Source organism: Rhodococcus sp. KB6 (assembly GCF_001445685.1).
GTDB lineage: Bacteria > Actinomycetota > Actinomycetes > Mycobacteriales > Mycobacteriaceae > Rhodococcus_F > Rhodococcus_F qingshengii.
This window is the reverse complement of the sequence record NZ_LNAK01000099.1, coordinates 1-56,696: the sequence shown is the minus strand read 5'-3', so window position 1 is coordinate 56,696 and position 56,696 is coordinate 1. Positions and strand designations below refer to the sequence as shown.

At 62.1% G+C, this 56,696-nt stretch carries 57 protein-coding genes, 1 tRNA gene and 2 pseudogenes (1 of these 60 running past the window's edge); 33 read left to right on the top strand and 27 right to left on the bottom strand.

Annotation, left to right across the window (positions count from 1 at the left end; all coding sequences use genetic code 11):
• Positions 1-29, bottom strand: partial view of an arabinosyltransferase domain-containing protein gene (locus ASU23_RS12955; protein ID WP_058038046.1) — the beginning only. It extends 3,226 nt beyond the left edge of the window; only the first 29 of its 3,255 coding nucleotides appear in the window; it begins with the start codon at positions 27-29; the stop codon falls past the left edge of the window.
• A gap of 82 nt (positions 30-111) precedes the next feature.
• Positions 112-381, bottom strand: a complete 270-nt coding sequence (locus tag ASU23_RS12950) for a helix-turn-helix domain-containing protein (protein WP_003943854.1) — start codon at positions 379-381, stop codon at positions 112-114.
• Positions 382-430: 49 nt separating this feature from the next.
• On the opposite strand from ASU23_RS12950, the gene map reads away from it, so the two are divergent.
• The gene (map, locus tag ASU23_RS12945; RefSeq protein ID WP_030535815.1) at positions 431-1,195 is read left to right on the top strand and encodes a type I methionyl aminopeptidase; all 765 of its coding nucleotides are present in this window, start codon (positions 431-433) and stop codon (positions 1,193-1,195) included.
• Between the two features lie 9 nt (positions 1,196-1,204).
• Here map and ASU23_RS12940 read toward each other — a convergent pair whose 3' ends face one another.
• Positions 1,205-3,037: a hypothetical protein gene (locus ASU23_RS12940; protein WP_042921226.1), complete on the bottom strand. Its 1,833-nt coding sequence runs from the start codon at positions 3,035-3,037 to the stop codon at positions 1,205-1,207.
• A gap of 316 nt (positions 3,038-3,353) precedes the next feature.
• Here ASU23_RS12940 and ASU23_RS12935 point away from each other — a divergent pair, with 316 nt between their 5' ends.
• Entirely contained in the window at positions 3,354-4,043 is a 690-nt protein-coding gene (locus tag ASU23_RS12935; protein ID WP_037126068.1) for an MspA family porin, read from the top strand.
• A 21-nt stretch (positions 4,044-4,064) separates the two neighbouring features.
• Here ASU23_RS12935 and ASU23_RS12930 read toward each other — a convergent pair whose 3' ends face one another.
• From ASU23_RS12930 to ASU23_RS12910, 5 genes are all read right to left on the bottom strand, one after another.
• Positions 4,065-4,697: a hypothetical protein gene (locus ASU23_RS12930; RefSeq protein ID WP_202022615.1), complete on the bottom strand. Its 633-nt coding sequence runs from the start codon at positions 4,695-4,697 to the stop codon at positions 4,065-4,067.
• Between the two features lie 99 nt (positions 4,698-4,796).
• The gene (locus ASU23_RS12925; protein WP_003943927.1) at positions 4,797-5,405 is read right to left on the bottom strand and encodes a TetR/AcrR family transcriptional regulator; all 609 of its coding nucleotides are present in this window, start codon (positions 5,403-5,405) and stop codon (positions 4,797-4,799) included.
• A gap of 73 nt (positions 5,406-5,478) precedes the next feature.
• Entirely contained in the window at positions 5,479-7,332 is a 1,854-nt protein-coding gene (locus ASU23_RS12920) for a galactan 5-O-arabinofuranosyltransferase (protein ID WP_037131227.1), read from the bottom strand.
• 90 nt (positions 7,333-7,422) lie between these two features.
• Complete coding sequence (locus ASU23_RS12915; RefSeq protein ID WP_007731800.1) at positions 7,423-8,184, bottom strand: decaprenylphospho-beta-D-erythro-pentofuranosid-2-ulose 2-reductase; 762 nt, start codon at positions 8,182-8,184, stop codon at positions 7,423-7,425.
• Positions 8,181-9,614 carry an FAD-binding oxidoreductase gene (locus tag ASU23_RS12910; RefSeq protein WP_003943934.1) on the bottom strand — a complete coding sequence of 478 codons (1,434 nt, stop codon included), beginning with the start codon at positions 9,612-9,614 and terminating at the stop codon, positions 8,181-8,183. Before ASU23_RS12910 ends, ASU23_RS12915 begins: the two co-directional genes overlap by 4 nt.
• 63 nt (positions 9,615-9,677) lie before the next feature.
• Between ASU23_RS12910 and ASU23_RS12905 the strand changes: the two genes are divergently transcribed.
• From ASU23_RS12905 to ASU23_RS12895, 3 genes are read left to right on the top strand one after another with little or no spacing between them, the layout of a single operon-like run.
• Positions 9,678-10,154, top strand: coding sequence for a GtrA family protein (locus tag ASU23_RS12905; RefSeq protein WP_073513418.1), 477 nt, complete (start codon positions 9,678-9,680; stop codon positions 10,152-10,154).
• 54 nt (positions 10,155-10,208) lie between these two features.
• Positions 10,209-11,117, top strand: a complete 909-nt coding sequence (locus ASU23_RS12900; protein WP_058038045.1) for a PIN domain-containing protein — start codon at positions 10,209-10,211, stop codon at positions 11,115-11,117.
• A 19-nt stretch (positions 11,118-11,136) separates the two neighbouring features.
• Entirely contained in the window at positions 11,137-12,120 is a 984-nt protein-coding gene (locus ASU23_RS12895) for an alpha/beta hydrolase (protein ID WP_030535811.1), read from the top strand.
• Between the two features lie 13 nt (positions 12,121-12,133).
• Here the strand turns inward: ASU23_RS12895 and ASU23_RS12890 are convergent, their stop codons facing one another.
• Positions 12,134-12,742, bottom strand: coding sequence for a TetR/AcrR family transcriptional regulator (locus tag ASU23_RS12890; RefSeq protein WP_172827057.1), 609 nt, complete (start codon positions 12,740-12,742; stop codon positions 12,134-12,136).
• 209 nt (positions 12,743-12,951) lie between these two features.
• Here ASU23_RS12890 and ASU23_RS12885 point away from each other — a divergent pair, with 209 nt between their 5' ends.
• The 4 genes from ASU23_RS12885 to ASU23_RS12870 are packed head-to-tail and all read left to right on the top strand — an operon-like array spanning position 12,952 to position 17,508.
• The gene (locus tag ASU23_RS12885; RefSeq protein ID WP_051649531.1) at positions 12,952-13,743 is read left to right on the top strand and encodes a cyclase family protein; all 792 of its coding nucleotides are present in this window, start codon (positions 12,952-12,954) and stop codon (positions 13,741-13,743) included.
• 53 nt (positions 13,744-13,796) lie between these two features.
• Positions 13,797-14,729 (top strand): fumarylacetoacetate hydrolase family protein, encoded by a 933-nt coding sequence (locus ASU23_RS12880; RefSeq protein WP_030535808.1) that lies wholly within the window; start codon positions 13,797-13,799, stop codon positions 14,727-14,729.
• Positions 14,726-15,964: a thiolase family protein gene (locus tag ASU23_RS12875; protein ID WP_030535807.1), complete on the top strand. Its 1,239-nt coding sequence runs from the start codon at positions 14,726-14,728 to the stop codon at positions 15,962-15,964. The genes ASU23_RS12880 and ASU23_RS12875 overlap by 4 nt, the downstream gene beginning before the upstream one ends.
• Positions 15,961-17,508, top strand: coding sequence for an AMP-binding protein (locus ASU23_RS12870; protein WP_058038043.1), 1,548 nt, complete (start codon positions 15,961-15,963; stop codon positions 17,506-17,508). The genes ASU23_RS12875 and ASU23_RS12870 overlap by 4 nt, the downstream gene beginning before the upstream one ends.
• On the opposite strand, the gene ASU23_RS12865 is transcribed toward ASU23_RS12870, so the two are convergent.
• Genes ASU23_RS12865 through rfbA form a run of 4 tightly spaced genes read right to left on the bottom strand, consistent with a single transcriptional unit; the run spans position 17,497 to position 21,017 of the window.
• Positions 17,497-18,357 carry a RimK family alpha-L-glutamate ligase gene (locus ASU23_RS12865; protein ID WP_058038042.1) on the bottom strand — a complete coding sequence of 287 codons (861 nt, stop codon included), beginning with the start codon at positions 18,355-18,357 and terminating at the stop codon, positions 17,497-17,499. The genes ASU23_RS12870 and ASU23_RS12865 overlap by 12 nt on opposite strands.
• Positions 18,358-18,391: 34 nt before the next feature.
• Positions 18,392-19,483 carry a S1C family serine protease gene (locus ASU23_RS12860; RefSeq protein ID WP_003943984.1) on the bottom strand — a complete coding sequence of 364 codons (1,092 nt, stop codon included), beginning with the start codon at positions 19,481-19,483 and terminating at the stop codon, positions 18,392-18,394.
• 51 nt (positions 19,484-19,534) lie between these two features.
• On the bottom strand, positions 19,535-20,140 hold the full coding sequence (locus ASU23_RS12855) for a dTDP-4-dehydrorhamnose 3,5-epimerase family protein (protein ID WP_058038041.1): 606 nt from the start codon (positions 20,138-20,140) through the stop codon (positions 19,535-19,537).
• Position 20,141: 1 nt separating this feature from the next.
• Positions 20,142-21,017 (bottom strand): glucose-1-phosphate thymidylyltransferase RfbA, encoded by an 876-nt coding sequence (gene rfbA / locus ASU23_RS12850; protein ID WP_003943968.1) that lies wholly within the window; start codon positions 21,015-21,017, stop codon positions 20,142-20,144.
• Positions 21,018-21,113: 96 nt separating this feature from the next.
• Between rfbA and rfbB the strand changes: the two genes are divergently transcribed.
• Positions 21,114-22,115 carry a dTDP-glucose 4,6-dehydratase gene (gene rfbB / locus ASU23_RS12845; protein WP_058038040.1) on the top strand — a complete coding sequence of 334 codons (1,002 nt, stop codon included), beginning with the start codon at positions 21,114-21,116 and terminating at the stop codon, positions 22,113-22,115.
• Between the two features lie 7 nt (positions 22,116-22,122).
• Here the strand turns inward: rfbB and ASU23_RS12840 are convergent, their stop codons facing one another.
• Positions 22,123-23,142, bottom strand: a complete 1,020-nt coding sequence (locus tag ASU23_RS12840) for a lysylphosphatidylglycerol synthase transmembrane domain-containing protein (protein WP_058038039.1) — start codon at positions 23,140-23,142, stop codon at positions 22,123-22,125.
• Between the two features lie 58 nt (positions 23,143-23,200).
• Positions 23,201-23,917, bottom strand: a complete 717-nt coding sequence (locus ASU23_RS12835) for a DapH/DapD/GlmU-related protein (protein WP_058038038.1) — start codon at positions 23,915-23,917, stop codon at positions 23,201-23,203.
• A 110-nt stretch (positions 23,918-24,027) separates the two neighbouring features.
• Between ASU23_RS12835 and ASU23_RS12830 the strand changes: the two genes are divergently transcribed.
• Positions 24,028-25,128 carry a DegT/DnrJ/EryC1/StrS aminotransferase family protein gene (locus ASU23_RS12830; protein ID WP_042950324.1) on the top strand — a complete coding sequence of 367 codons (1,101 nt, stop codon included), beginning with the start codon at positions 24,028-24,030 and terminating at the stop codon, positions 25,126-25,128.
• A 3-nt stretch (positions 25,129-25,131) separates the two neighbouring features.
• Complete coding sequence (locus ASU23_RS12825) at positions 25,132-26,112, top strand: Gfo/Idh/MocA family protein (RefSeq protein ID WP_007731789.1); 981 nt, start codon at positions 25,132-25,134, stop codon at positions 26,110-26,112.
• Here the strand turns inward: ASU23_RS12825 and ASU23_RS12820 are convergent.
• Positions 26,067-28,277, bottom strand: coding sequence for a hypothetical protein (locus ASU23_RS12820; protein ID WP_058038037.1), 2,211 nt, complete (start codon positions 28,275-28,277; stop codon positions 26,067-26,069). The genes ASU23_RS12825 and ASU23_RS12820 overlap by 46 nt on opposite strands.
• A 145-nt stretch (positions 28,278-28,422) precedes the next feature.
• Here ASU23_RS12820 and ASU23_RS12815 point away from each other — a divergent pair, with 145 nt between their 5' ends.
• Positions 28,423-29,232 carry a glycosyltransferase gene (locus ASU23_RS12815; protein ID WP_054827093.1) on the top strand — a complete coding sequence of 270 codons (810 nt, stop codon included), beginning with the start codon at positions 28,423-28,425 and terminating at the stop codon, positions 29,230-29,232.
• Positions 29,233-29,291: 59 nt separating this feature from the next.
• Entirely contained in the window at positions 29,292-31,166 is a 1,875-nt protein-coding gene (locus ASU23_RS12810) for a glycosyltransferase (RefSeq protein ID WP_054827092.1), read from the top strand.
• 3 nt (positions 31,167-31,169) lie between these two features.
• On the opposite strand, the gene ASU23_RS12805 is transcribed toward ASU23_RS12810, so the two are convergent.
• From ASU23_RS12805 to ASU23_RS12780, 6 genes are all read right to left on the bottom strand, one after another.
• Positions 31,170-31,997 (bottom strand): class I SAM-dependent methyltransferase, encoded by an 828-nt coding sequence (locus tag ASU23_RS12805; RefSeq protein ID WP_054827091.1) that lies wholly within the window; start codon positions 31,995-31,997, stop codon positions 31,170-31,172.
• A gap of 46 nt (positions 31,998-32,043) precedes the next feature.
• Positions 32,044-33,114 (bottom strand): ribosome small subunit-dependent GTPase A, encoded by a 1,071-nt coding sequence (gene rsgA, locus ASU23_RS12800; protein ID WP_050655629.1) that lies wholly within the window; start codon positions 33,112-33,114, stop codon positions 32,044-32,046.
• A 197-nt stretch (positions 33,115-33,311) separates the two neighbouring features.
• Complete coding sequence (locus ASU23_RS12795) at positions 33,312-34,208, bottom strand: glycosyltransferase (RefSeq protein WP_058038036.1); 897 nt, start codon at positions 34,206-34,208, stop codon at positions 33,312-33,314.
• Positions 34,205-35,011 carry an ABC transporter ATP-binding protein gene (locus tag ASU23_RS12790; RefSeq protein WP_007731776.1) on the bottom strand — a complete coding sequence of 269 codons (807 nt, stop codon included), beginning with the start codon at positions 35,009-35,011 and terminating at the stop codon, positions 34,205-34,207. Before ASU23_RS12790 ends, ASU23_RS12795 begins: the two co-directional genes overlap by 4 nt.
• A gap of 9 nt (positions 35,012-35,020) precedes the next feature.
• A complete protein-coding gene (locus ASU23_RS12785; protein ID WP_020968137.1) occupies positions 35,021-35,893 on the bottom strand; it encodes an ABC transporter permease in 873 nt (290 codons plus the stop codon).
• A 64-nt stretch (positions 35,894-35,957) separates the two neighbouring features.
• Positions 35,958-36,527: a bacterial proteasome activator family protein gene (locus ASU23_RS12780; protein ID WP_003943894.1), complete on the bottom strand. Its 570-nt coding sequence runs from the start codon at positions 36,525-36,527 to the stop codon at positions 35,958-35,960.
• Positions 36,528-36,659: 132 nt separating this feature from the next.
• Here ASU23_RS12780 and ASU23_RS12775 point away from each other — a divergent pair, with 132 nt between their 5' ends.
• The gene (locus ASU23_RS12775; protein WP_020968138.1) at positions 36,660-37,862 is read left to right on the top strand and encodes a cysteine desulfurase-like protein; all 1,203 of its coding nucleotides are present in this window, start codon (positions 36,660-36,662) and stop codon (positions 37,860-37,862) included.
• A 15-nt stretch (positions 37,863-37,877) separates the two neighbouring features.
• On the opposite strand, the gene ASU23_RS12770 is transcribed toward ASU23_RS12775, so the two are convergent.
• Positions 37,878-38,867 (bottom strand): NAD(P)H-quinone oxidoreductase, encoded by a 990-nt coding sequence (locus ASU23_RS12770; protein ID WP_007731765.1) that lies wholly within the window; start codon positions 38,865-38,867, stop codon positions 37,878-37,880.
• Here ASU23_RS12770 and ASU23_RS12765 point away from each other — a divergent pair.
• The 3 genes from ASU23_RS12765 to ASU23_RS12755 all read left to right on the top strand — a co-directional run bounded on the left by ASU23_RS12765 (position 38,866) and on the right by ASU23_RS12755 (position 40,798).
• Positions 38,866-40,104 (top strand): lactate 2-monooxygenase, encoded by a 1,239-nt coding sequence (locus ASU23_RS12765; protein WP_003943926.1) that lies wholly within the window; start codon positions 38,866-38,868, stop codon positions 40,102-40,104. The genes ASU23_RS12770 and ASU23_RS12765 overlap by 2 nt on opposite strands.
• A gap of 128 nt (positions 40,105-40,232) precedes the next feature.
• Positions 40,233-40,658: a MarR family winged helix-turn-helix transcriptional regulator gene (locus ASU23_RS12760; protein ID WP_020968140.1), complete on the top strand. Its 426-nt coding sequence runs from the start codon at positions 40,233-40,235 to the stop codon at positions 40,656-40,658.
• A gap of 50 nt (positions 40,659-40,708) precedes the next feature.
• Positions 40,709-40,798 (top strand) — tRNA-Ser (locus tag ASU23_RS12755).
• 54 nt (positions 40,799-40,852) lie between these two features.
• On the opposite strand, the pseudogene ASU23_RS34880 reads toward ASU23_RS12755, so the two are convergent.
• Positions 40,853-41,002: pseudogene (locus ASU23_RS34880) on the bottom strand (site-specific integrase); the annotation flags it as partial.
• Between ASU23_RS34880 and ASU23_RS12750 the strand changes: the two are divergent.
• Entirely contained in the window at positions 40,995-41,378 is a 384-nt protein-coding gene (locus tag ASU23_RS12750; RefSeq protein ID WP_052027918.1) for a phage major capsid protein, read from the top strand. The pseudogene ASU23_RS34880 and the gene ASU23_RS12750 sit on opposite strands and share 8 nt — an antisense overlap.
• 68 nt (positions 41,379-41,446) lie before the next feature.
• Here the strand turns inward: ASU23_RS12750 and ASU23_RS35325 are convergent, their stop codons facing one another.
• A complete protein-coding gene (locus ASU23_RS35325; RefSeq protein WP_054827089.1) occupies positions 41,447-41,662 on the bottom strand; it encodes a KTSC domain-containing protein in 216 nt (71 codons plus the stop codon).
• A 479-nt stretch (positions 41,663-42,141) separates the two neighbouring features.
• Between ASU23_RS35325 and ASU23_RS12740 the strand changes: the two genes are divergently transcribed.
• The gene (locus ASU23_RS12740; protein WP_007731752.1) at positions 42,142-42,582 is read left to right on the top strand and encodes a hypothetical protein; all 441 of its coding nucleotides are present in this window, start codon (positions 42,142-42,144) and stop codon (positions 42,580-42,582) included.
• 231 nt (positions 42,583-42,813) lie between these two features.
• Here ASU23_RS12740 and ASU23_RS12735 read toward each other — a convergent pair whose 3' ends face one another.
• Positions 42,814-43,227, bottom strand: a complete 414-nt coding sequence (locus ASU23_RS12735) for a hypothetical protein (protein ID WP_007731749.1) — start codon at positions 43,225-43,227, stop codon at positions 42,814-42,816.
• 321 nt (positions 43,228-43,548) lie between these two features.
• Complete coding sequence (locus tag ASU23_RS12730; protein ID WP_058038035.1) at positions 43,549-44,043, bottom strand: YfbM family protein; 495 nt, start codon at positions 44,041-44,043, stop codon at positions 43,549-43,551.
• Positions 44,044-44,294: 251 nt separating this feature from the next.
• Here ASU23_RS12730 and ASU23_RS12725 point away from each other — a divergent pair, with 251 nt between their 5' ends.
• From ASU23_RS12725 to ASU23_RS12660, 13 genes and pseudogenes are all read left to right on the top strand, one after another.
• Positions 44,295-45,146, top strand: a complete 852-nt coding sequence (locus ASU23_RS12725) for a glycoside hydrolase family 43 protein (RefSeq protein WP_223257880.1) — start codon at positions 44,295-44,297, stop codon at positions 45,144-45,146.
• A gap of 586 nt (positions 45,147-45,732) precedes the next feature.
• The gene (locus ASU23_RS12720) at positions 45,733-46,416 is read left to right on the top strand and encodes an MspA family porin (RefSeq protein WP_007731745.1); all 684 of its coding nucleotides are present in this window, start codon (positions 45,733-45,735) and stop codon (positions 46,414-46,416) included.
• Positions 46,417-46,506: 90 nt separating this feature from the next.
• Positions 46,507-46,899: a hypothetical protein gene (locus ASU23_RS12715; protein WP_007731744.1), complete on the top strand. Its 393-nt coding sequence runs from the start codon at positions 46,507-46,509 to the stop codon at positions 46,897-46,899.
• Positions 46,900-46,961: 62 nt separating this feature from the next.
• Positions 46,962-47,300 (top strand): hypothetical protein, encoded by a 339-nt coding sequence (locus tag ASU23_RS12710; RefSeq protein ID WP_007731743.1) that lies wholly within the window; start codon positions 46,962-46,964, stop codon positions 47,298-47,300.
• Positions 47,297-49,465 carry a hypothetical protein gene (locus ASU23_RS12705; RefSeq protein WP_216637124.1) on the top strand — a complete coding sequence of 723 codons (2,169 nt, stop codon included), beginning with the start codon at positions 47,297-47,299 and terminating at the stop codon, positions 49,463-49,465. Before ASU23_RS12710 ends, ASU23_RS12705 begins: the two co-directional genes overlap by 4 nt.
• A gap of 1,022 nt (positions 49,466-50,487) precedes the next feature.
• Positions 50,488-51,165 (top strand): SMI1/KNR4 family protein, encoded by a 678-nt coding sequence (locus ASU23_RS33390; protein WP_007731739.1) that lies wholly within the window; start codon positions 50,488-50,490, stop codon positions 51,163-51,165.
• 330 nt (positions 51,166-51,495) lie between these two features.
• Positions 51,496-51,735: pseudogene (locus tag ASU23_RS12690) on the top strand (hypothetical protein); the annotation flags it as partial.
• A gap of 102 nt (positions 51,736-51,837) precedes the next feature.
• On the top strand, positions 51,838-52,392 hold the full coding sequence (locus ASU23_RS12685) for a hypothetical protein (protein ID WP_007731734.1): 555 nt from the start codon (positions 51,838-51,840) through the stop codon (positions 52,390-52,392).
• Between the two features lies 1 nt (position 52,393).
• Positions 52,394-52,582 carry a hypothetical protein gene (locus tag ASU23_RS34875; RefSeq protein WP_007731733.1) on the top strand — a complete coding sequence of 63 codons (189 nt, stop codon included), beginning with the start codon at positions 52,394-52,396 and terminating at the stop codon, positions 52,580-52,582.
• Between the two features lie 138 nt (positions 52,583-52,720).
• Positions 52,721-53,494 (top strand): hypothetical protein, encoded by a 774-nt coding sequence (locus ASU23_RS12680; RefSeq protein WP_253741330.1) that lies wholly within the window; start codon positions 52,721-52,723, stop codon positions 53,492-53,494.
• 533 nt (positions 53,495-54,027) lie between these two features.
• Positions 54,028-54,723 carry an Imm52 family immunity protein gene (locus ASU23_RS12670; RefSeq protein ID WP_367646120.1) on the top strand — a complete coding sequence of 232 codons (696 nt, stop codon included), beginning with the start codon at positions 54,028-54,030 and terminating at the stop codon, positions 54,721-54,723.
• An 86-nt stretch (positions 54,724-54,809) separates the two neighbouring features.
• Entirely contained in the window at positions 54,810-55,505 is a 696-nt protein-coding gene (locus ASU23_RS12665; RefSeq protein ID WP_253741326.1) for an Imm52 family immunity protein, read from the top strand.
• A gap of 92 nt (positions 55,506-55,597) precedes the next feature.
• A complete protein-coding gene (locus ASU23_RS12660; RefSeq protein WP_058038031.1) occupies positions 55,598-56,623 on the top strand; it encodes a hypothetical protein in 1,026 nt (341 codons plus the stop codon).
• The last annotated feature ends 73 nt before the right edge of the window (positions 56,624-56,696 follow it).

Genomic DNA, 56,696 nt, shown 5'->3' with positions numbered 1-56,696 from the left:
TCTCGGGGAGCTTCGGGGCCAGTGGGCACGGGTTTCGGGGGCACTACTACTTCAGACGGCACAAGGAACGATGTTAGGCGAGTGCGGGCCCGCACATCCTGAGAGAACTACTCAGGATGCAACTTCCTGTTCGGATTGTGGTGTTTCAAGTGTTCGGGCAATGGTGTCGAGTGAAATACCCAACACTTCCGCGACCGCGCTGATGGTGAAGAAGGCGGGTGTCGCGATGCGGCCGGTTTCGATCTTGCGCAGAGTTTCGACCGAGATGCCGGCGTCGAGCGCTACCTGAACCATGCTTCGGTCCCCCCGCGCCGATCGCAGGAGTTCACCCAGTCGTAGTCCTCGTTCGAGTTCTTCCGCCGTCAGCGGCACGCGCACCATGTGCTTATAGTAATACCGGTATAGTTATTCGACAAGGAAGGTGTTCGAAATGGTCGAAATCAAGACCGCAGGGGAAATCGACGCGATGGCGGCGGCTGGGAGAATCACGGCGCAGGCTCTGGCTGCGGCGCGTGAGGCGGCAAGCGTCGGGGTGACGTTGCTCGAATTGGACGCCGTTGCCGCGGAGGTTATTTCGGCGGCCGGCGCCTCGGCGCTGTTCTTGAACTACCGGCCGGCAACGGCATCGACGCCGTTCCCAGGCGCCATCTGTGCGAGTGTGAACGATGCTGTGGTGCACGGTATCCCGAATGAGTACCGGCTTCGCGACGGTGACCTGGTCAGCATCGACTGCGGCGCGAGACTCGACGGCTGGTGCGGCGACTCCGCCATCAGCTTCACTGTCGGGCGGGGGAGTAGTGAGGATCAGGCACTGATCGACGCGACCGATGAGGCACTTGCCCGTGGCATTGCCGCTGCCCAGCCCGGAAACCGATTGGGCGACATCGGTGCCGCGATCGGACAGTACGCGCGTGGCCGCGGGTACGGCATGCTGGCCGATCACGGTGGGCACGGCATCGGCCGCGAGATGCACGAAGGCCCGGACGTGCCCAACGAAGGTCGAGCAGGCAAAGGCTTCCGGCTGCGTCCCGGCCTGGTCATCGCCATCGAACCGATGCTCATCGCCGACGGAACCGACGACTACCGGCACGACGCCGACGGGTGGACCCTTCGCACCGTTTCGGGCGCCCGGGCTGCGCACAGTGAGCACACGGTCGCGATCACCGAAGACGGTCCGGTGATCATGACCCGCTGATCAACCCGCTCAGCTCTGGTTGGAGGTCTTGCCGCTCACGAGGTCTCGTACGTCCCACACCCACACGTCGTCGACGCGCTTGGCGTCGAAGCCGACCAGCTCGTCGACCGTGTGGCGCAGGGCGTCGTCGCCGGAGAATCGGGGAAGCACCAGTACGTCGGCGTGCCAGTACCGCAGGTCGGTCAGTGCGTTCGCTCTGGTGCCCACGTCGATCAACGGGACCTTGCCGGTTTGTTTGGCATTGACCAGCAGGGTCGAGGTGGGCCGGGACTCGGCGCCGTAGATTCCGGCGCGGGTCTTCGAATCCGGGCCGACGAAGTACCCGCCGGCGATGGGGAAGCCGAAGTCGGCGTCGACCTGCCAGCTCAGTGCGCGGGCGTCTTCGGCGCTCGCGACGGGAACCGTCACCAGGGTGCCGTCGCTGACGTAGTTCTCCCACGAGCCGCTGGTGATGAATTCGGGCGTCGCAGATCGCTGATCGGCGTCGATGGGGGTCGGGATCAGGGGAATCATCGCGACGGCGAGAGCCACCAGCCAGACACCGGCTGCCGTGCGGCGCGGTCCACGAAGTTCGACAAAAGCGCGGTAGGTGCCGAGGGTGAGCAGCAGCCCGATCGCCGGAATCGCGCCCATCGCGAATCGGGATTCGAGCACCGATTCGAACAACGGCAGGTCGGCGAGGAGTTTCCACGGCAGAGTGATGCCGGTCTTGTCACCGTCGATGGTCAGTTCGGAACCGAGTGAGAGCACACCCATGACCACGATCACGGCGGCAGCCGCGCGGGTCAGGCGGATGCGCCACAGCCACACCGTTGCACCGAGAAGCAGGAGCACCAGCGGCCATCCGAAGTACGCGTTCTCCTCGGTCGGGTTCATTCGGAACTCCGCGCCCTCGGGGTCGCCCGCAACCGATTCGGTCGGGAACGTGGTGAGTGCAGCGGTGTCGTTGCCTGCCTGACCGTGTGAGACGCCGTCGTAGCTCGCTGGGCCGAAGAACTGCGACCACAGCGGCACCGCAGTGATCAGGAGTGTGACCGCGCCGCCGATCACGAGGCCGGGCATCGCGCGCTTGATCGCCTGGCGCGACTTGGCCAGGCCGGGCAGTGCATAGGCGGCGCCGAACACCATGGCTGACATCGTGAAGATGAGGAGCGGTTCTTCACCGAGGAAGATCTGCCAGGCGACGAGTAGGCCGAGGACGACACCGTCGCGAACCGGACGCTTGCCGTTCGAAATGCGCACGACCTGCAAGAATATGAACGGAAGTACGAAGAACGCGACGAAGTTCGGGTGGCCGTTGGCATGCGAGATCATGGCGGGCGCGAATCCGCAGAACCCCGCTCCGACGGCGGCGGCGACCTTGGAGCGGACGGAGACTCCGGTCAGTACGTGCCGCGAGAATGCCCAGTACCAAGCGATGGCGGTGCCGCCGAGGCCGGCGGTCAGCCCGATCGCATACGTGGCGGTCGGTCCGAAGATCAGCGTGATCGGGGCCAACGGGATACTGATGCCGAACATCGCGGTATTGGCCATCAGGTTCACGCCGAGTGGATAATTCTGCAGGTCACTGAACAGTGGGCTGCGGAACTGGGCGAGGGCGTGAGCGGTATCGGCGAAGAACCATTCCCACATGGCCTGGTCGCGGCCCGCGTTGAACAGATAGCCGGACTGCAGATCGCTCCACAGGTTGGACATCACGTAGATCGCCGCGACGGTGAACGTCGCCATGATCGCGAGGTCGACCAGACGACCGCGCTGGACGACCGAGCGCCGCACTGCTGAACGGACTCGCCCTGGACGTGCTTCTTCGAGCAGTTGGACGTCGGGCAAGGTCTCGGTCATGCAGTCGGTGCCTTTCGGTTCTGGCGCCCATCCCTGAAGTGGCGATCTCAGAAGTTCGGGGTGGCCTACTTAGGTCTCGATTCGATAACTTCCACTGTCAGAGTAACGAACAAAACGGTTCGCGTCCGCGAGCGGGCGCAGTCAGCGGGACAAACCGGTCCGCCCGACTTGTCCGGAAAGTAATGTTTTCGTGCACCGTTTGACGGGTTCGTGACCGGGGTATCGCAACAAGGATCTTGCTCGCGTTTGTTCAGGCAGCCCCGACGAATCCCATCCTCGACGAAGAGTTGGAACCTACGTCCGGGGCCTATACCGGATGGGATGGTGCTTGTGCATGTCGAAGACAGCAGTTCGTAGTAGCGCAGTAGGAGCAGTGGCCTTGTTGGCCGTTGTCCTGGGGGGTGGGACGGCGTCGGCAGGCGTTGACAACACCAGTTCGATCACCGACGTCAAAGGGAATCGGATAGAAGTCTTCCAGGCTGATACCGCTATCCACGTCTTTCCGCCTCTCGACAGCTCACCGCTGAGTGTCGAGTTCTTCCACGACGGGGTTGCCGGCGTGAAGATCGACGGGCCGGACGCGGCAAGCTTCACCGGAACGAAGCTGACGATCGGTTATCAGATCGGTTACCCCATCGCGCTGACCGGCGCGACGGTCGTTCTCAACAGTCCTGGTCTCGACTGGGCAGTCGAGAGTGGAACGAACCTCGGGATCGGTCTGGTTCCGGATTTCGAACTGGGCCTGGATATTTCCAATGGGTTCGTCATCGGTGGTGACATCATTCCGTCGCAGGAACTGGACGTCGACCTGGCGCCGGGCGGTATCACCGACGTCGCGCTGCTCGAAGATCAGGAGTTCGACGGTCCCGAAGCCGCTGTCCGTCTGTCCGGAGTTCACGGTTATGTACAGGGAGCAATCGGTCCGGTGACCATCAGGCCGTACGCGAAGGCTGTCACGTCGAATGGCGATACCGTCGTCACTTACGGTGTACCGCAGAGGCTTTAGCGAAAGCGGATGCTCCCGCCGTCACGCTGCAACAGCGTGATGGTGGGAGTTTTCCGCGTTCCGTGTGGTCGAATCGGCGCCACGAATCGGCGAAGCGTCCGCCCAGTGGGCACTACGGGAAACACTGACGAGTTTCGCGACCAACCGTGCCGCGATCCACACGAGGTACACGGCGGTGATCAGAAGCAGAAGTGCCCAGTCGTGCGCGAAGAATCCGACTATCCCGCCGATCGTGAACGCGAGGGCGACGAAGACGACCCGTCCGCCCACGTCGGTCTCGACCAGATACTCGGGTTCGATCGGATCGTCGGGTTCACTCGATTCATCGACGTCCTCGGATGACTCGGCCCTGGACTTCTCGTGGTGTTCGGTGGGGATCTCGAGTAGCTCGCCCCATTCGAGCACCGCAACAGTGTGCGCGGTGTCGGTCGGGATCGCGCGGTAGTCGCGGGACTCGGACACGTCGATGAGAGCCCTTGCCAGAGTGAGTACTTCGATGCGATTGCGAATCGCGACGCTCAACACTTCATGGAAAGCCTGTTCGCGCCCGAACGGTTTGCCGCGCGCAATGACCAGAACATGCTCTGCGGAATCGAGAACTGCACGATGCGGTACAAGCTCGCGGCTTTGCGCAACGAGTTCGCTCACTGTCATCACCTACCCCGCCGGTGGTTGATGCGGCCGTTTGCTCGACTGCGCTTGGAGGGGCTGAGTACCCCGGCAGTTTCGGAAACAAACTCGCCGGACAGCGTGTCAGATTTGCGCAGCCGGGGCCGAGAGTGCTCCGAGGCAACTTTCGATCAGGTCGGCAACAATCACGTGAGCACGTTCGCGGCTGTCGACGCGGCCTTCCCACGTGGCAAAAGTGACGACGGTGAGCACGGTCAGAGTTCCCGCCCGAAGTTCGGCGATCTCTGCCGGTAACGAGGACGCAGCGACTATCCGCCGCTGAACTTCGCGGAAACTCTCGGCCTGCATGTGGTCACGGATAGTCGACGACATCGCCGGGTCGAAGATCGACTGCACCAGGAACCGCGCGTACAACGTGCCCTCGCGGTAGATGGTCTGTTCCGCCAACGGCAGGACGAGAGCCTCGACGAGGGCACGCATCGTCGGTGGATTCGCGTCGAGATCGATCGTGTCGAGCAACTCACGACGACGCTCACCGGCAGGTCGCATTCTGGACTCGACGACGGCCGCCAGCAAACCTTCACGTGACCCGAAGTGATACTGCGCAGCCGATTTGTTGGCCTGCCCGGCTTCGGTCTGAACATCACGAAGAGTCAGAGCGGCCAGACCTCGCTCGGCAACCAGACGCTCGGCTGCATCGATCATCGCCGCTCGGGCATCGGTTCGGGGCACGGTATGAAGTTAGGGGTGCGTCGGGGTCGCGTCAACGACCCCGACGGTAAGCCTTTTGTGACGTATCTCCTGGTTAGATTGCGTCAGAGCGGGTAACGACCACAAACGGCCCCTGCTCGGTCACGGTGAAACGAGGATCGTCGAACAGTTCCTTGGGGAACGTGACCGTGTAGCGGCGGACGTTCGGGTCGTTGGGGTAGACGTCCTCTGCCAACCGCAGCGTGTACCCGTCGGCGCCCTGGCGGAAGACGAAGGCGTCGGGGCTGCGCCACGGCGCCGAGTCCAGCGCAGTTACCAGTTCGTCAGGCGTCTTCAGCTCCGACCACTGCTCGATCAGCGCAGCGCGCGCACGGAAATCGGCGAGCGGGTTCGCGTAGTGCGACGTCAGTCCTTGAAAGCCGAAGTACGGGTAGAAGCTCAGGAAGCCGATGTCGGCAGTGAGGACCACCGTGTCATGGGGTTCGCGTCCCAACTGCTCGCGAATGATCCGGTCGATGTCGGCGTAATTGGCTTCGGCACCCGGGGGCCGCTTGTCGCCGCGCTCGCCGTTACCGTCGGTATCGCTGTATGCCACAGCGATATCCGGCGCCAGCACCTGCGGGATGTTCTGCGCGAAGGCGATGGCTCCGATGACACCGAGTGCAACCAGTACCGCTTTGACGCGGGGATTTTCGCTGGTGGCCAGCACGATCCAACCGGCGAACTCGAAGAAACCGAACACACCGGCGGCGGCAAGGAGTCCGATCAGGACCGGCTCCAGTCGGAAGCCGAGGAGCGTACTGCCGGCGACGGTGAACGTCATGGACAGCAGTGCCCACAGGTACACGGCAATGACACCGATACCGAGTGCTCGGGCGCGGCGGGAGAACAGGAACCGCGAAATCAGCCAGATCGTGCCGAGTAGGCACAGTCCACCGACAAGGGTGAAGCTCAGCATCGGGAAGGGCAGCACCGCACCGGAATCGGGAAGATAGTGGAATGCCGTGCCGGATTCGGAAGTTGCCCCTGAAAGTGCTTTCAACAGGTACGGAGTCCAGACCGTGAGGGCCACTACCCCTGCGATCGCGGCGATCACTACCAGTCGGATCAGCGGATTCAGCGCTGCCTTCCACGTGTTTTTGGCCTTCGCTGCCATTACTGCTGCGACGACGGCCATCAAAGTGACTGAGAAGGCGGCAAAGGCGAGGTACAACGTGTAGACCGTTGCGGCGAAACCGAGGAACAGGCCGGTTCCGAGTATTGCGCCGGCTCCGGCAAATCGAGATGCCCCCGGTCGGTCCAATGCGCCCCACGCGAGGATCAGCACTGGCGGGATCAGGAGGTTGATGACGGCGCCGTACGCCTCGGGGGAGTTGTACGCCAACACGACGGCAGTGACGGCCAATGCCGCGACGACGGCCCAATCGCGTCGAATCAGCTTGGTCCACAACACGAGTGCAACGACGGCGACGACAGCCAACGAGCCGATCGCGTAGGGCTTGAAGGCTTCCCAGCCGTCCATTCCCAGCAGGTTCGCGACGCGTCCACCGATCCAGAACCAGCCGGCCGGGTAGAACGGCGGCAGATCCACGTACGTCATGTCCTGCAGCGCAGCAGAATCCGTCAGCCGGGTCAGGTACTCGGTCCGGAACTGCTGATCGACCGAGACGCCGTGCAGATACAGACTCGTCGCGGCCAGGGGAAGTCCGAGCGTCGTGGTGACGAAGCCGGAGAGCCCGGCCCACGAGAGGAGTTTTGCGACCCGCTCGGCCTTGCGGGCGCGGAACATCAGAACCGCAACACCGACCACTGCGATGCAGAGCACCTGCAGCACCGTCGTGACTGCCTGCGTGACATTGGAAGAGGTGAACGCCGGCCACTGCACTCGGCCGAAAGCAAAGAGCCCGACAGCGGCTACAACAGCGGCGACCAGCGCTCCGAGGGCCATTTCCACCACCGTCGCCGCGGCATTACGCCACGGCGACGGGGTCGAAAGGTCTGTACTCGGAGCAGTTGTTGTTTCTGGCACGGGAGGAGCTTAAACCGGCAACTTCCGGAAGATCGGGCGCGGCACGTGGCGAAGACCCATCATGACGAAGCGCCACGGGCCGGGAGTCCAGACGATTTCCTTGCCCTTGTCCGAGGCGGCAACAGCGAGCTTCGCGACGATGTCCTTGTTGACCGTCAGCGGAGCTTCCTTGACGTGGGCACTGAACTGCGTGCGCACCATGCCGGGGCGAACGACGGTGACCTGCGGTCCGAATTCCGCGAGAGCCTCGCCGAGTCCGAGGTAGAAACCGTCGAGGCCCGCCTTGGTGGAGCCGTAGACGAAGTTGGCACGCTTGACGCGCTCGCCGGCAACCGACGACATCGCGATGATCTTGCCGAAGCCCTGAGCCTTCATCTTCTCGCCGAGAAGAACACCGACCGAGACGGAAGCGGTGTAGTTGACGTTTGCCACCAGAACGGCCTTGCGCTGGTTCTGCCACAGCTCTTCGGAGTCACCGTCCAGTGCGAAGGCGACGATGGCGACATCGACGTCACCGTTCGAGAACGCCTGGTCGATCACCTTCGGATGCGACTCGAAATCAACGGCGTCGAAGTCGATGAGCTCCACCGAGGTGGCACCCTTCGCTTCGAGCTGCTTGACCGCAGCTTCGCGTCCCGGATCGCCGGGGAGTGCCGCCAGAACGACGCGGAGCGGCGCCTTCTTCAGGTACTCCTCACAGATGGCGAGGCCGATCTCGGAGGTTCCACCGAGAAGCAAAACGGTTTGCGGGTTACCTACAGCGTTGATCACAGTTCCAGCCTTCTGGACATATCGGAGGCGAAAACGCCTGTGGGGTCGTACTTGCGGCGCGTCGCGATCCACTCGTCGATACGCGGGTACATGGCGTGGAAGGTTTCTGCGGACGTCCGCGAGTCCTTGGCCGTGTACAGGCGTCCGCCGAATTCGAGGACACGCTTGTCGAGTTCGGTGACGAACTCGTTCAGGCCCGGCTTGATGCGGAAGTCGACGCAGATGTTCCAGCCCGGGATCGGGAAGCTCAGCGGCGCCTGATTGCCTTCGCCGAAGAGCTTGAACACGTTGAGGAACGAGTAGTGCCCGCTGCGCTGGATGTCGACGATGATCTTCTTGAATTCGTCGACGGCCTCCGGCGGAACCACGAACTGGTACTGCAGGAATCCGTTGGATCCGTACGCCCGGTTCCACTCACCGAACATGTCGAGCGGGTGGTAGAACTGCGTCAGATTTTGGACCTTGCCGCGGTACTTGCCGGACTTGCGGAACCAGACCTCACCGATCGCGGTGAAGTTGAACTTGTTGGCCAGCCCGTTGGGGAAGACGTCGGGGAACGTCAACAACTGCGGTGCGTCGAAGGCGAGCGGGTTCTTCTGCAGCTTGGCCGGAAGCTGGTCGAGCTTCGCCAGAGATCCGCGCGAGACTGCCGCACGGCCGAGCTTCGGGGGCGCGGAAATCGCGTCGAACCACGCGCTCGAATACTCGTAGTTGGCCTCACTGCCGTCACTGTGCAGCGCAATGGTCTCGTCGAGGCTGTTGGTGACGTCGCCGTCGGCGATGAAGTACGCCGTCTCGGTCGGTGTCATCTTGATGGTTGCCCGCAAGATGATGCCCGTCAGGCCCATGCCGCCGATCGTGGCCCAGAACAGTGCGGCCTTCGGGTCGTTGCGCCCGCCCTTGGGGGTGAGCGTGCGAACCTTGCCGTCGGCCGTCAGCAGATCCAACGACACGACGTGGTTGCCGAAGCTGCCCGCGCTGTGGTGGTTCTTGCCGTGGATATCCGAGCCGATGGCGCCGCCGATCGTGACCTGACGAGTACCCGGCAGGACCGGAACCCACAGGCCGAACGGCAGAGCAGCCTTCATCAGCTGATCCAGATTCACGCCGGCGTCGACGTCCACCAGAGCGGTGTCGCGATCGATGCGGTGAATGCGGCTGAGTGCATTCATGTCGATGACCAGCCCGCCGGCGTTCTGCGCCGGGTCACCGTACGAGCGGCCGAGGCCACGCGCGATGACACCGCGTCGCAGATGCGAGGGCTTGGAATCGTTCTGTTCCGCAACCTGGGCGACCGCGTTGGCGATCACTTCCACGTCGGGGGTGGACAGCACCTGTGCAGTGGTGGCGGCGGTGCGTCCCCAACCGGTGAGGGTGCGGGCTTGGGTGTGGAGAGCCGGCTGCGGCGTCTCTTCTGCTGTCGTGGACATCAAGGTAGAGGTTACCTGGGAGTAGTGCCGACGGCTCCGACTCGAGTGGTTACTCTCGTCGTCGTGCCCGAAACACCTGCAAGTCACCAGCACGAACCCCACGTCCCGCTGCCCGTCGAGATTCCTGTCACGACGGACATCGCCGACGACGCGTTGGACCTGAAAACGCAGATCGTCCGGTTCGTCGCGACGGGTGGGCTGTCGGCGGTCGTGGACTACGGGCTGTACGCATTCCTGTTCAAGGTCGTCGGCCTCGATCTGAGCGTGGCCAAGTCGATCAGCTTTATCGCCGGCACTACGACGGCGTATCTGATCAACCGGCGGTGGACGTTCAAGGCCGAGCCTTCTCGCGCCCGCTTCATCGCTGTTGTCGTGCTGTACGCGGTCACTTTTGCGGTTCAGGTCGGGCTCAACGCGCTGATGGTGCATGTGCTCGCCGACGAGTGGTGGCGCATGCCGCTGGCCTTCGTCATCGCGCAGGGCACCGCGACGGTTATCAACTTCATCGTTCAGCGGGCAGTGATCTTCAAGATCAAGTAACGGTTCGGGGTGGATTAGCGCATTCGTCCGGTTTCTCGAGAGAGAATCGAGCCCATGATCATCGTTCTCGATTCTTCGGCCCTGACCAGGGGTGCACGGTTCGACACTGCCGTCGCCGACGCTCGCGCGCTCGGACACCGCGTCGTCGTGCCGCGATTGGTCGTCCTCGAGGTTGCAAGCCGCTACCGCGAGGAATCGGCGGAGATGATCGCGGCTCTGAGCGTCCAGGCGCGCATGTACGACCGACTGGGGTTGCGGCGTGACCTCACGAGATTTGTCGACGCGGCTCACGACAAGGCCGACGGCTACGTCGACGACGTGATCGAAGACCTCGTGGCGATCGGCGTCGAAGTGGTCGATCCAGTCGACGTGTCGCATCTCGAGGTGGCCGAGAGGGCGATCTCGCTGCGTCGGCCCTATACCGACAAGAAGAAGCGAGACGGATATCCGGCGACGCTGAACTGGCTGACCGTGCTCGATCTCGCCGACCGGAACCCGGGCGTCGACGTGATCTGGGTCAGTTCCGACGCACGGGTATACGGCGACGGCGAAGACGGGGTCTGGCATGGCGATCTCGCACGTGAACTGGCGTCGCGCGGCCTCGAGTATCGGGTCCGCTGGGCGTCTGACATCCCGGTGATCGACGGACCGGTGCAGGTGGAGCAGGTGGCGGAGGTCGAGGAAGCCGCTGAGGTCGCGCCCGAGGCCCCGGTTGCTCAGGGCTTCGTGGAGCCGGAAGCGGTGGTTCCAGCCGAGGTTCCCGAACCCGCGGCACCTGCAGCAGCCCCCGCCCCAAAGCCTGTTCAGCGCGCAGCGCGGACAAGAGTTGCGCCGCAGCGCATCGAACCCGCCCCGAAAGCTCAGTCCGGTGGACTGCGCGGTCTGGGCAAGGTCATCGGCGGACGGAAACGAAAGGTCACGATCGTCGACGATCTCGACGAAGTCGACCTCTTCGGTGCCTGATCGCTTCTAATCTGGACAGATGTCTCTGTTGCCGACAGTCAGTCGAAGGACCGGAACTCGATACGGCAGGCCGAGTATCGAATCGCAGGTCCTCTACAACGCGTGTCGATGGATGCTTCGGCCCGTGGTCGGGATCGCGCCGCTGACGCCTGGCGCCATGCGCCGCGCCGCAGTGCTGGACTCGGCCGCGGGTGTACGCATTCCGTCCGGGATCGATCGGGAAGCGATTCGCTTTCCAGGTTTCGACGGTGAACTCGTGCGGACGGCAGGCTCGACGGCTGATCTGCGCGACGGTGTTGTTCTCTACCTGCACGGCGGCGGGTTCATGTGCTGCGGGCTCAACACGCATCGGCCGGTCGTTGCAAGCATCGCCAAGCGAACCGGCCTTCCGGTCCTGCACATCGCATATCGACAGTTGCCGAGCACGAGCATCAGCGGGTCCGTCGACGACTGTCTCGATGCATACCGGTGGCTCCTCGAACAGGGAGCCTTGCCGGAAAAGGTTGTCTTCGTTGGCGATTCGGCCGGAGGCTTTCTGGTCTTCGCGACGGCACTTGCAGCTGTTTCCGCGGGGCTCGAGGTTCCGGCCGGTCTTGTCGGGCTCTCACCTCTCCTCGATCTCGATTGCACCACCAAATCAGTCCACGCCAACGCTCGACGCGACGTGATCGCCCCGGTGTCGGCATTGATGGCGATCGGAAAGCTTGGCGGACAGACGAACTCACCCGTCGACGGCGATCTGGCCGCTCTGCCGCCGTCGTTGCTGATCGCCGCCGAATCCGAGGTGCTCAGAGTCGATTCGGAGGTGATGGCGCAACGGCTCGCCGCCGCGGGGGTGCCGTGCTCGCTGCAGATCTGGAACGGCCAGGTTCACGCGTTTCCCGCCGTCTGGCCTGGCTTGCCGGAGAGCCGGGCTGCGCTACGTGACGTTGCCAGGTTCATTCGCGCCAGGCTGGATGCGGTCCCGCCCCAGGTCGCGGGCGAAAGTTGTTCGGGAAGTTGAACTTCCGGTCCGGTTAGGGATTCTCGTGTCCTGACGTTGTGGTAGGTGCCATCGCGCGGGCATAGATCGATTCGAGCTCGGTTACTGCTGAACGTCGATCGACGTTGTCGGGATCGAGGCGATGTTGGAGGTTGATCCCGAGAGTGCCGGCCAGAAGGGTGACGGCAACCAACTCCGGATTGGCGACCGGGGTGTCGATCGAACGCAGGTAGTCCGCGTACAGCGTTCGCATTGCGACGTACTGCTCTGCGTAGGTCTCGCGGATGGTGGACCCGGGAATCACGGCTTCGATCAAGATGGTCGAGAAAATTCGTGCCTCGGGGTATGACATCAGTACGAAGTTGGCTTCGATCAATGCTTCGATTCCAGTCGCCGAGGATGATGCCAACTCTGCGCGTAGCTTTTCCATGCCCCACCGGAATGCGTCCTCGACGACGGCTCGTAGAAGCCCGTCCTTCGATCCGAAGTGCCAGGCCACGGACCCTCTGCTGATACCGGATCTTTCTGCCACGGCTTGTACGGACATCGCGGTCGACCCGCCTTCGGCAGCCAGTTCGGCCGCGGCTTTCACCAGTCGCCGTCTGGTTTCCTCGGAAATCTCCTGCTTGCGTGTCGACGCCATTCGGTGTTCCTGCCTTCTTTCGTTCTCGAGTGCAGCCAATTCCGGCACGCGGTGACGTCGACGCGCCCGTCGGGGCCGAGACCTGCGCACCGCACTCATGCTACGAGGCCGGCCATCGGCCGGCCGTATTCCTCTCGCGACACCCTCTTGCCTATGTTGATCGTCCAGTTCTATGCTGAGCGTCCAATAACTTAACGGAATGGGCGGACATGGAACTCATCGATCTGACTAGAACTCTCGATCCGGCCGATCGGGAATTGCTCCCCGAGGGTTTGAAGGCACTGGCTTCCGTCGTTGCCCCCTCGGTGACCTACTCGCACCCCGCAGGTGCCGGACGCGACGAGTTCGCGGCAGCACTGCAGTGCGGAGTTCATGATCTTCCGGACGGTGAGGGGTGGGGATCGGAGATGTTGAGTGAGTTCAACAGTCATCTGGGCACACACGTCGACGCGCCGTTGCACTACGGATCAACCTCGGAGGGTAAGCCTTCTCGCACGATCACAGACATCGCGTTGGATGAATTGTTCTGCGAGACAGTGGTGCTCGACCTGCGCGGCCGGTGCGAGGCGAATCAGCCGATCTCGGTGGACGCGCTGAAAGCTGCCCTGGCGGAAAACGGTGCGTCCGTTCCCCAGGGTGGTGCCGTGTTGCTCCGTACCGGACAAGAGAGCTTCACCTTGGCTGATCCAGGGTTCTTTCAGTATCCAGGGATGAGTCGCGAAGGCACGCTGTTTCTCGCCGAGCAAGGCGCGAAGGTGCTGGGCACCGACGCTGCCGGCTGGGACTTGAGCTTTGCAGTCATGGCGCAGAAATTTCGTGACACCGGGGACAACTCGGTTCTCTGGGACGGGCACCGGGCCGGACGCGAACGTGAAGTATTCATCGTTCAGCAACTGGCGAACCTCGCCGCGCTTCCGCCCTCGGGATTTCACGTGGCGTTTTTCCCGATCAAGCTTGCGCGAGCCAGCGCTGCCCCGGCTCGTGTGGTCGCGTTCGTCTGAGCAAAATTCCTGCCTCACCTAACGAACAATTCAGTGAAAGGTATTGACTCACAGTGAAACTTGCGACCGTCGAATACGAAAAGACTCAGCAGACGGCTCTGGTGACGGGCAGCGGCGAGCAACTGTTGTTACTCGAGCGAGCTCATCATGATGTGACGGGAAAACCGGCTCCAGAACTGGAAACCATGCAAACCATCATCGAAGGTGGTCCGGCGGCACGGGAGACCCTGGATCGGCTCGCAGACGAGCCGCCGGCAAGTGCAATCGTCGACGCAGGTGATGTGCGCTGGATGTCGCCGCTTCCTCAGCCGGTCCAGATCCGAGACTTCGGCTGCTTCATGGATCACTTCCGCAACGCTCGCGCCCGAATTCAAGGGGTCGCACTCGAGGACGTCGAACTGCCGAAGATCCAGTTGGAGCGCCCGCTGTATTACATAGCGAACCGATTGGCGGTGACCGGACACAAATCTGACGTCGTGTGGCCCGAGTACTCGAGCCTGCGCGATTACGAACTCGAATTCGCCTGTGTGCTGGGGCGCGGTGGAACCGACATCTCACGCGCGGATGCCCCTGCGCATATCTTCGGTTACACCATCTTCAACGATTTCAGCGCCCGCGATACTCAGCTCGAGGAGATCTCCACCGGACTCGGTCTCAGTAAGAGCAAGGACTTTTCGAACGCGAATGTCCTCGGGCCCTGGATCGTGACGGCCGACGAAGTCGGTGACCCCTACCAACTCGAGATGACCGCGAGAATCAACGGAGACGAGGTGAGCCGAGGAACCAGCGCCGACATGGACCATCGTTTCGAGGACGTGATTTCGTTCGCTTCGACTTCCACGCGGCTGTACCCGGGTGAAGTCTTCTGTTCCGGCACCGTGCCGAGTGGATGCGGCTTGGAGCACGGGCGGTTCCTGGAACCGGGAGACGTAGTCGAACTCGAGGTCACCGGCCTCGGTGTATTGAGGAATCGAGTGGTGGCGTGAGCGGCGAAGTCATGGTTCTCGGTGTCGGCGCGACTCTCTTCGGGCGGCACGCGGATACCGCGGCCTCGGAATTGGCGGGGCGTGCGGCGATCGATGCCGTCGAAGACGCGGGCCTGACCCGCGGTGACGTCGGTGCGGTCTTCTACGCGACAGTCAGCCAGAAGGCGATCGACCGGCAGCACATGATCCCAGGCCAGATTGCCTTGAGGCCATACGGTTTCGGGGGAGTCCCGGTCGTCAATGTCGAAAATGCCTGCGCCGGCGGCGCGACTGCACTCTGGCTGGCGATCGCCCACGTTCGCGCCGGTCTGTCCGAGGTCGCGTTGGCGGTCGGGGTGGACAAGCTGGTGTGCTCGGATCCGGCTCGAAGTCTGGAGGTGTTCGACGGTGCACTCGACGTTGCGCATCGCGACGAGACGCTCGCGGGCCTTGCTTCGCTGTCCGCTCCGCTGCCGGATGCACTCGGATCGCAGGGTGAGCGGTCGGTGTTCATGGAGATCTACGCTTCTCTTGCCCGGGCGCACATGGAGAGATTCGGAACCACCGAGTTCGAGCTCGCGTCCGTAGCAGCCAAAAATCATGCGCATTCCGTGCACAATCCGCGGTCGCACTTTCGCAAACTCTTCAGCGTCGAAGAGGTGCTTGCCGCAAGGCGAGTCGCGTGGCCTCTGACAGTTCCGATGTGCTCGCCCGTCAGTGACGGTGCAGCGGCGGTCATTGTGACCAGTGCGGACTTTGCTCGAAGGCACGATTCCTCTCGGCGGGCGGCGCAGGTACTCGGTTGCAGCTTGGTGTCAGGCACGGATCGGACCGCAGATGACGTGGAGAGTCACATCGGTCGCCGTGCAGCAATGAGCGCATACGAGGAAGCCGGAGTCGGGCCAGGCGATGTGGATGTGGCAGAGGTCCACGACGCCACGGCCTTCGGTGAAGTGCAGCAGGTCGAGAATCTGGGGTTCTGCCCGATCGGTGAGGGCGGCGCGTGGTCGGCGTCCGGTGCGAGTTCGTTGGGAGGCGTGCGTCCGGTCAATCCGTCAGGTGGGCTCGAGTCCCGTGGTCATCCGGTCTCGGCAACGGGACTGGCGCAGGTCTTCGAACTTGTCACGCAGTTGCGTGGACAAGCAGGGCGGCGACAAGTTCCGGGTGCTCGAATCGCGGTCGCAGAGAACGGCGGAGGTCTCTACGGCATCGAGGAAGCCGTCGCCGCGGTCACGATCTTGGGAGGGCCACGATGAACGCGGACATCATGAACGATGAACCGATGGCGCCAGGCTTGCAGGTGCAAGCGGGATATGCGGATCTGATTCTGTCGGCGCTGCGACGCCGACCAGACCACATCGCGTTTCGATTCACGGATCGGAACGGTGATCGGGCCGAGCTGACATATTGGCAGACTGCGGAACAGATCGAGCGGATTGCAGGTGTCCTCAGTAGCTTCGCTCTGCCGGACGGAGCCGGGGTCGCCCTGCTTGCGGGGCCGTGTCCTGAAGCATTCACGGTCATGGCCGCGGCGTGTCTGGCGGGCGTGCGCTACACGGCACTCCATCCGCTCGCGACCGAAGAGAACGACAGGATGGTGCTGAAAGACAGTGGTACCGATCTCCTGTTGGTTGCCGACGGACAGTTCCAGGTACGCGCCGAAGCGGCACAGACTCGAGTGATGTCACTGTCAGCCCTCGAATCAGCGTGTGAATTGGGTACGGCGGGAATAGGTTCAGGCTTAGGCGGTCAGGGTCGAGCTTTGTATCTCTTCTACACCGGTGGAACCACCGGTGAGCCGAAAGGCGTCATGCTCAGGGACCGATCCTTGGTCGCCAATGCCTGGGCCTGCACCACGTGGGAGTGGCCGGCTGAAACCACCATGCTGCTCACTACGCCGATGTCTCATGCTGCCGGTCTGCTCGTCGCACCCGGTCTGCTGCGAGGTGCAAGCTTCGAGTTGCACAGGTCGTTCGACCCGGACAGAGTTGTCGACGCCATCGAAAATGGCGGAGTCACAGCTACATTCGTGGTTCCCACGATGCTCTATGCCTTACTCGACCATCCACGCCTGTCGGATGCGAATCTGTCTGGGCTGAACTGGATGCTTTACGGTGCTGCACCCATCGACCCCACCAGGCTCGAGCAGGCAGGGGCGGTGTTCGGGCCGATCCTGAGCCAGCATTACGGTCAGGCCGAAGCCCCGAATGCGTTGACGGTACTCGATACACGTGAGCACACGGACGATCCCGCAGTTTTGGGGAGTTGTGGGCGCGCGATGCCAGGTGTCGAAGTGGTGTTGCTTGACGAGCAGGGAAACGAGACGGCGACGGGCGTACCCGGCGAGCTTTGTGTGCGAGGTCCGCTCGTGATGGACGGCTATTGGAACAAACCTGAACAAACCGCTGCAGCGCTCGCGAATGGGTGGTTGCACACCGGCGACGTTGCTCGAATCGACGAAAGTGGGCTCATCTCGATCGTCGACCGCATCAAAGACACGATCATCAGTGGTGGATTCAACGTCTACCCGCGCGAAGTCGAGGACTCACTCGGACATCATCCCGCGGTGGCAGCATGTGCGGTATTCGGTGTCCCCGATTCTCAATGGGGAGAAGCTGTTACCGCCGCAGTCGTACTGAAGACGGGATGGTCGGTCACACCCGATCAACTCATCGCGCACGTGAGATCGCACAAGGGTCCGATCTGGGCGCCCAAGGAGATTTCGATTCTGGAAGCGCTGCCGCTCACTGCTTTGGGGAAGATCGACAAGAAGGCACTCCGTGGCGCGTCACCGACCTAGTGACGCGACAACTGCCCGTGCGAGGGCGTCGGCAGATCCAGGGGCGAATGGCAGAAAGAGTTCTGGCTCGATCAATTCCACTTCCATGAGCAGTGGTTGATCCACCGGGCCCACGACGTCCACACGTGCATAAAGCAATTCGCCGGGGCCGCATGGGGTCGCGGCCAGTGCTGCGTCGGCCACCGCGAGTTCGGCGGCGGACGGTTGGTGGAGGTGGTTGGTTCCGCCGTGAAATTCCTGCACGCGGAAGTCGTTGGCGGCCGGGATCTTCCGGACAGCGTGCGAGTAGCGTCCGCCGATGTGGATGATCGAGCGCTCGCCGTCGACGACGTCCGAGACGAATGGCTGGACCAACGCGTCGTTGCCACTCTCGAGGATCGAGCTGAGGTGAGCGTGGGCCTGCGCGGACCCCGAGGCAAACTTTCCCACTCCGACAGCGCCGGCGGACACTGCCGGCTTGACGATGACGTCGGCACCCTCGAACGAAGGGAGGGTGAGTGTTTCGCTCTGTCCGGCAGCGATCACAGCGGTTGGGACGATAGGTACGCCGGCCGCGGCAAGTTCGGTGAGGTATCCCTTGTGTGCGTTCCACTTCACGATCGAGAGTGGATTGGCGATCGGAGCGGTCAGCTGATCGAGAACGGCGAGAAATTCGTCGAGGCGCTGGGTGTAGTCCCAGGTCGACCGGATCAGAACCAGGTCGGCGTCGATATCGAGGAGGGACGGGCTCGACCACGGCGCCATCGTCGACGCGATGCCGTAGGAGGTGAGAGCTTCCATGACGAGTTTGCTTTCGACATCCGCCTCGCGGGCGGCGCCGTCACAGGTGAGCAGGAGAACCGTGGTCATGCCACGATGCTTTCACGGCTGGCGCCCTGTACGACTAGCGAGGTGGCCCCTCGTCGAGGACCAGCGAACCGGTCCCGGGTTGCCCGGTTGCGTCCACCCACGTCACCGCGACGGTGTCGCCGGGGCGGCGCGAGCTCATCGCCGCGTTGAGATCAGCGGACGACGCGATCCGGCTGCCACCGAACTCGGTGATGACCGCACCTTTGGTCAGCCCCACCCGCTCGGCCGGCGAATCGAAGCTCACGGCAACAACTTCGGCGCCGGCCGGCATGTCCGCGTGATCCTTCACCGCGACACCGAGTACGGGTGTCGGTCCCACACGCACGGTCTCGGAGGAGCGGCCGCCGAGTACCTGCTCGACGATCGGTAGTGCGGTGTCGATCGGTATCGCGTAGGACTGAGGCGCCGGTGAGGTTTCGGTGCGGTCGGTGACGGCGTTGCCCGCGCTGCTGACGCCGATCAGCTCGCCAACGGCGTTGACCAGGGGGCCACCGGAATCGCCAGGCCGGATGTCCGCGTCGACCTCGATGAGGCCCTTCAACTGGTTTCGCGATCCGTCGGACACGTTGCGGGTGTTGACGGTGACACCGAGGTTGGTGATGACGCCGGGAGCAGGGACGGGTACTCCGCCGCCTTCCGCATTTCCGATTGCGGTGACGGAGTCCCCGCGAGCGGCTTCTGCTGATTTGCCGACCACAGCCACCGGCAGATCGTCAGCGCCCGCGAGTCGAAGGACGGCAAGATCGCTGACGCTGTCGTACCCGAGGATCTCGGCGTCGTAGATCAGCCCGTTGGACATGCTGACGGCAGTGACGTCCGAAGCTCCGCTGATGACGTGGTGATTCGTGAGCACCACTCCGTCAGGGGAGAGCACGATCCCGGTCCCAGCAGTGGTGGTGAATCCGGCCGGCGCCGTGATGGTGACGATGGTGGGGACCACCCGGGCCGAGAGCTCCTCCGGGGTGAGTGGAACAACCGGCGCGGGTGGGGTGGTCGTGATGACGGTGACCGGTGCGGACTCGATCGTTCCCGGAGTCAGGGGCGGTGCGACCAGCGCGAGACCACCGAGGCCGGCTGCGAGAACGACGGCCGTCCACAGGCCGCGTCTGCTCGCACGTTTGGTCATCCAGCCGTCCGTCCCGCCGGTGTCATGCCATCGAGTCGTGAAAGGTGAAGATTACCGATTCGGCGAATCTTCGGCCACAAAACCGGGCAACATGCCGTCCGCGCGGAGCGTCGCCAGGGACGGCGCGGCAGCGTCCTTTGCGGAGAGCTCGTAGGTCAGAGGGTTGCCCTTACGGTCTGTTCTCGGCCATTCGATCTCGAGTTCCGGATCGAAGGGATCGAGGTCGCGGTCCAGGTGGGGCGAGTATTCGATGCTGCACAGGTACATCACTGTCGATCCGTCTTCGAGTGAAAGGATCGCGTGGCCGAGGCCTTCCTCCAGGAACACCGCTCGTCGATCGACGTCGTCGATCACCACCGCATCCCACTCGCCGAAGGTCGGTGATCCGACGCGCAGGTCTACGACAACGTCGAGGAAGGCACCTTTCACGCAGGTGATGTACTTCGCCTGTCCGGGCGGATTGTCGGTGAAGTGGATCCCGCGGAGGCTACCGGCTTCGGAGACCGAGCAGTTGGCCTGCGCGAGGTCGAGAGTACGGCCGGTCGCGGCGGTGAAGGCGGAGCTTTTGAACCATTCGAGAAAGACACCGCGGTTGTCGCCGAACTGCGTCGGCGTAATTTCCCAAGCTCCGGCGATCTTCAGTGGACGGATTTCCACGTCACCATTCCTTGCCGTGCTCGAGCAGCTCGAGTAGGTAGTTGCCGTACCCGGATTTGCCCAATGCTTCTGCCTGAGTGCGCAATTGGTCGGAGCTGATGAATCCTTGACGCCACGCAACCTCTTCAGGGGAACCGATCTTGAGGCCTTGGCGGTGTTCGATGGTCCGCACGTAGTTCGCTGCCTCGAGCAGGGAATCGGGTGTGCCGGTGTCGAGCCACGCGGTTCCGCGGGGGAGGACATCGACAGAAAGTTTGCCAGCTTCGAGATAGTGCTGATTGATGTCGCTGATTTCGTATTCACCACGCGCAGAGGGCTTCAGAGTGCGTGCGATGTCCACGACGTCGCTGTCGTAGAAATAAAGGCCGGGGACTGCGTAATTGGATTTCGGTGACGTCGGCTTTTCCTCGATGGACACGGCGCGACCCGAGTCGTCGAATTCGACGACGCCGTAGGCGGTCGGATTCGAGACCCAGTAAGCGAATACGGCTCCGCCGTCGATGTCGGAGAAACGCCTGAGTTGGGTTCCGAGGCCGGGGCCGTAGAAGATGTTGTCGCCGAGGACGAGCGCCACGGAGTCGGATCCGATGTGCTCTGCGCCGAGGGTGAATGCCGTTGCGAGGCCGTTCGGTTCGTGTTGCACTGCATAGGTGAGGTTGACGCCGAATTGTGAGCCGTCGCCGAGAACCCGGCGGAATTGTTCGGCGTCGTGTGGGGTCGTGATGATCAAGATGTCGCGAATGTCGGCGAGCATGAGAGTGGAGAGCGGGTAGTAGATCATCGGCTTGTCGTAGACAGGCAAGAGTTGCTTGCTCACTCCGAGGGTGATCGGGTGCAACCGCGACCCGGTGCCACCGGCCAGAATGATTCCGCGCATGCGTGCAGTGTCCTGCACTCCTGCCTGCCGACGCAAACGGACATGACACGCCCGGCCGCTAAAGTGGGGTTCGTCCGATGAGCCTGAGGAGATGACGTGCGACTACTGGTCACCGGGGGTGCCGGCTTCATCGGTGCCAATTTCGTTCATCAGACGGTGGCGACGCGTCCCGACGTGGAAGTCACGGTTCTCGACGCTCTGACCTACGCCGGAAATCGCCAGTCCCTGGCGTCCGTCGAGGACCGGATCACGTTTGTCCACGGCGACGTGGCCGACGAGCCGCTGGTCGACGATCTTGTCTCGCGCTCCGACGCAGTCGTGCACTTCGCGGCCGAAAGCCACAACGACAATTCCCTCGCCGACCCCGAACCGTTTTTGCGCACCAACGTCATGGGAACCTTCTCGCTCCTGCGGGCTGTGCGTTCGCACGGGGTCCGTTATCACCACATTTCGACCGACGAGGTGTACGGCGACCTCGAACTGGATGATCCGGCGAAGTTCACGGAGACGACACCGTACAACCCGTCGAGCCCGTACTCCGCGTCCAAGGCGTCGAGTGATCTGTTCGTGCGCGCCTGGGTGCGCTCGTTCGGGATCGCGGCGACCATCTCGAACTGCTCCAACAATTACGGCCCGTACCAGCATGTGGAGAAGTTCATCCCACGCCAGATCACCAATCTGCTCGACGGAGTGCGTCCACGGTTGTACGGGGAAGGCCGCAACGTCCGCGACTGGATTCACGTCGAGGACCACAACCGCGCCGTCTGGGACATTCTGGACCGCGGAAAGTCCGGCGAGACTTATCTGATCGGCGCCGACGGTGAAACCGACAACCGGACGGTGATTGCGGCTCTGCTCGAAATTTTCGGACGCAAGCCGGACGATTTCGACTTCGTCACCGACCGCCCTGGTCACGATCTGCGGTATGCGATCGATTCGACGCGACTGCAGCAGGAGCTCGGGTGGAAGCCGCAGTACCGCGATTTTCGAAGCGGACTGGAAGCCACCGTCGAGTGGTATCGCGACAACGAGCAGTGGTGGCGTCCGCAGAAGGCCGGCGTCGAGACGCAGTATTCCGCGTCCGAGAAAGTGGTCTGACCGAACGTCAGGCTTTGGTGGGGTCCGGCACCCGCGAGCGCTCGTGCACGAGTGCATTGCGCAGGCCTCGTGATCCCGACAGTGCAGCCACGACGCCGGCAAAGACCTCACAGAGGGTGAACAGCAGCCTCGACGCCAGTGCGAGGCCGAGCGCGACGCCGGCATCCATGAACGGTGAAAGCGCTGCGACGATGACGGCTTCGCGGACACCGATTCCGGACGGGACGACGAACACGAGGACGCCCGCGCACATACCGAGGGCGAGAGCGCCGATGCACTGGACGAGCCCACGGATTTCGAAGCCGGCCGAACTGGACGCGAGTAGCCACAACTGGATGCCGTAGAGCACCCAGCTTGCTGCGCACCAGCCCAATGCGAGCGCAATCTTGTGCATCGTGAGCGGCTTGTGCAGCGGCGTGCGGCGGAGCAGTTTCAGTGCGAGGTTCACCAGGCGTGTGAGCACCGGCGGGTAGGCGCAGACCAATGCGATCGGTACGAGGATGATCACGCCGACCGCTGCCGCCGTGCTGACCTCGAACAGGGCAGGTAGACCGAAGAGGCCGACGACCAGCGCCGAAGTTGTGCTCAACCCCACCGTGACCAGCACTGCGACAAAGCCTGCGGCACGGGACACACCGGCGCGCCTCACGAGTTCCGTTTGCAGAACGAAGGCCCAGACACTGCCGGGAAGGTACTTGCCGAGTTGGCCGACCAGATAAGCGCGAGCGGCGTCGAAGGCCGGAATCGGTTGTTCGAGGGCGCCGAGTGCGTGTTGCCAGGCCCGCACTGCGGCACCCATACCGAGGAAGATGAACACCGACGAGGCGGCAAGCGTCCACCAGTTCAGCTCGGTGATCGTGTTCTTGACCTCGGACCATTGGGACTTCACCGCGAAGATGATCGCGACGACGATCGCGAGGGTGACGAGGACCTTGAATCCGTTGACGAGAAGGCCGCGTAGAGCGTTCGGCTCTGCGGCCGGTTCGACGTCTTCGACCGGTTGTTCAGATTCGGGAGAGGTACTCACGCGCCTGCATCCCGCCCGTTCGTCATTTCGCAGACGATACCAACCAGGATTTGTCTCGCTAAACCACGAGCGGTTTGTCGGCGCGTTCCCGCCACCAGGTGAAGGCCTCCGACAGCGAGTCCGGAATGGCCGGTGACGTGCCGAAGCTTCCCGCGGCGTACACGGCTTCGATCGCGGCGATGTCCTCCTCCGCGATTCCCGACCGACTCATTCCGACCCGGTTGACACCGTGCAACGACACCGGGTTGCCGAAGGCCTTGGAGAAGGGCGGGACGTCCTTGACCACGACGGTTCCCATGCCGATCATGGATCCGGAGCCGACGACGCGTCGTTGGTGCGCGACAGTGTGCATGCCCAGGTTGACGCCGTCTCCGACGCTGACGTGCCCGGCAAGCGTCGTACCGGAGGACACGACGCAGCGGTCACCGATCTGCACGTCGTGCTCGATTCCCACTCTGTTCATCACGAAGCAGTCTTCGCCGATTTCGGTGCGGCGTTCGCTTCCCTGATGGACTGTGCTCAATTCGCGAATCGTCGTTCGAGCACCGATTCGAATTCCCAGACCGGCGCTGACGGACCAGGACGTCGGATGTAACGCGCCGAGGATCTCGGGGGGAGCTCCCAAGACCGCTCCCGAGCCGATCCAGCAGTCGTCGCCGATCTCGAGTGGGCCCGTGAGTACCGCGTTCGGTCCGATCGTGACTCCCGCCCCGATCAGTACGTCGGCGCCGATCACGGCGGTCGGATGGATGTGGCAGTCGGCTCGTTCAGACATGCAGGTTCCGGAATCCTCTCGAAGTATCGAATCGTGTTTCGATACGCTTCCTGGGTTGTCGGGGTATTTCGTTCCGACGACGGTCGGATGAATCTATCGGAGGTAACTCAGTGATCGCGATATCCAGTATCTCGTTCGGGGAAGAAGTCGAGCGCGAGGTGCTGGACACTCTGCGATCGGGGATCGTCGCGCAGGGACCCAAGGTGAAGCGGCTCGAGGACGAGTTCGCGGCGCTGGTCGGAACGCGACACGCGGTGGCGGTGAACAACGGCACGACCGCATTGATCGCGGCTCTTCAGGTCCAGGATCTTCAGCCAGGTGACGAGGTTCTGACCACGCCGTTCACGTTCGTGGCCACCCTCAATGCAATTCTCGAGGCAGGCGCGACCGCGAGGTTTGCCGATATCTCCGAGTCCGATTTCAACATCGACCCGGCAGTCGCTGCCGATCGAATCGGTGACCGCACGAAGGTTCTGATGCCGGTTCATCTGTACGGACAGTCGGCGGACATGGGCGCATTGATGCCGTTGGCATCGAAAAACGGTCTGACTGTCGTCGAGGACGCCGCTCAGGCCCACGGAGCGACGTACGACGGGCGAGGCGCCGGCAGTTTCGGTGTGGGTTGCTTCTCGTTCTATGCAACGAAGAACCTCACGACCGCCGAGGGCGGAATGATCACGACCGACGACGACGCGATCGCCGATCGACTTCGGGTCCTGCGCAACCAGGGCATGCGGGCGCGCTACCAGTACGAGATGGTCGGCCAGAACTACCGGATGACTGACCTCCAGGCGAGCTTGGCTCTGCCCCAGATGGCGACGTACATGCAGCAGGTCGAGGCGCGCCGCCGGAATGCGGAGGCCTTGCGTGTCGGCCTGAAGGACGTCGAAGGACTGATCCTGCCGAGCGAACTGTCCGGTCGTGGACATGTCTGGCATCAGTTCACCTTGCTGCTGGCCGAAGACGCACCGATCACTCGCGACCAGTTGAGTGAGCGTCTGGCCGCGAAGGACATCGGTAGCGGCATCTATTACCCGAAGGCCGTCTACGACTACGAGTGCTACCGCGAACATCCGCGCGTCGTCATCGACGAGACGCCGGTGGCCACTTCGGTCGCGTCGCGGTGCCTGAGCATCCCCGTCCACGCTGCGTTGTCCGCCGGCGACGTCGATCAGATCGTTGCCGCGGTTCGCGGCGCCATGGAGGCCTGAAAAATGACTGCTAGCAAGCCACGTATCGCTCTTGTCGGATCCGGTCAGATGGGCTCGCTGCATGCGCGGGTCATCGCGCAGTCGCCGCTGTGCGAGTTGGATCTGCTGATCGAGCCGCGCGAGGAGCAGGGCAAAGCTGTTGCTGCGCGGTTCGATACGCGTTGGGCCGCCGATTTCGACTCGCTCGACGGTATCGACGCCGTCGTGATCGCCGCTGCTACGCCGGCGCACTACGAGTTGGCCGGGCGGGTTCTCGATCTGGGGAAGCCTGTCCTGGTGGAGAAGCCGTTGGCTGCGACGTACGAGCAGAGCGTCGACCTGGTCGATCGTTCGCGCGCGTCCGGTGTTCCCCTGATGTGTGGACTGCTCGAACGGTTCAATCCCGCTGTCCGCACCGCCCGTGAGTTCTCCGGCGATGTGTGGCAGGTGAACGGTATCCGCCACTCGCCGTTCGTTTCCCGCATTCCGACGGGTGTCGCGACGGACCTGCTGATTCACGATATCGACCTTGCCATCGGATTTGCCGGCTCGGAACCCAGTTTGGCAAAAGGGGAGTTCGGCTACTTCCACCCGACGTCCGTGCAGAACCGGTCGGAAGATTGCGCCGACGCCGTATTGCGCTTCGGATCAGGTGCTGTTGCAACGATTTCCGCGAGCCGGATCAGTCAGCGCAAGATTCGCCAGCTGTCGTTGCTCGAGGCCGATCGACTCATCGAGATCGATCTCCTGCGTCGCGACATCACGATCTACCGGCACATCGACGACAACATGCCCACCGATCGGGACGGCTACCAGCAGCAGACGGTCATCGAAATTCCGACGATCCGCTACAGCGAGGAACCGCTTGCCGCGCAGCTGACGCATTTCCTCGGATTGGTGCAGGGCACCGGTGACGCGGACGGTGAGCGAGCGTCGATTCTGCCCGCTCACCGCGCGGTTCACGAGGTGACGGAATCTGCGTTGGCTGCAGCGTTGTCGTCCTGACCGCTGCGTCGGCGTCGGAAGGCCCACGCTCCTTGAGACAGTGCCAGGAGCAATCCGACGCCGGCGACAGTCCAGCCGAAAGTGCTTCCGGGTGGACTGAATTCGATGGTGAGGGCAGATCCGGACGTGGCACTCGGCGGTAGATCGACCTGCAACAACCCGCCGGGGCTCGCCTTCGTCTCGACCGTCTGACCATCGACAGTCGCCGTCCAGCCCGGCCAGGCCAGTAGGGCGAATGTAACCGTGCCGGACCCGGTGTACTCGACGGTTTCCCTGGTGTCCGTAGCGGCGGCATCGCCACGTACGTCGAGACCAGGCGTCGCTGCGGATACGCGACCGTCGGGCCACTGATGCTCGGTGGTGCGATGGCCGACCGTGACCACCCGATCCGGCGATACGGTCCACTCGCCCTCGGGTAGGGCGTCGAGGGCGCGTTTTCCGCCGTACGGTCCGGAATTCTGAACGACGACCGTGTCGACTCGCATCGCGTCGAGCCAGGACACACCCGTTCCCGGCGACTCAGCGAGCAGTCGGTCGACGCCGTCCGGACACTGGACGCCGCCGTAGTAGTTCAAGCACAGTGCTTGAACGAAATCGTTGTAGCTGATTCCGGCGTAGCTGTTGACGGCATTGACTCCGGCAGGCTGCCAGGCGTTGCCGAACAGGAGGTCACCCCACTGCCCGGTTTCGTTGTCCGGCGGGATGTTGACGGGGTCGGCAATCGCGAAAGTGGTTCCCTGGTAACGGTCCTCGAACTTGGACTCCAGGAATGCCACCTGCCGGGGGAACTTCCACGGTGTCACGTTGTAGTTTCCGGTGAACCAGAAATTGGTCTGAGCACTGAGCACGACGACGATGCCGACAGCGAGTGCACCGGCGAGGTAGCGGGGCTTTCGGTAGGCCACGACCAACGCGAAGACGGTGAGAACCACGGTGATTATCAGTGATGCCGAGTGAATACCGATGTCTTCCGGGACATTCGACCAGGCAAGATAGAACTGAAGTGCCAACAATCCCGCGGTGATGATTGATCTTGTCCGGATTCGATCACGATGCAGTCCGGCAGAGAGGGCGACCGCCGTGACCACGATGGCGGGCAGTTGACCGTACTCGAGCAGTCGCGCGGGCCAACGGAAAAGCCACAGATTCGACGGTCCGAGAAGTAGTACGACGTAAATTCCGCCGAAGACGAACAGCGAGACGCTGTGGCGGCCCAACTTCTTCAGTGACTTCCACTGAATCCACGGTGCGAGCGGTATGAGGAACCAAGCCAGGTACACCAGCGGAATCGTCATGGCAGGCGAAGCGAAAGCGGTGACGTACGGTTGGTTCGACGGGCCGGAGAGGTTGAGCAGGTCACCGAGATCGGGTCGAAGCGAACCGTCGTTCGCGATTCCGGACTGAGTACGCACCGACACGCCGGTGGTGAAGAGCAACGGTAGATACACGATCAGCGACATCATGATGATCGCTGCCGCGCTGATCATCAGTGATTTGATGCTGCCTGCGCGTTTGATTGCGATGCATTCCGCTATGACAGCGAGGTAGACGACCGCGACACCGACAGCGCCGTACGGGTTTCCGGTGGTCATCGCAAGATAGCCGAAAACGATCGGTACCAGGGGGTTCACTCGGCCGAGGGCGCTGGCGCGGGTAGACCACCAGACGTGGGGGATCCAGGCGAAGGCGATCAGCCCGGACGCCCAACTGGAGGCGTCGAAATAGAGCGTGTATCCGGCGAACGGCATGGCAAATCCGGCGATGAAAGCCATCGACCGATTGGCGCCGTACTGGCGGGCCACCAGATAAACGCCTACCGCGAGAATCGCCATGAATTGCATCTTGACCAGGGTGATTCCGATTCCCAGGTTCGGAATGAGTGCAATGGCAACCGAATCCAGAAGGATCACGGGATTGTATGTCCCGTAAAGGGCTTCGGCTGTGACATTGCCGCCGGCCCACAATTCGGGAATGAGCGTCGGCCATGACCCGGACAGGATTCGCTGGCCGATCGTGTGCCAACCAGGCGTGAAAGCTGCTGCGCTGTCGTCCCAGTAGTAGAACCACCGATTGGAGATCAGTGGGATGGCGGCGAAGATCGACACCAGAGCGGCGAGAAGAATTGGCGGCACCACGCGTTGTGCGAGCGGTAAGTCAGATTTCACGATGTGCTTTCGTCTTCGAGTCGATGGCTGTTGTTCGGAGCCTGGGTCGTGCTCTTTTTCTCGGAGCCTGGGCTGCGCCTTGTTTCTCGGAGCGTAGTATTCCGACGAGTTCGAACTGCAGTCGGGGAAGTAAGGAGATCGGGACGTGGCGACATCGCGAACGGAACCCGTTCGTGGGGAACCAGCTACGCCGGAACTCTCGGTGATCATCCCCGCATACAACTCAGGCGAGGTGCTGGAGTCGACGGTGCGTCAATTCGCCGAGTACTTCACCAGCCGCCCGGCCGAGAGCGCCGGTCAGGTCGAGATCATCGTCGTGGAGAACGGTTCGACGGACAACACTGCCGACGTGTGTGCTGCTCTGGCAGCTTCCTGGTCTTGGCCTGGAGTGACCTTCCTGCCGATGAGCAGCGACAAAGGGATGGGCGCAGCGCTTCGCGCCGGGACGCTTGCTTCGCGTGGACGACGCGTGTTGCTCACCGCGGACGACCTTCCGTTCGGTTTCGGTGACATCGAAGGCGCCGACCGCGTGATGGCGGATCTAGGGTCCGTCCCGCCGGTGGTCATCGGTTCAAAGGCTCATTCGGACTCAGAGGTGGAACGTGGCTTGCTGCGTTCGGTGATGACGGGTGGATTCGCGACGCTGCGACGGGTGGTGCTGGGTACCCGCACGGGCGATCCCCAGGGAACTTTCATCGTCGACGGTGTCTTGCTACGTCGAATCGCACCCTCGTTGACCGAGCGTGGCTTCCTTTTCACCACCGAATTGGACTACGCGCTCGAATTGGCTGGGGTGCGCCCGGTCGAGGTCCCGATCCGACTCAGCGACGATCATCTGGCGCACGCGAGCCGTATCTCGCCCAAGGACGTGGTCCAGATGGCGAAGGGTCTGTTGTCGCTTCGTCGGCGAAAGACCGAGCTGCGCTCCGCCGCTGCAGTGAGTAATCACGGGTAGACCTGGTGTGACTCGGTGCCCGGGGCGCCGAGGTGCGGATTCGCGATACCCTGCGGGGCGTGGATACCGTGAACACGACCGATGACCAGTCCGATTCCGGAGTCGAGTTGATCGAACGCAGCGCGACGTCGGATCGACTGCTGGCGCAGCGGACGTTGTTCACCGGAACTTCGCCCGTCGCCAGTGACGAACTGTATGCGGTGACCAAGGTCGGTATGTCGACGCGATCGCGGTTCGAGTTGCGGCTTCAGCCGGGCGCGGTCGCGCACACCAATACCTTCTTCGGTCGTTTTCCGGCCAGCTACTGGCAGCGCTGGACCAATGTCACCGAGGTCACCGTCACTGCACATGTCGTGGCCGATACCGCTTGCCGCATCCAGATCCAGGCCTCGGACATCGGTGGCCACCGTCGTATCGTGACGAACGTCGTCGTGACCGGCGACGAGCGAGTGTCCATGACCGCCCCGCTCGATACTTTCGTCGACGGCGGGGCACTGTGGCTGCAGTTCGAAGCGCAGGGTGGCGGCGCAGTGGTCGACGATGTGGAATGGACCGTCGTCTCGCCGGAGTCGATTCGCCCGGTAGCCGTGGCGATCTGCACGTTCAATCGTGCGGACGACTGTGCGCGCACGGTCGAGGCCCTCGCGTCCGACGAGCGTGTACTCGCGTTGCTCGACGCTCTGTACGTCGTCGATCAGGGAACGGATCCGGTAGAGAGCCGTGAGCTGTTCCAGGAAGTGTCGAAGAAGTTCGGTTCGCGGTTGCAATATCTGCGGCAGGCGAATCTGGGTGGTGCCGGCGGATTCACCCGGGGCCTGTACGAGGCTTCGGCGGCCGGGCCGCACGCCGACGTGATCTTGATGGACGACGACATTCTGTGCGAACCCGAATCGGTTCTTCGACTGAGTGCGTTCGCGAACATGACGACGGAGCCGGCGTTGATCGGTGCCCAGATGCTCTTCCTGTTCAACCCCGACTACCTGCTGGCTTCGGGTGAACGCGTGGATCTGGGCACGCTTCAGCGTGGTGTACCGACCGATGAGCACGGTGTTCGTAACCGGAGTGTGCTCGAGAAACTGCCGGAACGTCGCGTGGACGCCGAATACAACGGCTGGTGGTCTTGCCTGATTCCTGCTGAAGCCATCGAGCGGATCGGCTTGCCACTGCCGGTCTTCTTCCAGTGGGACGACGTCGAGTACAGCTTGCGGGCCGGGCGGGCCGGGATTCCCACCATCACGTTGCCGTCGGCTGCTGTGTGGCATGCGGACTTCTATTGGAAGGACGTCGACGGTTTCGCGCACTACTTCAGTACGCGCAACGGACTCATCACCGCTTCGCTCGACCCGGGGTTCGCGCCCAAAACGCTCGCGAAGCAACTCTCTCGCGACATTTCGCATTCGATCGTCGGGTTGCAGTACGGCCTTGCACACACGCAACTCCGGGCGATCGAGGGATTCCTCGAGGGGCCGGAAGGTTTGGCGGACGGTGGGCAGGAGGCGCTTGCCGCGATCAACCAGGAACGTAAGCGCTTCCCCGAGACGGTAACTCGCCCGGCGTCGGAGTTGCCGGGGAGGCTGCCGATCCGTCGCGTTGCGCCCAGCCCGAAACCCGGTTTGTGGACAGACCTCGTTTTGGCGAAACGCGCTGTGATGCAGGCGCGCAATCATCTGGAGCGGGGTCCGGTGGCGATCTCGTACGAAGATGCGCAGTGGTGGCACGTCGGACGTTTCGATCACGTCTTCGTCACCGATGCTTCGCAGGGAGGCGTGCGTGAACGCCGCTTCGACAGCGAGAAGGCCGCCGAGATGAGCGGTCGCCTCGCCGGCGTCATGAAGCGGTTCCTCGCCGAAGCGCCAAGTGTGGCTGAAGCATTCGCTCGTGAGTTCCCGCAGCTCACCAGCCGCGAGAACTGGGCCCGTCTGTACGAAAAGTGAGCCTCAACGCACTATCTTGGCGATGACCTGCTCGTTGTCGACGGTGTACCCGAGATATTCGAACGAGATGCCGGTGCGTGTGACGAACTCCGTCCACGCCCGGTACTCGTGCAGCTGCCACCCGGGATAGTTGAAGAACTCGTCGAAGACGACGATCGACCCGGGTACCAGTCGGTCGCCGAGCAGATCGAGCACGGTCTTGGTGGACGAGTAAAGGTCGGCGTCGAGGTGCAGGAACGCAACGGGGCCGGATTCGTCGTTCAGGAACGAGGGCAAGGTGTCCTCGAAGAGGCCCGGAACAAGTTGCGCTCCAGGCACTTCGGGGATGGATTCCTGAGCGAACTCGCCGACCGGGAACCCGGTGCGCCAGGTCTCCGGAAGGCCGGAGAACACGTCGAAACCTGCGACGGTCCCCTCGCGTTCGGTGAAAGCCTCCGCGACGATCCTGAGTGTGGTTCCGCTGGCGACGCCGAATTCGAGTGCCATGCCGGGTATTTCGATCAAGCCCAATGCGTGGCGCAGCGTGTCGTGCGGGTGGCCGAATGTCTCCGCGACGCGAAGGTGTTCGAGGATGAACTCGGCAGTCGACGCTGTCGCTTCCAGATCCACGGCGTAGGCCAGATCCCGACGCTGGCGAAATTCCAGCTCGTCGATCCTGGACCGGAGGCCCGCGATGTCACCGCGGGCCTCGGCCAGTTCGTCACGTGAGAGTGCCAGCGCGTCGAGGATCTGTTGCGTGCGATCTGCGTTGCGCCGGTCGGCGGCCTCGACCACCTCGGATACCGCACGCTGAAGCTTGGTTCTGGCGCTGGAACGGAACTGCTCGAACATGGCAACCTCTCGTCGGGATCACCCCCATGCTGCCAGGCTTTGTTCGCTACCGGTCCCGACCGCGGTAGTGACTCTTGAGTTGTCGGGAGATCACCTTGATCTCCCGCGTCCTCTCTGCCTGCAGACGAGCATCGCTTCGCGCGGCGTTCCATGCATTCTCTCGCTGTAGTTTCCGGTAGCTCGCGAGCCTCCGCTCATCGATATCGCCACGCCCGAGTGCGCTCAGGACTGCGCATCCCGGCTCGGAGTTGTGTGCGCAATCGGAGAACCGGCACTCTGCAATCAGCTCCTCGATCTCGGGGAACGTCTTCTCGATCCCCTCCGCCGCGTTCCACATGCCGACCCCTCGCAGGCCGGGTGTGTCGATCAGTGTCCGGCCGCCGGAGAATGAGATCAACTCTCTGGTGACGGTGGTGTGGCGTCCCTTTCCGTCACCGGTCCGAACGCGACCGGTCTCGAGTCGATCGGCGTCTGTGGTGTCCGCGAGGAGGGCGTTCGCGAGCGTCGACTTACCGGCGCCTGATGGACCGAGTATCGCCACGGTGCCGTCCAGAACTGCATCGAGTACATCCATTCCTTCGTTGGTCTCGGCACTGACGGCCAGCACTGTTGCCCCGGGCGCAATGGCAGTGACCTCGGCGAGAGTGTCGGAGATATAGTGAGCTGCATCCGATTTGGTGAGTGCGACGACAGGGGTTGCACCACTTTCCCAGGCGAGTGCGAGTAGTCGCTCGATGCGCCCGAGATCGACGTCGCCGTCCGAAGCCGTGGCGATGACGACGGTGTCGACATTGGCCGCCAGAATCTGGCCTTCCGATTTTCCGGATGCCGAGGATCGAACGATGCTGCTTGATCGAGGGAGTATCGAAGTGACCGTGTGCATCTCGGGTTCGCGTGAGTCCCGTAACTCGGCCACGGCGACCCAGTCACCCGTACAGAGTGGATCGCTGCCGCTGAGTGCGCGAACTGTGCCTTCGGCGACGGCCACGTCGCATCGGCCGCGGTCGACGCGAAGAATGCGCCCGGGTGCGGAGTCCGGTGGGGCCAGGTCAGTGAATGTGTTCGAGAGTGTTGCGTTCCAACCGTATTCGGTCAGGGGCGTGCTGTTTTCCGACATGGTGAGTGTGTCCTCGAGTGCGAAGAAGTGTGAATTTTGACGGCGCTGAAACTGCGGAACACGACAGTCATCAATACTCACTCCTCGAAAATCTCAGGACGCACCATGCGTCGGATCAGAATCGTCTCAGCCGCGGTCGCGACTGTGCAACTGATTTAAAAGAGATCGGCTAACTGATTCAACTCAGGCCGACTGACTCAACTCGGGCGTGCGAACTTCTCTTCCCGGCCGAGCTTGCGCAGTCGCATCCACTCGCGCAGTCCGGCCGGATCGCGGCGGGTGATCAGGAAGTACCAGCCGAACCGAACCCATTCCTGCGGAAGCAGTTTCCGCATTCCCGGTTGGGAGAGGATGTATCCACGGTTGCGGTACGTGAAGTAGCGCTTCGCGTCGTTGTCGGGGTACTGCGTGTGCATGCGTCCGCCGAGGATCGGCTTGAACTCGTCCGCGCCGTTGGGGTGGACGTAGGCAGTTTGCAGGCAGGTACCGAACTTCAGGCCGGAGCGCACGAGGCGACGGTGTACCTCGACCTCGTCGCCGCGGACGAACAGGCGTAGATCCGGAACTCCGACGGCATCGATCGCGTCGGCGGTGAACAGTGCGCCGTTGAAGAGGGACGCGATACCGGGCAGGAGATCCTCGTCGCCGAGCTCGGAACGCAACCGGCGCCACGACGTGCCGCGGCGAAGTGGGAAAGCGAGTCGGTCGGGGTCGTCGATGTCGCAGACGACGGGGGAGACCTCGGCCAGGTCGTTCCGAATTGCACAGTCGAGCAGTGTTTCCAGGACCTCAGGCCCCTCCGGGCGGCCGTCGTCGTCGGCGAGCCAGACGCGGTCGGCGCCGAGTGAAAGCGCGTAGAGAATGCCAAGAGCAAATCCTCCGGCACCGCCGAGGTTGTGCTGAGAACCGATGTAACTGGTCGGCAGTGGAGCGTTGTCGACGAGCTCTTTCACATCGGCTTCGTCGGCATTGTCGACGACAACCAGATGATCGAGCGGACGCGACTGGGTGCTGAGAACCTTCAAGGATTCAGCCAGCAGTTCACGACGCTTGTGAGTGACGACGACCCCGATGATTTTCTCGGGTGCGCTCACGGGGTGTTCTCCCGTTCCATTTCCTTGATCACGTGGCGCACATGTTCGGCGGCGTCGTCACCTTCGTAGGCGCGCACGACGTCTTCGATGTCGCCTTGCATGCGGATCTGGCCGTGGTCGATCCACATCGCACTGTTGCACAGCTGAGCGAGGAATTCGTTGGAGTGGCTGGCGAATACCAGGATGCCGGAGCGTTCCACCAGCTTCTGCAGCCGGATGCGGGCCTTCTTCATGAATTCCGCGTCGACGGCACCGATGCCCTCGTCGAGAAGCAAGATCTCAGGATCGATACTGGTCACGACGCCCATGGCAACGCGAACGCGCATACCGGTGGAGTAGGTACGCAGCGGCATGGAGAGGTATTCACCGAGTTCGGTGAATTCGGCGATCTCGTCCATCTTCGCGAGCATCTGCTTGCGGGTCTGACCAAGGAACAGGCCGCGGATGATGATGTTCTCGTACCCGGAGATTTCCGGGTCCATGCCGACACCGAGGTCGAAGACGGGTGCGACGCGTCCGCGAATGCTGGCGGATCCCCGGGTCGGTTCGTAGATTCCGGAGAGCAGGCGCAGCAGGGTGGATTTGCCGGCGCCGTTGTGGCCGACGAGCCCGATGCGGTCGCCTTCCTTGAGCGTCATCGTGATGTCGCGGAGCGCTTCGACGACGACGACATCGGAGTCGTTGCGGCCGATGGATCCTCCGGCCTTGCCGAGGAAGGCCTTCTTGAGCGAGCGGGATTTCGCGTCGAAGATCGGGAAGTCGACGCACGCGTTCTGCGTGTGGATGCTGACTGGCTGACTCATGTGTTTCCTCTAGACCCAGTAGGGCACGCGTGCCCGGTACTTGCGGAGTGCCAGAATCGCGACGGCCCAGCCGACGACGGTGAAGGCGATGACGATGTACCAGTGGTATGCCTGCTGGTCGGCCCCGATGAGTGGTGCTCGGATGATCTCGAGGTAGTGGTACAGCGGGTTGAGCTCGGCGAGTCGCACGCGCCCTGCGGCTTCTGGACTTTGATCCTTGAGAGCCTGCGTCGTCCACATGATCGGCGTCAGCACGAACAGCAGCAGGGTGAGGCTGCCGAGGATGGGGGCGATGTCGCGGTACCGGGTGGAGAAGATACCGAAGACGATCGAGACCCACAGCGTGTTCGCGACGATCAGCACGAATGCCGGTATTGCCGCGAGTGCTGTCCAGCTCATGTTCTGCCAGATACTGAACGCGAACAGCAGAACTATGTAGATCGCGAAGTTGTGCGCGAAGAACAGCACCTGACGCCACACCAGGCGATACACATGCACGCTCAATGCCGACGGCAACTGCTTGATCAGGCCCTCGTTGGCGATGAAGACCTCGGAGCCTTCGAGGATGCTTGCACTGATCAGGTTCCACACGATCAGCCCGACCGTGACGTACGGCAGGAACTCCTTGAGCGGAATGTTCAGCAACGCGGAGTACAGAAGACCCATCGCGGCGGCCTGAACGCCGGTGGCGATCGTGATCCAGAACGGACCGATCACCGACCGGCGGTAGCGCTGTTTGATGTCCTGCCAGCCGAGGCTGAGCCACAACTCACGCTGATTCAGACCGTCGCGAAGGTCTTTGAACGCACGACGGAACGTCTGGGAGTCGGACACGGGCGCGGGTGCGCCCGGCGTCTCGGATTCGATTGCGGATGCTGACACGGAGGTCGAGCCTACCGGCCTGGCGTCGGAGCCGGTTTTCCCGCGGACTTCGTGGTGGTCCGAGTTACAGATACTGGCCGGTTCCTGGGCTCTGTTGGTCCGGATGGGCAGGCGAATGCGGAGCCCCGATGCTCATGCCGGGAGGCAGTGCGCCCTGCCGCATTTGTTCGAGCTGGGCGCGCGCTGCCATCTGCTGCGCGAACAGTGCGGTTTGAATTCCGTGGAACAGTCCTTCGAGCCAGCCGACGAGTTGGGCCTGCGCGATTCGCAGTTCGGCGTCGGAGGGAATGGAGTCGTCGGTGAACGGGAGGCTCAGTCGCTCGAGTTCTTCACGGAGTTCGGGTGCCAGGCCTTGTTCCAGTTCTCGGATGGACGAGGTGTGGATGTCCTTGAGGCGCTTGCGGCTGGCGTCGTCGAGCGGCGCGGCGCGCACTTCTTCCAAGAGTTGTTTGATCATCGTGCCGATTCGCATGACCTTGGCCGGCTGCTCGACCATCTCGGCGACGGACTCGGCTTCGGATTCCGCGCCTTCGGTGGTGCCGGAGGTGGAGGCCTCTGCCTCGGCCGCCGGCATCGCGACGGGTCGACCGTCGGGTCCGATAACGAGTACCTGCTCTTTGTCGGGGTTCGTCATGCTTCCATCTTGTCGTGTGTGGGCGACAAACGCCGCGTAACCCCCAAAAAGTTAGCTATCGAATAACTGTACTGACGGGTAATTGGGTGACTGCCTTCGACTAAGCGGGCGTCTGCACCTAGAGTGTCGAGCATGGCTTACGACGTTGCCCGCGTACGGGGGTTGATTCCCTCACTCGGTGACGGCTGGATCCACCTCGATCCGCAGGCCGGAATGCAGATCCCGGACGCCGTCTCGCGGACGGTCTCCACCGCGTTCCGTGCCTCTGCATCTTCTTCCTCCGGTCGCCACGTCTCGAACCGTCGTAGTGCTGCCATTCTCGAGAGTGCGCGCACCGCGGTCGCCGATCTGGTCGGCGGAGATCCTGCGGGAGTCGTTCTCGGATCAGACCGAGCGGTGTTGTTGGCTTGGCTCGCCGAGTCGCTGAGTTCGCGGTTGGGCCTCGGAACCGGTCTCGTGCTCTCGCGCCTCGACGAAGAGGCGAACGTCGCGCCCTGGCTTCGTGTGGCCAGTCGCTACGGCGCTCAGGTGCGATGGGCAGAGGTCGAAATCGAAACGTGTGAGCTCCCGAGTTGGCAGTTCAACGATCTCATCACCTCGACCACTCGATTGGTGGCCTTGACGGCCGCATCACCGGTCGTCGGTTCGGCTCCGAACGTCCGCGCCGCAGCTGATCGTCTGCACGAATTCGGCGGACTGATGGTGGTCGACGCCGTCGGTGCAGCGCCATATGCGCATGTGGACATGACTGATCTCGGGGCGGACATCGTTGCCGTCAGCGCGCCGTCGTGGGGCGGTCCGCAGGTGGGCGCACTCGTCTTCCGCGATCCCGGACTGCTCGACCGAATTCCGGCCGTGTCGCTCAACCCGTACGCGCGTGGCGCCGAGCGACTCGAGGTGGGCGGTCATCAGTTCGCGCTGCTGTCCGGTCTCACGTCGTCGATCGATTTCCTGGCGGGCTTGGACGAATCGGCAACGGGAACCAGGCGTGAGCGCCTCGAAACCTCGATCAGCTCGCTGCAGGACTACCAGGACGGTCTGTTCGATCACCTCATGCGTTCTCTCGCAGCCCTACCCAACGTGATGGTGATCGGCGGCGCACCCACGCGGGTGCCGACGCTCAGCTTCACGCTCGAGGGCATGGCGGCAGACAAGGTCGCCGCGCATCTGGCCGACAAGCGCATCGCGACGGTCAGCGGTACGCATGGTGGTTCCAGGCTGCTCGACGCCCTCGGCGTCAACGACGAAGGCGGCGCGGTCACCGTCGGCCTTGCGCCGTACACGACGCGGTACGAGATCAATCAGCTGGTCGCCGAACTCGGCGCCCTGGGCTGATCGATCCCGCTCGGCTCACTTCACGGTGAGGATGACCTTGCCTACGGTTTCCGGCGAATCCAGCAACTGATGGGCTAATGGCGCCTCGGTGATCGGAAGTTCGGTCGACACGATCGGTTGAACCGATCCGTCTGCGATCAACGGCCACAACTTCGCGCGGACGTCGGCGACGATGTCCGCTTTACCGCCGGGGCCGGTGAGCGGACGCCCACGCAGGCCCGTCGACGTGATGTTTCCGCGCTTTCCCATCAGCTTGGCGATGTCGACCTCGCCCTTGCGGCCACCCTGCATTCCGATGATCACGACGTGGCCGTCCATGGCGAGTGCGTCGACGTTGCGCCCGAGGTACGACGCTCCCATGTTGTCCAGAACCACGTCGGCGCCGTGGTTGTCGGTGGCTTCGGCGAGTGATGCTACGAAGTCGCTGTCGCGATAGTTGATGAGAATATCCGCGCCCAATTCGCGGCAGCGGTTCAATTTGTCCTCCGAACCCGCGGTAACTGCGACGCGGGCGCCGAGGGCTTTGCCGACCTGGATGGCGTGGGTGCCGATTCCGCCGCCACCGCCATGGACGAGGAGGACCTGTCCGCGTCGTAGACCTCCGCGCATTACGACGTTGGACCACACCGTGCACGCAACTTCCGGCAGGGACGCTGCGACACGGAGATCGACGCCAGCGGGAACCGGGAGAAGTTGTGTTGCCGGGACCGCAACCTTCTCGGCGTAGCCACCGCCGGCCAGCAATGCGCAGACTTCGTCGCCGACGGACCAACCGGTGACGTCTTCGCCGAGTTCGGTGATCACACCCGAGCATTCGAGGCCGAGAATGTCACTCGCGCCGGGCGGCGGCGGGTAGAAGCCTTGACGTTGGAGCAGGTCGGCGCGGTTGACCGCGGTTGCGGCGACCTCGACGAGTACGTGCCCGCGAGGTAGTTCAGGATCGGGCTGCTGCGCCCATTTCATGACCTCGGGACCGCCGGGCTGATCGATCGTTATGGCGTACATGGATACGACGCTAGCGAATCTCCCCGCTGACGGGTGTTTTGCCGCTACCGTCGCGGACGTGACTTACTTCGGGAACATGCAGAACGAGATCTATCTGACGGGACTGAGCGGCGCGAAGCCGGCTTTGCCGATGACTGCGGCGGGCTTGGAAGATGCCGCGCGCGAGCAACTCTCACCGGAGGCCTTCGGGTACATCGCCGGTAGCGCGTCGACCGAACGAACCGCGGAGTCGAATCTGCGTGCGTTCGACAAGCATGCGATCGTGCCGCGGATGTTGCGGGGGACTGCGGCGCCGGACGCACGCGATCTGAGCGTCGAGGTGTTGGGGACGCGGTTGGCTGCACCGATCCTGACGGCTCCGGTGGGCGTGCTCGGCTTGGTCCACGACGACGCCGAGGTTGCGGTCGGTTCGGTCACTGCCGAGTTGGGGATCGGATCGATTCTCTCGACGGCGGCATCCTCGACCATCGAAGACGTAGCGGCGGCCTCCGGCGAGAACTGGTGGTACCAGCTGTACTGGCCGGCCGACGACGAACTTGCCGAGTCGTTTGTCCGCCGAGCGGAGACGGCGGGCGCGAAGGCTATCGTCCTGACTGCCGACACTCCCGGTATGGGTTGGCGTCCAAGGGATCTCGAACTCGGTCACCTTCCGTTCCTGCAGGCGAAGGGTATTGCCAACTACCTGTCGGATCCGGTGTTCCGCGCCAAACTGGCGACGCCGCCCGAGGAGAGCGCAGAAGCGCTGCAGATCGCGGTTCTCACGTGGGTGTCGTTGTTCGGCAATCATGCGGTGCGGATTGCCGATATCGCGAAACTTCGCCAGTGGACGACACTTCCGATCGCGGTGAAGGGAATTGTCCATCCCGACGACGCACGTGAGGCCGTCGCGGCCGGCGCCAACGGCATCGTCGTGAGCAACCATGGTGGGCGTCAGGTCGACGGGTCGATTTCGGCACTAGATGCTCTCGGTCCCGTCGCTGATGCGGTGGGGCATGAGGTGGACATCCTGATGGACTCCGGAATTCGTTGTGGCGCAGACGTAATCAAGGCTCTGGCCTTGGGTGCCGATGCAGTGCTGTACGGGCGGCCGTGGGTGTACGGGTTGGGATTGGCCGGAGCGGACGGAGTGCGTCATGCATTGCGCAGTCTCCTGGCCGACCTGGATCTCACTATGGGACTGGCGGGGCTGGCATCGGTTGCCGAAATCGACCGTTCGATCCTGATGTCCAATTCGTGACTTTAGGGTGAGTCTTACTGTGACGGGCGGACACAGGTCTAAACTTGGAACCTGTGACAGCTGAAGCGACAACCGAGGAGACATCGCAGGCGGCGCACGGTGAGACACCGTGGCTGACGCCATGCGAGATGCGTGCATGGCGCGGCTACATGGACGGTAATCAGCGCCTCATGGAGGTTCTCAACCGCGAACTGCAGGATTCACACGACCTGTCGTTGGCCGATTACCGCATTTTGGTCATGCTCTCGGAGTCAGCTGACGGGTCGTTGCGGATGAGTGACCTGGCAGACGGCGTGCTGTCTTCGCGCAGCCGCCTGACGCACCAGATCAGGCGGATGGAATCTCAGGGCATCGTCGTGCGCGACACTTGCGTCGAAGATGGTCGCGGCGTGCTCGCGCGGATCACGGAAGAGGGTAGGCGTCGCCTCGCCGAGGCAGCGCCTACTCACGTGGCCGGCGTGCGGAACAATCTGGTCGATCTGCTGACTCCTCAGGAACTGGACGTGCTGGCAGACGTCTTCGAGAAGGTCGACAAAGCCATCGGCGAGCGCTGACGTCGGAGCCGTTTTCGCGGTCCGTGGGAACACCCGATAGGATCGCCCACGGAAGCGTGGCAGAGCGGCCGAATGCACTCGCCTTGAAAGCGAGCGTGGCGTTAAACCCACCGGGGGTTCAAATCCCTCCGCTTCCGCCAAAGTCCCTCACTTGTTCATGCAGGTGAGGGACTTTTTTCGATCAAAGTCAGCCACTAGTTCGCATTCTTTGAGCACGTTTTGAGCACACCCGTCTCTGAACGTGCCTGATTCAGTGAGATTCCAATGGCGTCGAGATCGTCGTCGAAGAGGTCCGCGTAGGTGTCGAGGGTCATCGCGGCCGACGCGTGTCCGAGCATGCGCTGTCGCAAGGCCGTGACCGCAGTCGAGAGCATCGGCCACACCGCTGGCACGTTCGTTCTCAGCCCTGCCGATTGGGAGAAGCTCGAGCTTGCCCGCACCGACTCAGCCGGCAGTCTCGAACTCGGTGGTCCGGTTGATCGTGCCAAGCGCACCCTCTGGGGCGTGAACATTGCGATCTGCACGGCACTGCCGGCCAAGACTGCAGTGCTGCTCGACCCGACCGCACTCGCCGTCGACACTGACGCGAACGTGGAACTCAAGTGGGACAGCTCGGGCGACAACTTCGAGAAGAACTTGATGCGTGCCCGCGTCGAGTCCCGCTACCACCTGGCGGTGTATCAGCCGCTCGGCGTCGTGAAGATCGCCACCGCAGCCTGACTCAGGCCGCACAACGGAAGCACCCCGCCTCAGAAACGAGTCGGGGTGCTTCACTACTACCGAGGTAGTTAATTGATTCGCGTTGGGACATGAGCCTTGATCCGCCGACCGGTTCGCGTCCAAGGATGGGGATGCCCATCGGTGAGCTCGTGGAACAGCGCAATGGGCACGTCAGCGTACGAGTAGCGGCGATTCTGACGGAATTCGACAACCAGAGTGCTCGTTGCCGGATCGTAGCCAGCGGCTCGGACATTGGTGGATTGTGGGATCGGGATGAGATTCACTAACAGCCCCTAGAAACGGTTGAGACAGCGGACGCGGATCGGTCCGTGCAAACTGAACGGTCACCTTGTTCGGAAGGTTCCCAAGCCAAGGGGCGTTGGCATCGCTGGGGCCTGGCCGTACGGACCACTTCCGAGCCGAGACTGCGAAATCCCTGGGCGTTGACGCCTCCCAGCGTCGTGTCCAACGCGTGCGCGAGCCCGCTCAGCGCGTAGGAGGGAGAGAACCAGTAACCGGTCATCGGAAAGGGCGTCCGTCGACGTGGACACCCTCGCAGACCTGACCGTGTTTGAAACACGGTCAGGTCGCGGATGGGGTATGTCTGGCATGCCTCATCGCCAGGTCTGCCCTCATCAGTAGTGAGTGCGGCAAAACAGACCCAGTCGAACCTGGGCCTCACGCCGCAGTGGATGTCGATAGCGAACAGTAATCTCTGTCAGGTGGAGCTCGTCAGCTCCACGCTGAGACGAGAGGCTCGCCGATGACCGAAAATTGCTGGCTCAAAACTCTGGATGGCACCGTAGTTCGGCCGTCACTGGCCGTCAGGTTCGACGTCCAGCCGGATTTCTACGATTTGGGACGCCGTGGCAGCCTCATCGTTCTACGAGTCCACGTCAATGGCCCTCGAAGCAGGGACAATGCAGCAACGACCGAAGCCCTCCATCTCTTGGAGCTGCCCAGTGAATTCGCCGGCGGACCGGGCTTCACCGAATTTGACGCGGAGGCAGACGCGCGCAACGCTGCGAAAATCGCACAACTCACAGCTCTCATCGAACCTCTGACCAATGCAATCGCCACCAACGCTGGGAACCGCGGTCTCACCACTATCGGTGTGAGCCTCGACGGAGGAGTCGAAATCCGCCGGCGCAATGAATGGACGGGCGCCGAGGTCGTCAAAGAAGCTGAGGTGAACAACGCCTGATTGGCGATCAGATCCCAAGACCCTGATGTCGGCTGTGCCGACATCAGCTAAAAGGGTGTCGGTAGTACTGACACCCATTGAGTCTTCGCCGATCGGCGAAGACTCCCACCAACGCTTCCCGGCGCCGGGAAACGTTGCGGGATCTCACAAAGGGTGTGCGTTCACCGCACGCCCTTCTTCGCAGTGGCGCGAAAAGGGTACTCACTCAGCGCGTACCCTTGACCGTTTCACCTACGTCACTGAGAAGAGACTCGCAGCCAGACCGAGAATGATGCCGAGCACGAGGCCCAGTAGCCCCGCTCGCTCAAGCCATTTGTTTGGCTCCTTCATCGCTTCTCTGTGTCCGATTACTTGCTCGAGCGCCAGGCGGACGTTTCGTACTCGCATATCCGTTTCGACCGAGGGGCGGATCATCGCCGCGAAACTTTCATCACCGCCTGCGTATTCGACAGAAAGCGGGCCTGAATCCTCGTCGATCTCATTCCAGACCTTCCAAATCACCTGAAGATTGCCCTGCAACAACTGGTCGTTACGCCGCGCACGCAGGAACTCGCGCACCACGATCACGATGCCGAAGAGTTGGAACACGCCCGCCAGTGAGTACAGCAGGTAGATCCCAGCAGACGAGTTCAGAAAATCGATCATGAGGGCACACGTTAGCCCGAAGGGATGTCTCGGGTGTCGTCACGTTCTACGTCGGATCCCACATCGAACGGTGAGGAAGGAACGAGCCGTAGTCGAGCGTTCCCTGAGCACAAATGAGCACACCTACTACAAAATGGGGGTGATTCGGCGTGACCGCACCTGACCCATTACCGCAGGTAGGGCAAAAATCGATCCCCGGCCTGCGGACGCGCAAGAGTTCAAATCCCTCCGCTTCCGTCAAAAGCAAAGGCTCTGACCTAGGACTTCTCCAGGTCAGACCCTTTACCGGTTTCGGAAGTCACACTGCTTGGGTGGTGGGCGTCAGAACCGCACCGTGAACACCACGTGGTGATTCTCTCGGGCCGCGCGCTGGAAAAAGTCCGCCACTTCCTGAAGCCAGCCCCAGGCGTACCGGCGCTCGTCGGGACCGTACTCCGGGTTGCGGTCGTCGAGAGGCATCGCGTCGTAGCGCGCGCCGAACTCGGATTCGGTGATTTCCGCCAGGTACGAGGAGACTTCGGCGACCCGATCGGGTGCCAGGTAGGTGACGAGTTGGTCGTCGGTGTCGGCGTTGAGGTCTTCGTCCCCCAAGATCACGCCGTAGGCCGGCCAGTTCTCGGGCACGCGCTCGTACCCCGTGCTGGAGAGGGCGCACAGGATCGGATCCCACGCCTTGTCCGTGTCGCACGAGAATTCGGATCGGCCCGTCTCCTCGATGTCCTCGACCACAGCGCCGAGTTTGTCGTCGTCGCCGCGCGCGTCCAGAAGTTCCGCTGCCACGCTGTCTGACAGCGCGAAATGCACCCCAAGTTCCATGGCGTGATGCTAACGGCCGACCTTGCCGCCGTCCCGCCGTCACTACAAGACGAATCGACTTAGGTAACGATCCTGCTCTGCCTCCGACCGAAGTTACCCATGGAGGGCCTGCTGTCATACATACTTCATCGGTGATTCCGACAAAACGGACCGGCCTTTCTGTTGTATCGCTGGTGATCCTCGTCGTCGCGGGGTTGCTGGTCGCAGCCCCTGCCAGCAGCGCCGCGCCGCCGCCTGACTGGAAATACACGATGGTGGCGTTCAGCAATGCCAGCGACCGCGACATGGATGTCTACGAGTCGGCTGACGGCACCGGCTTTCAGCTCGTCCAGCAGTCGGCGTACAGGCCGCCGTCTGGGCTCGTGCGTGATCCGAGCATCTTCCGGAACACGGACGGGTTGTACTACCTCACCTACACGACGGGTGGTGGGGCGAACATCGGGTTCGCACGCAGCAGCGACCGCATCAACTGGACGCCGCTGGGGAACTATCCGGTTCCGTTTTGCTGCGCCTTGATGCCTGGTACGGGAGATGGCACCGGTTCTGCGAGCCCCCCTGGCTTCTCGGGTTCGGCCGGTTTCAGCGACGGACCGTCGCTGTCACCATTCGTCACCAAGGCCTGGGCGCCTGAATGGTTTGTGGACGGCGATCGCGTCAACGTCATCCTGTCGATGTCGACCGGTGGAGGATTTGTGCCGTATCTGATGACGGCGTTGGAACCGTCGCTCCGGTTGTGGAGCCCGCCTGTTCCGCTCGCCGGGATCGGTGCGGACCACATCGACACCACCGTGGTCAAAGTCGGATCGACCTATCATGCGTTCACCAAGAACGAGACGAAGAAGGTCGTCGAGCATGCGGTCGCTCCTTCGGTGACGGGACCTTATTCGTTTGTCCCGCCCGGAAATTGGGGTTCGCTTGTCGAAGGTCCGGCCGTGGTTCAGTTGCCGAGCGGCGACTGGCGGATCTATCTCGACGCCTATACCGAAGGAAAGTATCTCTACTCCGACAGCACGGACGGGCTGAACACCTGGTCTCCGGTGCAAGAGGTTCCTGGGGTGTCCGGGACTGCACGGCATCTCGGCATCATGAGAGAACCGGCATAACTTTCGACCCCGAGTTGGTAAGGCTCTGATCAAGGACTCCGGTCTTGGTCAGAGCCTTTTCTCGTACTTGCGTACTACTTGTGTGCGTCGCCTGCGCGAATCAGTGATTGACAAGCTAACGATGCGATGCCGGTGGGTCCGACGAGTTCGCGCCGACCACGAAGTGAGTATCTCCGCGTGAGCTGTGCAGAGTTGCGCTCCCAGGCCCCGCTCGGCCTTGATTTGCGATCGATTGCCAAGTAATGCCTGTTAGTTACATATTCAAGTACGCGCACTGGCTGATGCCCGCACTTTCTGCCTTCAGCTGCTCTGAGGCCCGCGAAATGCGGGTTGAATTCGATTTGCCGCACTGTTCCTGAGGGATCTTCTCGTCCGTAAACGGTGACCTTGCTCATAGCGGGACCTAGGTCCTTTTTGCTGCTGATAAGCCTGTCGATATATACCTGTTACCGAAAGTTCACCCTAAATCCAAGATGGCGGAATCGGCGCGCTGGCGGGCAAACAGGACGATTGGTACCGTCCGGTAACTAATTCAGTTAGTTGTCGGCTACCGCTCTGGTTGCTGTGTCACGTGGAGGAGCAGTTCATGTCGATCGAATCGCAAAACGGCATATCCCATCGTCGATCGAGGGCCGCAGTGGGGCTCGCGGCGTGTGCGGTTGCCACACTGTCGTCTGGGGTGGTCTTCGCAGGGAGCGCATCGGCAACGCCGACGGCGTTGGCGGACAAATTCGCGAGCACGGTCACCGATGACGGCTGGACGTTGGATCTTGCCGCCACCAAACTGTCGGCGAATCCGGTGCCGAATTTGGCGACGACGGCGTTCACTCGTGAGGGGTTCGTGTCGGCGAAGGTGACCGGCACGATCGGTGGTCAGGGCGATTCGGCAGTGAAGACCGGTTATGTCGAGCAGGGATTGCAGATCGGCTGCCAGATCGATGTCTCCTCCGGACTTGGCTTGGGGCTTGGCTTTTCGCTCGGCCCGTCTGTCGGTGTGAGTATTTCGGGTGTCCCGTCGGCGAACGTGGGTGTGAATGCGTCGGTGAATCCGAGTATTCAGTCGACGATTGCGCCGGGCACGATCACGACGATTCCGTTGGGGAAGAAGGATCTCGAGTCGTCGAAGGCGTCGATCACGGCAGAGAACGTGCACGTGAAGGTTGATGCGTGCATGGGGCCGGTGACGATCCGCTCGTACGCACAACTCTCGGTGTCGACGGCGACGTCCGACAACACATTGTTCGTGTACTCCGATCCCACCTGGCTCTAACCCACGCAGCCGTCGTCAGCGCTGCTGGCGACTATTCCCGATCCGTCCCGTCCAGGGGTGGTTACTCATCACGCCCACAAAGGAGAAATCATGAAGATTCGTACCTTGGCCACTGCCGGAACTCTCACCGCAGGTATCGCCCTGTTCGGTGTTCTCGGCGCCGGCATGGCATCTGCTGCAACTCCGATCGTGCAACCGGAACATGGCCGGATCGGACTTTCGCTTTCGAACGCCGAAACGGCGGCGCTGGCGGCGAGCCCGATTCCTGATGCGATTGCGAACATCGTTCCAGGTTCGCTGAGGGGGGTCTGGTTGGCGCCTGGTTCCGCGATAACTGTTACCGATGGCAAGGTCGACGCCCTCGAAGGAACTGTGCTCGGTGAAGCAGCCGCGCGTGGTGGGCATGCCAATGTCTTTGTCTCCGACCCGAATCACCCCGCCAGTGAGGGGCACATAGTGCTGACGGAGCAGTACTGGAACTGATACCAGGCCGAACGTCGGCGACCCGTTGTCCCCGCTCTCCCTTCCTGTTTGGAGTTCCAGCCATGACCGTCAACAACGCCGAACGTCGCAGTGTCCAAACGGAACCCGCTGCCCTCGTCAGCAAAGGCGTTGCAGACGTTGATGACTGGGATCCGGACAGTGAACTCAGTCCACTCTCCAAGGCTGTGATCGCTACGGCAGTTGGACTGGGGTTGCTGATCGCGGCATTCGCGGTGATCGGGAAGCTCGCCGGCTGGGCGAACGACTACGGGACGATCCTGGTTTACCTGGCGTTCTTCTTGTGGATGTCGATCTCCGGACGGTTGTTCTGGTGGGGCGCAGACAAACTCATCGCGCTACTCCGAACGAAGAAGAGTGACAATCGTGGTGCGCACCGGTGAAGTCCGGTAGACGACTTCGCCGGACTCTCGCGGGAGTGCTTGCCGCTGGGGCGCTGTTGACCGGAGCGGCCGGAGCGATCGGTGCGGGAATTGCACTCTCCGCCGCTCCGGCGAACGCGACGCCGGAAGAAGACTGCGCGGCGGTGCGGGCACGTGATCATCAGATCTACCTGAATCTCATTGCGTCGCTGCCACCTGGTGCACCCATCCCGCCAGAGATCATCAACCCGTGCCTGAGTGCGCCGTCCACGACGGCGACAGTTGCGCCGACGACCACGGTCGGGCTCCCCGGTGCGCAGGCTCCAGGCGGTGGCCCGAATGTCGGCGCGAATGCTCCGACGAACTTTCCCACCTACAACGGCACCCCCATCGTCCCTGTGCCGACGATCGAGGTTCCGCCCATTACTTCCGAGTCCCCGGCCTCGGAAACTGGTGTCGGTGCATTCCCCAATGCATCGGCATCAGCGGTTCCCTCACCCACACCCACCCCGGGTGAGGGAACCACCACCGATCGTGGTCCCGGACCGATCCCCGCGGATTCGGATTCGAATATCGCACCGGCCCAAACGGTTCCGGACCCGGCAGCAGATGTTTCCACCGCCGGGGAGGACTCGGGCCGTGACCGGTATCTCGAACTGGTCCTCGTCGGGGCCGCGGCGTTCACCGCTGCGGGTATGAGAGTGAGGGGGCGGCCGGGACCGTTCAGTGCGCGTGTGAGCGCGCGTCCGTGGGAGTCGGTTCTCTCCCAGGTAGTCGGTACGGTCGCGAAACCGTTCATGCCGTATTTCGTCGGCGGTCAGGACGTCGTGGTCATCCCCGACCCAGGTGGCGGACAACGCACCATCTTCCTCATTCACGACGAAACCTCCTCGCATGAAGCTGAAATGGTGGTCGACCTACCACCCGGCGGACACATGAGCATCAACGACGACGGGTCCGTCGGTGTCTACGACGCGAACGGAGACTTGCAGGGCACCGTTGCCGCTGCGTGGGCGTACGACGTCAACGGCGATCCGGTTCCCACCTACTACGAGATCCGTGACGGCAAGCTCTACCAAGTCGTTATCCCGACCCCGGGCGTCATCTACTCGGTCACTGCTGACGGCCCCTACGGCGGCAGCGACCCGGTCACCGGACGAGACGTCACCGCTACACCCCTTCAAGGCGGCGGTGAGGTCGTCAACCAGTCCGGCGGACCGGTCATGGTCAACGTCCCGACAGACTCCCCCTACAACGACGTCGGCGGGATCGACCCACTGGGCAATCTCGACATGGATCCGCCGACGCAGCCGGCACCGACAACGCCTCTGCCGTTCGATATCGGATCGCCGACCGACTCGGGCACCGATACGAGCGAGCCTCCGTGGAACCCACTCGACAACCTCGACATGGACGCCCCGACGCAGCCGGCACCGACAACACCACTGCCGTTCGATATCGGATCGCCGACCGACTCGGGCACCGATACACCCGGGGGTACAGCGAGCGAGCCTCCGTGGAACCCACTCGACAACCTCGACATGGAAACGCAGACGCAGCCAGATCCTCCAATGGAATTACCATTCGGGATCTTTGACTCTGATCCCAACAACGGTTTGATCGGCCCCGCGCAGAGGGCCGCGAACCAACGGGCGCTCGCCCATGGCGACGTACCTGCTGACTTCACTGGCAACGTCCCTCTGACCGCACAGCAACAACTTGACGACCTGCAATGGCAGGTGGATCAGATGCGAGACCGCGGCTATACAGATTCCGAGATCGCAACTGTCTTGAGTAAAGGCAGCACCGCGCTCGGTGGCCCCGCCTCGGGCTTGCAATCTGCGGGCGCCCTTGCGAACACCGGTGTGCATCATGCTGGTTCGCTCCCGAGCGCTGCGCAGGCCGCTCGGTCGGCGGCAGTGGGTACTGTTTTAAGCAGATTATCGGTGGCAGTTGAGGTTGCCTCGGGTGTCATCAAGTGGCGCGAAGGCGCGCCACGTGGCGAAACTGTGGGAAATTCCGGTGGCGCAATCGCATTGGGATGGGCAGGCGGCAAAGGTGGCGCCGCACTCGGCGGGTTTCTCGGCGGCCCGATAGGTGCCGCAGTCGGGGGCGGAATCGGTGCAATCGGAGGATCGCTACTCGGGGCATACTTGGGTACCCGGGCAGGCCGATCATTTGATTGAAGCCTTAGACAATGATCGATCGCTCCAAGAGAAGGGACTGAGACCGTGCATTACCTGCTGATCGCTGCCATTGCATTCTGCCTAGCCTCGGGGGTGCTGTCGGCGCTTGATGCCGCAGCAGGCAATCCGATGCGGGGCGCGATAACCTTGGCCGTTTCGTTGACGGCTGCGAGTGGGATGGTGTTCCTCGTGACTGACAATTCGACCACCCGGATCGGCGCTGTCGCGGGCACTGCGGCGGTCCTCGTTTTGCGTTTTCTCCCGAAGAGTTCCATATACCGACGACACACCGTTCCTCAAGCGGAACCGGCACCATGACCACCTTTTATGCGATTTGTGCGATTGCTGCAGGGGCTGTGGCGTTGATCGTATCTACGCCCTACGTGATGTACCGCAGTCATGCGAGAACGATTTACTGGAGTTCGTCGATCCTTACCATCGTTTTCGCTTGGCTCACCGCTCCACAGCGGTCGATTCTCGGACCTGTCCTCTTGTGCGGTTTCGCTGCTGTGTTCGTGGCGTGGTGGTGGACCCCCTTCCTCACGCGAAGGCATCCCACCGGATTCAACGATGTTTTCGGTGCTTGGCTGACACGGGCGCTCTACCGCGAGCAGAAGGATGCACCTCCGGTAAACAGGTACGACAAATTGCACTACAAAGACACTGACCGCCAAGCACGAGATACCGATTCTGACGGAAATCAGGTCAACACCTGAGCCGGCGCGTAGAGCGCTTTGTCCTTGATACCACCCTCGCGCGTACCCGAACAGCTTGTAGTGAGATGCCGTGGGAAACAGTACTTTCCACATGGCGGCGTACACCTGCCCGGTTTGCGCAAGCTGTACAGTAACCAGGATGATCGATGGCTCGAAGCTGCTCTTCGCGCAGCCCAATTCAGTAGCTGTCAGCGCCATCGCGAGCGGTAGTCCTCTTCCCCTAGTCCCTGCAGCTCATCCCATTTTTCGAGCATCCGCCTCGTCTGGATAGTTAATGATATCTAATATATTGAATGGAGTTCAGTAGTGGATCTGGTCAAGATTTCGCGGTGTGTCGACTCGCCCGTGCTTGCGGAGATTGACGACTTGACACCACTTGAACGTATGGCGCTTCCGAATTATTGGTTGGATGCACTAAATGGTGACGTTGCAGCTCGAATTTCTGGGATATTGGACCAATGGGACGTATTTGGGCGACCGATATTGGGCGACACTTACAGAAACATTAAAGATAATCTATCTGATGTGCGGTTGCTCAGGTCTGAAAATAGGTTCTTTCTTCTATATAAAATTAAAATGGCAGACGGGACCGATCTCTACTATTTGGGTACGCCACCGGTAGTGGATGGTGATGAACTTTCAGGGTATTGGAGTAAATTCCCCTCCAGTCTAAAGAATTTCTATTCAAATTTGCACAACGGTTGGTACTATATTGCCGGTAAGACTGTCGGGCCACTGCCTCTTGAAGATATGTTTCGAATTGACAGCTTTGAATGGTCTATTCTGGACGGGCTGTCCCCTGAAGAGTACCCAGATCCGGCTCGTTGCATCGCGACATTCAGATCGGGCGGCGGCGGTTATCTTTGCTTGTACTTTGGTGAGGAATCGACAAGGGGTGTTGTGTGGTCATTGACGGAACCCCCTGAACTGGTCGATTACTCCACTTACCTTGATATCTGGACCAACGTCGGACTCGGTGCCTAGAGCCTGCGCCTTGGATAGCCAGACTGGAGACAGTCTAAGCAATTTGTGTGCGGTCTTGCCCCACGTGGCACGTGCCTCGGATCCAGTCTCCAAAGAGCAGATGATCAATTTGTCTGACCAAAAGGGATCTCGAGGTCATGATCGGTTTCGGGGGTACCTCACGCATCGACTCGTTTTCCTGCACCATTGCCGACGAATCGCTGATTGCGCTGGCGTTAAGGGTCGTACGGGGGCAGGCCGATATCTGGGCCTCTCGTGTCACCGTGCTCTACCACCGGACCGAATCATCGCCTCAGCGCAACGTACCCGGCGACGCGATCGTGGGCAGTTCGGGCTCGGTGGAGCATCGGCGACTACCGGCACCTTCAGAATCGGTCGAAAGGTGAGGTGGAGGTGGGATGGGAAACATACTTCCATTCAGGAGTTACGTTCGATCGCAGCAAACTCCCCCAATCTGCGGTGGTGGAGGAACTGCCCATTGGCACGTTGGTTCGGTTGGGGGACAAGCCAATGGAGGTCGCTGCCGCCGACATCGTGGCGGTGCGGGCGGCGATGGGTTACCCGGTGTAGCGCCAGAGCCTGTTCCAATTGGTCGATCGTCTTCGAACAGGAGTGACGTTGTCTGCCTTATCTTTACGTCGTGATCCGACCTCCGGGTTGACCTTGAAAGTCATGGCGCGAAAGGGACCGCCGGAAGCCGAATCGGTCACCGCGGCGCTGGCAGCGCGGTCACTGCAGTTCCTTCGAGAGCTTGACCCAGTCTTTGACGTCGACATGTACCGCGCCGTGAGGAATGACCTTCCCGACGGCGTTACGGTCGAGCAGGCTCTGGCATCGAATGGTGGACGGATCCTCACGCTTCAGGCAGAGGACTCCCTCGAGGCCGCAATGATCGAGAGCAGAAAGTCTCCTGATGCCGCAGGCGGGATTTACCCACTCTCATTCGGGCATCAACTCAGGTTGTTCACCGACAACGGAAACATCGAAATTCTCATCGGATTCGGGGGTACGGCAGGAGCAGGTTCCTTACTTTGCACCTTCATCTGGCCGTACCCAGGGGGCTTCGCCGATGAATCTCTGATCTCACTGTCATTGAAACTCGTCCAGGGCATGGCCGATATCTGGGACGCTCCCACGGCCGTGCTCTACCGGGATGCGGAGCTCACACCTCAGTACAACGTGCCCGGCGACGCAACGGTGGGCACGTTGCACCTACTTCGGCCCTGAGATGCCGATCAACGAAACGCAGATCCCACCCACTGTCGAAGCTTTTCCGTACAAGAAAGGAACGATCGTCATCCAGCGTGATCCACGCGCCCCGTTGGTTGCCGACGGAAGCCGAAGCATCCGTGCAGCAGTCGGCCTGCTGACCGAACGACCGGAGGTTCGCCTACCGAAAGGCTCGCGCCGGCTGTGACACCAGAAGTTACGGCCAAGCTCACGTCCGCAGGTGATGGTGTTCTTAAGAACAAGCTGCTCAGATAATGGAGGATGCGTTCGACGAGGTCATCGGGATGGAGAACATCAACATCATCGTATTTGGAGGGGAGTGAAAGTGCCTACGTCATCACTGCGCCGCAATCCTACGGCGGGCTTGACAGTGAAGGTCATTCCACGAAAGGGTTCGCCTGAAAGCGAGGCCGTCACGGCCGCGCTCGTTGCACGTTCGCTACGATTGCTTCGCGACATCGATCCTGTCGTCGACGTCGACTTGTACCAAACAGTAGGCGATGCACTCCCCGACGGCGCCGGAGTCGAGCAGGCCTTGGCGTCGAATCTCCGTCAGATCCTTGTACCTCCGACGGAAAAATCGATCGAAGCCGCATTGATCGAGCGCAGACGATCCCCCGATGCCACCGGCGGTATGTATCCCCTCTCATTGGGACGACATATGACCCTGTATTCACCCGCTGGAGACGTCAAAGTCGTTGTCAGTTTCGGGGGCACCTCAGGGTCCGGCGCATTCGCATGTGCCTTTGCCGACGAATCACTGATTTCGCTGGCATTGAAGCTCGTACAGGGACTAGCCGACATCTGGGACTCGCGTGTCACCGTGCTCTACCGCCGAACCGAATCATCGCCTCAGTTCAACGTACCGGGTGACGCGATCGTGGGCAGTTGCACCTACTTCGGTCCTGAGTTGCCGATCAAGGAAACGCAGCTCCCGCCCAGCGTGGAGGCGTTTCCCTACCAGGACGGCACAATCGTCATCCAGAAGAATCTGTCCACGCCGTTAACCGTCGAGGACATCCGAAGCATCCGCGCAGCAGCAGGACTGCCGACCGAACGACCGGAGATTCCTCTACCCAAAGGTTTCAGACGGCTGTGAGCCCTACATTGGGCGCACTCGGGGCTGCCTGCAGGTAGGGATGGCGCGGACCGACCAGCCTGCCCGCAATTACCGCGCCGCGATCCCGATCCGGCTACGCACCAGCTGATCGACGCTCCGGGTGGAGTGCCACCGCGCGGCATACCCGCCATCGACGGCACAGTTCAACCTGCCGAGCATGATCAACCCTCTGTTCCGTCCGTGAATGAAACCTGCACGCCCGGATCCCGCGATTCCGGAACCCTCGCAACCCACTTTCCCGGCGTTCCCGATCGTGGCGAGTGGGAATCATTCTCGCCCGGTGGGATTGGCGATCCGGGGTCGAACCCGAGACCCGAGAACTCCACCCCGGAGGCTCCCTCGCCAGGTCGTGCCGAGGAACCGAGTGTGCCGACTCTGCCTGATGTCGGTCAGGTGCCGGTGAATCCGGATGCCCCCGGCGCTCCGCAGCAACCCGGACCACAACTGTTCAATGACAATGATTTGCCGAGAACGACTATGACGATCGCAGAGTTGCTGGAAAGGAAAGGTCGATGAATTCGGATCGTGGCGCGACAGTGATCGGGTATTGGGGCCCTCGGACGCAACCGGTAGAAGGCATTGCAGCGGAGGTGTTCTCGTTTCTTCATAGTCTGAGGAACATTGATCCAGCACTTGGACAAGCTTGGGTGTTTTCGCCCGAGACTGCCTTCGAGTCGACCGATCTAAGCGTGGAAGGCCTAGCGAAAATCTTCCGGGCAGCGAAGGATGTCGAAGGGCAATCCGTTGCTGCCTTCGACCTTGGCTACATCGTGAGTTTGTTGCACCCGGACAGATATCAGTTCTTGAGAATCCAATTCTCTCTCGGCCGGAATGTTCCGAGGGTTCCGAATCTCGTCAACGTCACCCTCCCCCCGGAGAAACAAGCAATCGGGGAGGCGTCGCAGTTGCTGACTGCACGCGTCGGGGACGCGATCATGAAAGCGATCATCGAGCATTGGTCGCCGGAGTCTGCGCGGTGGGGGACGCGGGAGTACCGCAATGCGCAGGGAAATGAGGTCAGCGAAATCGAAGTCGGTTGGGAGACATACATCCAGTCCGGGATCGATCTTGATCACAGCAAACTGCCCGTCGTCGCCCTACTGGAGGAACTCCCCAACGGAACGCTGATTCGGTTGGGCGAGAAACCGTTAGACGTCAACTTCGACGACATCCTGGCCGTGCGGGAAGCACTGGGTTACCCGGTCTAAGACGCCGCGTGACCGCCGACCCTTGCTCATGTCGCGACACGTAGTCGGACGGAGACTATTACGCAGTGGTTGGAAAGGACGGGGCGATGAGCATAGTCGGGCGATGGCCGACCGTGATCGGATATTGGGGCACGCGGGTGCAGTCGAGTCAGGAAGTGGCGCAGACGATGCGGGCCTTCCTCGACGATCTGGAAGAGATCGACCCGGAGTTGGCGTTGCCGTGGGTGTACACCAAAAAACTGGACAAAGGCCCCGCGGATCTCAGTGTGGACGGGTTGGTGAAAATCTTCGAGCATTCCCGCTCGAAGGAGATGGGGTATTCGGACACCCCCGGACCGGGGTACAGCATCGGTTTGTCGCCCGAGGACGGGACCGCGCGGCGGATTATCGCCGGGGTCGGCGGCTTAGAAACCAGCGCCCCCAACAGTGTCCGGGTGTCGTTGCCGACGGAGAAGCAGCTCACCGACAGTACCCGGCGGTTGCTCGACCCGGATATCGGAGACGCGATCGTGAGAGTGATCGTCAAGCATTGGGATCCGGATCGGGCTCGGTGGAGCATCGGCGACTACCGGCACCTTCAGAATCGGTCGAAAGGTGAGGTGGAGGTGGGATGGGAAACATACTTCAATTCAGGAGTTACGTTCGATCGCAGCAAACTCCCCCAATCTGCGGTGGTGGAGGAACTGCCCATTGGCACGTTGGTTCGGTTGGGGGACAAGCCAATGGAGGTCGCTGCCGCCGACATCGTGGCGGTGCGGGCGGCGTTGGGTTACCCGGTGTAGGCCCCGCAACGGGTCTGGAATTCACCATTGCATCAGACGGCGAGAAATGTGTTAACCGGATGGCCTGCTTCGCCTTTCGATAGTATTGCCAGATGGCATCCCGAATCGACTTGCTCGCGTGGCTCCTCGATTCGGATCCAGCGATTCGGTGGCAGGTGGAGCGCGACCTGGTGAACGAAGCGCCCACTGTGTGGGCGGCGACGCGCGCGTCGATCGCTACCAAAGGATTTGGTGCACGCCTGCTTTCATTGCAGGATCGAGACGGCCAATGGGCGGGTGGGGCGTTCTTCCCGGCAGAATTCGACTTCGTGGGACCCGAAGCAGCAGAAGAAGGTTCGCAACCCTGGACGGCAACTACTTGGACGCTCAACTCCTTGCGTGAGTGGGGCCTCGACGCCAGTGTTCTGCGGGAGCGTCGTACTGCAGAACTGCTCGCGGAGAACTGTCGCTGGGAGTACGAGGGCCGGCCGTACTGGGACGGTGAGGTCGATTGCTGCATCAACGCCTGGACGGTGGCAAACGGTGTTTGGCTCGGCATGCCCGTTGATGAACTGGCTGATTGGTTTGTGCGGCATCAACTTCCGGATGGTGGGTGGAACTGTGAGTGGATCGAAGGTTCGACCCGATCGTCGTTCCATTCGACGCTCAATTCACTCAAAGGGCTTCTCGCGTACGAGATCGCGACCGGGGGAACAGATGAGACGCGCGCGGCTCGGCGATCCGGTGAGGAATTCTTACTGTGGCGCGGTCTGTTCCGGCGACTCTCGACCGGCGAACCGCTGGGGCCCTGGGTCGGACGGTTCGCGTATCCATTCCGGTGGCGTTACAACGTGCTCAATGCGGCCGACTACTTCCGTGAAGCGTCGTTGTCGTATGGAAATGAGCCTGATCCGCGAATGGCGGACGCGATCGAGATGATCCGGGCCGCTCGAGCCTCGGATGGGACGTGGCTCCAGGCCGGTCGCCAACCGGGGCGGGTGTGGTTCGAGGTCGACACAAAGGCGGGGGAGCCGTCGAAGTGGCTGACTTTGTCCGGCATCCGAGTGCTCGCCTGGTGGGATCAATCCTCCCCTCTAGGTGTTGCGGGTACGGACGTTGCTGACGCGGGACTGAAGTAGACGGGCTGGTCCTCGGCGCGAGAATGGGAATTGCGAAATAGCCGTTCTCGACCAAGAAGGACCAACCCTGTGA

Coding starts and splice junctions, on each gene's coding strand:
- ASU23_RS12760 (WP_020968140.1), top strand. CDS start 40,233: ATGCGTGCATGGCGCGGCTACATGGACGGTAATCAGCGCCTCATGGAG.
- ASU23_RS12910 (WP_003943934.1), bottom strand. CDS start 9,614: ATGTCCACGACAGCAGAAGAGACGCCGCAGCCGGCTCTCCACACCCAA.
- rsgA (WP_050655629.1), bottom strand. CDS start 33,114: ATGTCGGAAAACAGCACGCCCCTGACCGAATACGGTTGGAACGCAACA.
- ASU23_RS12725 (WP_223257880.1), top strand. CDS start 44,295: ATGGTGGCGTTCAGCAATGCCAGCGACCGCGACATGGATGTCTACGAG.
- ASU23_RS12790 (WP_007731776.1), bottom strand. CDS start 35,011: ATGAGTCAGCCAGTCAGCATCCACACGCAGAACGCGTGCGTCGACTTC.
- ASU23_RS12900 (WP_058038045.1), top strand. CDS start 10,209: ATGATCATCGTTCTCGATTCTTCGGCCCTGACCAGGGGTGCACGGTTC.
- ASU23_RS12890 (WP_172827057.1), bottom strand. CDS start 12,742: ATGGCGTCGACACGCAAGCAGGAGATTTCCGAGGAAACCAGACGGCGA.
- ASU23_RS12885 (WP_051649531.1), top strand. CDS start 12,952: ATGGAACTCATCGATCTGACTAGAACTCTCGATCCGGCCGATCGGGAA.
- ASU23_RS12775 (WP_020968138.1), top strand. CDS start 36,660: ATGGCTTACGACGTTGCCCGCGTACGGGGGTTGATTCCCTCACTCGGT.
- ASU23_RS12740 (WP_007731752.1), top strand. CDS start 42,142: ATGACCGAAAATTGCTGGCTCAAAACTCTGGATGGCACCGTAGTTCGG.
- ASU23_RS12835 (WP_058038038.1), bottom strand. CDS start 23,917: ATGTCTGAACGAGCCGACTGCCACATCCATCCGACCGCCGTGATCGGC.
- ASU23_RS12665 (WP_253741326.1), top strand. CDS start 54,810: ATGAGCATAGTCGGGCGATGGCCGACCGTGATCGGATATTGGGGCACG.
- ASU23_RS12940 (WP_042921226.1), bottom strand. CDS start 3,037: ATGACCGAGACCTTGCCCGACGTCCAACTGCTCGAAGAAGCACGTCCA.
- ASU23_RS12930 (WP_202022615.1), bottom strand. CDS start 4,697: ATGACAGTGAGCGAACTCGTTGCGCAAAGCCGCGAGCTTGTACCGCAT.
- ASU23_RS12720 (WP_007731745.1), top strand. CDS start 45,733: ATGTCGATCGAATCGCAAAACGGCATATCCCATCGTCGATCGAGGGCC.
- ASU23_RS12685 (WP_007731734.1), top strand. CDS start 51,838: ATGGCGCGAAAGGGACCGCCGGAAGCCGAATCGGTCACCGCGGCGCTG.
- ASU23_RS12870 (WP_058038043.1), top strand. CDS start 15,961: ATGAACGCGGACATCATGAACGATGAACCGATGGCGCCAGGCTTGCAG.
- ASU23_RS34875 (WP_007731733.1), top strand. CDS start 52,394: ATGCCGATCAACGAAACGCAGATCCCACCCACTGTCGAAGCTTTTCCG.
- ASU23_RS12670 (WP_367646120.1), top strand. CDS start 54,028: ATGAATTCGGATCGTGGCGCGACAGTGATCGGGTATTGGGGCCCTCGG.
- map (WP_030535815.1), top strand. CDS start 431: ATGGTCGAAATCAAGACCGCAGGGGAAATCGACGCGATGGCGGCGGCT.
- ASU23_RS12895 (WP_030535811.1), top strand. CDS start 11,137: ATGTCTCTGTTGCCGACAGTCAGTCGAAGGACCGGAACTCGATACGGC.
- ASU23_RS12715 (WP_007731744.1), top strand. CDS start 46,507: ATGAAGATTCGTACCTTGGCCACTGCCGGAACTCTCACCGCAGGTATC.
- ASU23_RS12920 (WP_037131227.1), bottom strand. CDS start 7,332: ATGGCCCTCGGAGCGCTGGTCGCCGCTGTTGTAGCCGCTGTCGGGCTC.
- ASU23_RS12730 (WP_058038035.1), bottom strand. CDS start 44,043: ATGGAACTTGGGGTGCATTTCGCGCTGTCAGACAGCGTGGCAGCGGAA.
- ASU23_RS12860 (WP_003943984.1), bottom strand. CDS start 19,483: ATGACCAAACGTGCGAGCAGACGCGGCCTGTGGACGGCCGTCGTTCTC.
- ASU23_RS12710 (WP_007731743.1), top strand. CDS start 46,962: ATGACCGTCAACAACGCCGAACGTCGCAGTGTCCAAACGGAACCCGCT.
- ASU23_RS12770 (WP_007731765.1), bottom strand. CDS start 38,867: ATGTACGCCATAACGATCGATCAGCCCGGCGGTCCCGAGGTCATGAAA.
- ASU23_RS12765 (WP_003943926.1), top strand. CDS start 38,866: ATGGATACGACGCTAGCGAATCTCCCCGCTGACGGGTGTTTTGCCGCT.
- rfbA (WP_003943968.1), bottom strand. CDS start 21,017: ATGCGCGGAATCATTCTGGCCGGTGGCACCGGGTCGCGGTTGCACCCG.
- ASU23_RS12735 (WP_007731749.1), bottom strand. CDS start 43,227: ATGATCGATTTTCTGAACTCGTCTGCTGGGATCTACCTGCTGTACTCA.
- ASU23_RS12805 (WP_054827091.1), bottom strand. CDS start 31,997: ATGTTCGAGCAGTTCCGTTCCAGCGCCAGAACCAAGCTTCAGCGTGCG.
- ASU23_RS12935 (WP_037126068.1), top strand. CDS start 3,354: ATGGGATGGTGCTTGTGCATGTCGAAGACAGCAGTTCGTAGTAGCGCA.
- ASU23_RS12825 (WP_007731789.1), top strand. CDS start 25,132: ATGACTGCTAGCAAGCCACGTATCGCTCTTGTCGGATCCGGTCAGATG.
- ASU23_RS12865 (WP_058038042.1), bottom strand. CDS start 18,357: ATGACCACGGTTCTCCTGCTCACCTGTGACGGCGCCGCCCGCGAGGCG.
- ASU23_RS12780 (WP_003943894.1), bottom strand. CDS start 36,527: ATGACGAACCCCGACAAAGAGCAGGTACTCGTTATCGGACCCGACGGT.
- ASU23_RS12950 (WP_003943854.1), bottom strand. CDS start 381: ATGGTGCGCGTGCCGCTGACGGCGGAAGAACTCGAACGAGGACTACGA.
- ASU23_RS12660 (WP_058038031.1), top strand. CDS start 55,598: ATGGCATCCCGAATCGACTTGCTCGCGTGGCTCCTCGATTCGGATCCA.
- ASU23_RS12750 (WP_052027918.1), top strand. CDS start 40,995: ATGCGCTGTCGCAAGGCCGTGACCGCAGTCGAGAGCATCGGCCACACC.